Origin of the sequence: Mycobacterium dioxanotrophicus, assembly GCF_002157835.1 — a bacterium.
Taxonomy (GTDB): Bacteria; Actinomycetota; Actinomycetes; order Mycobacteriales; family Mycobacteriaceae; genus Mycobacterium; species Mycobacterium dioxanotrophicus.
In genome coordinates this window covers 572,256-629,104 of the sequence record NZ_CP020809.1, presented here as the reverse complement: position 1 = coordinate 629,104, position 56,849 = coordinate 572,256, and the positions used below count along the sequence as shown (strand labels likewise).

Genomic DNA, 56,849 nt, shown 5'->3' with positions numbered 1-56,849 from the left:
CTGGTCATCGTCACCCACGAGATCCAGTTCGCCAGACAGGTTTCCGATCAAGTGCTGTTCACCGACGGCGGCGTGATCCTCGAGCAAGGGCCGCCCGCGGCGGTGATCGGTGACCCGAAAGAGGAACGCACCCGGCAGTTCCTGCAGCGGATCCTCAACCCGCTGTAGCCGGGGGCGGCGCCAGGTGCACCACCTTCACCGCCGTCATCTCGTCGAGCAGCTCGGGTCCGAACCCGAAGCCACTGCCGCTGGCCCGGCGCGGCTGGGACGCGCCACCGGGCGCACCGCCGAAGACATCGTTGATCTTGACGGTGCCCACCGGAAGCGCGCGCCACGCCTCCTGGGCGTGGGCCATATCGGTCGTCAGCACGGAGGCGGCCAACCCATAGCGGTCGTCAGCGGCCTCCAGCAGAGCGGTGCCGAAGTCGGGCACGGTACGGACCGGAGCGACCGGTCCGAAAGTCTCCTCGGAGAACACCGCCATGTCCTGGGTGCAGTCACTCAAAACGGTTGGCGGATAAAATGTTCCGGCCCCATCGCCCGGTTGTCCGCCGATCAGCACCCGAGCCCCGCGTTTGACGGCATCGGAGACCTGCTGGTGCACCTGGGCCCGCTGTCGCTCGTCGACGACGGGGCCGATGCGGTCGGCCCACGCGCGCGCCTCGTCCACCAGCGCCCGGGTGAATTCGTCGGCCACCGACGCCACCGCGAAAATGCGCTCGACCGACACACAGATCTGTCCGGCGTTGGCGAACGCGCCGAGCGCGGCCTGCTGCGCCGCCCAGGTCGGATCCACTCCCGCGTCCACGATCAGCGCATCGTTGCCGCCGTTTTCCAGCAGCGCCTTGGCGCCGCGCTGGGCACATGCCTGGGCGATGGCCCGGCCGGTCAGGCTGCTGCCGACGTGCGCCACGACGTCGACGCGTTCATCGCCGGCGAGGCGGGCGCCAACGGTACCGTCGCCGTCGACGATCTGCAGCACACCGTCGGGCAGGTGCTCGGCCAGCAGCTCGGCGAACCTGCGGCCGGTTCGCGGGCAGCGCTCGCTCGGCTTGTGTACGACGGTGTTGCCGGTCACCAGCGCGGCGCCCAGCAACCCGGCGGCCACCGCGACCGGGTCGTTCCAGGGCGTCAAAACGGCCACCACTCCGCGTGGTTCCGGGATCATCAGGTCGGTGGCCGACCAGTCGCCCTGCAGCGTGCGGCCGCCGTGCAGCGGCCCGAGTTCGGCGTACTGAGTGAGTGTCCCGGCCCCCGCGTCGATGCCGCCCAGGGCGTCTGGCCGCAACTTGCCGGTCTCACGGACGTTGAGTTCGGCGAGTTCTTCGGCCGCCGCGCGGATCGACTCGGCGGCCGCGCGCAGCGCCGAGGCCCGTTCCGCCGCCGGCATCCGGGACCACTGTTTCGCCGCAGCACAGGCTCGCTCGATTGCCGCACCGCATTCGGCGGGTCCGGCGATGGCTACTCGACCCACCAGGTCACCGGTGCGTGGGTTATGAATCGTCAGTTCAGATGTCGCAGGCACACCTTCGGGTACCCACGTCGGGCGCACCTACACGCGCCGCACCGCGTGGTCGGATTTCCGCCAGCACCTCGACGTGGGCGCCCATAACGTCACGGGCATGACGCAGCCAGACATGCACCGAATCACCGTGTGGTTCATGGCGATTGCCGCCGCCCTTGGCACTGCCACCAGCTACCCGCTGCAACCGGCGATATCCGATGTCGCTGACAGTCTTGGCATCTCGGTAGCCCAGGTCGGCATCGCACTGGCGTGCGGTCCCGTCGGCTACCTGGTGGGGCTGGCGATGCTGGTGCCGCTGGTCGACCGATTTCCACCTAATCACGTTCTCGCCGCGCAGTTCGCCGCCCTGGCCGTGGCCTTGGCAGCCAACGCCGCCGCGGGCACGCTGTGTACGCTGGGGCTCACCATCGGCGTGATCGGCGCCTGTTCCACAGTCGGCGCCCAGTTGAGCTCGACAACCGCGCGTTTCGTCCCTGAAGGCGGTCGGGCAACCGCGCTGGGAATTGTGACGGCAGGTATCTCGGCCGGGATCATCGGTGGCCGAATCGCCGGCGGTTGGCTGACGGAAGTGGCGGGATGGCGGGGCGGCTTGCTCGTGTTCGCAGTCGCATGCGTCGTCGCCGCAGTCGTGGCGTTACGGGCCGTGCCCGCCGCAGCGGGTTCGGCCACGGGCGGCTATCTGGAGACGCTCCGCGGCCTGCCCGGCCTGTACCTGCGATTCCCGACGTTGCGCATCGCCGCGGTGCGGGGAGCGCTGTGGTTCTTCGCGTTCTGCGCGGTGTGGGCCGGCCTCGCGGTCGCGCTGGCGCAGCCGCCGTACTCCTATTCACCCGAACGGATCGGCCTGTACGCCCTTGCCGGTCTACTGGGCATTGTCGCCACCCGCATCGCAGGCGCGTGGACCGACCGTGCCGGCGCACGACGAGTCATGAGGGTCGGCCTGGGCATCGCGGTGGTCGGCGCAGTCGCGCTGGCCGTGTGCCTTTCGCATCCGGTGGCCACCCTCATCGGTCTCGCTGTCTTCGACGCCGGGTTGTTCGCCGCCCAAGTGGCCAATCAGAGCACGATTCTGGCCATCGACCCCGCCGCGCCGGCACGGTTCAACAGCGCATACATGGTGGTGTACTTCGTGGGCGGCAGCGTGGGAACGGCCTTTGGGGCAGCCGCCGTCGGGTGGCTGGGCTGGCCGGCAACCGCGGCCGTCACCGCCGCGGCGATCGCTGTCGCGATACTGCTCACCGGCGCCGACCGTGCGCGAACTGCTGGCGAAACACGGCGTGGCGGGGAGCAGACACGCACGCTCGGCGAGGTCAGGGAGCGACGAACAGGGTGGACATGCCCCGCAGGGTCAGGTTCGGCTTGTACACCGGATCCGCTGCCAGATGAGCCTGCGGGAACCGCGCGGTGATCGCCGACAACGCCACCGAGGCCTCCAGCCGGGCCAGCGGCGCACCGAGGCAGAAGTGCGGCCCCTTGCCGAACCCGAGATGGCGGATGGCGCCGCGGTCCGGGTCGAATTCGTCGGCGCGGTCGAATACTCCCGGGTCGCGGTGTGCCGCGGCGACCAACAGCAGCATGGTGTCGCCGTTGGGGACCTCGACGTCGCCGATTGTCATGTCTGCTCCGGCAATTCGCGACACCAGTTGCACGGGCGGGTCGTAACGCATGGTCTCCTCGATCACCCTCGACACCCGGCCGGGCTCGCCGCCGAGGGCCGTCCACTGCTGCGGGTGGCGCAGCATCGCCAGGATCGCGTTGGCGATGAGGTTCACCGTGGTCTCGTGTCCGGCGATGAGCAGCAGATCACAGGTGGCGACGATCTCGTCCTCGGTGAGCTGGACACCGGATTCCTCCACCTGGATCAGTGCCGACATCAAATCGTCGCCCGGGCGGCGCCGACGCTGCGCGATCAGGTCACGAAGGTAGTCCGCGAGCCATCTGCCTGCCGCCATCTGCTGGTCGAACAGCTCGGACGTCTCACCCGTCATCGCCATGAACGGGTCGAGGGCCTGGGCCAGCAGCGCGGAGGCGTCGCGAAACTTGGGCTCGTCCTCGATCGGCACACCCAGCAGCCGGCAGATCACCGCGACCGGCAGCGGGTAGGCCAGCCCGGCGATGGCGTCGAAGGGGCCGTCGGAGGCCTGGTCGAGCAGCCCGTCGACCAGAGTCCGAATGTCGGGTTCGAGCGCGTTGATCACCTTGGGCACGAACGCCTTGCTGACCAGGCCGCGCAGCCGCGTGTGGTCGGGCGCGTCGAGGAACAGGAAGCTGGTCGCGCCGCGAGGCTCGGCATCGTGTTCGGCCATGTGGCGTTGCGCCAGAGTCGATTTCATGCGATCGCTGCACGACGACGGGTGCCGCAGCACGGCATCGCACTCGGCGAAGGTGGAGAACACCGCGACGTGGGCCTCGGGCAGCTGCAATGGCCCGCGCTCGCGGATCCTCCGGTACGTCGGATACGGGTCGGCCCGGTTGGCCGGGTCGAGCAGCTCAAGCAGCAGACCTTCGGCGACGGTCGTCATCTACTTATTGTGCACGCGTTGAAGAAGCGGCAGGTCAACGCTTACTTCCGCACTGCAGTGCCGTAATACCGCCCCAACACGTGCGCCCGCAGCTCGTCGAACTCGCCGGCGACGATCGCCGCCCGGATCTGGTCGACCAGCCGGATCACGAACCGCTCATTGTGGATCGTGCACAGCGTCGCCGACAGCATCTCCTTGGCCTTGAACAGGTGCCGGATGTAGGCGCGCGAGTAGTTGGCGCACGTGTAGCAGTCGCATTCCGCGTCGATCGGCGTGAAGTCCCGTTTGTACCGGGCGCCGGTGATGTTGAATCGGCCGGTAGCCGAGTACACCGCCGCGTTGCGCGCCACGCGCGACGGCGATACGCAGTCGAAGGTGTCTGCTCCGGCCGCGACCGCGTCGAACAGGTCGTCGGGTTCACTGATCCCCAGCAGGTGCCGCGGCTTGTCTGCGGGCAGTTCACTGCTGACCCAGCCGACGATGGTCGCCAGGTTCTGTTTCTCCAGCGCCCCGCCTATGCCGTAGCCGTCGAAGCTGTGACCGTCCGCGGTACGGATCCCGGCCAGCCCACTCGCGGCTTGCCTGCGCAGGTCCTCGTACTGCGCACCCTGGACGACTCCGAACAGTGCCTGCCTCGGTCTTTCCGGCGTCGAGGACTGCAGCCGTTGATGTTCGGCCAGGCACCGCACCGCCCACTCGTGCGTGCGCTGCACCGAACGTTCCTGGTAGCCACGGGTGTTGACGAGCGTAGTCAGCTCGTCGAACGCGAAGATGATGTCGGCGCCGAGCTGATGCTGGATACCGATCGAGACCTCAGGGGTGAACCGGTGTTTCGAGCCGTCCAGATGCGACCGGAACGTCACGCCGTCTTCGTCGACCACCGCGAGCCGTTCCTTGCCCTTGGCGATGATGTCGTCGGTCTGCAGCCGTGAGGTGTCCATCGCCAGCACCTTCTTGAACCCGACTCCCAGCGACATCACCTGGAAGCCACCGCTGTCGGTGAAGGTGGGGCCGGCCCAGTTCATGAAGGCGCCGAGCCCGCCTGCCTCGGCCACGATCTCCGGACCGGGCTGCAGATACAGATGGTAGGCATTGGCCAGGATAGCTTGTGCACCAAGCTGTTTCATGGTCTCGGGCAGTACCGACTTGACGGTGGCCGCCGTGCCGACGGCGATGAACGCCGGGGTACGGATGTCCCCGTGCGGGGTGTGGATCACCCCCACCCGACCGAGCCGGCCGGGCAGCTCGGCTTCGACGGTGAAGTACGGCTCGCCCACAGCAGGTATTCAACCGGATGGCCGCCCGATTTCCGTCATGGGGGCGGACGCGACCATACTCGTTTGTCGTGAAGCACGGATTCGTCATCGCCGCCGGAGCCGCGACGTTGCTGGTAGGGATCGTCGGGTGTTCATCGCAGAATTCGAGTTCGCCAGGCGGATCCCAGGCGCCCGGGCCGAAGGCGTCGGGCCAGGAGACGTCGACCTCGACGCTGCCACCGGTGTCGCCCGTACAGCCCAATCAGGCCCGGGTGACCTTCGGCACGAACGACGCCGGACCGTTCACCGGTGTCGGCTGCGAGACCAAGGACGGGCTGACCACGATCAACATCGAGGGTCACCTGCACACCACGATCGAGCTCACCGACGGTGACGCACCGGCGGTGAAGTCGGTGAACATCGGCGAAATCGGTTCCGACGGACCGGCGTTGGCCTACGTCGAAGGCGTGTCCGGCACGCCCGTGGTCGCGACCCGCGACGGCAAGAACTACACCGTGACCGGCAGCGGCATGGGCTCCAACTCCGCCAGCACGGAGCCTCCTGTCGACACCCCCTTCGACGTCGCGGTCACCTGCCCCTGAGCCGACCGTGGCAACGGACCGGGCCCAGCTCGCCTAAAGCCCGGTCCTCCAACACATTCCGTCGCCCACCGGCCGTGTCTGGGCGAATTTTGCGATGTCGACCCCCTCGCCCACCGGGCATATCGTGCGCTTTTGCCCCGCCTCGGCCCGAACACATAGTTGCGAACACAACCACTCGGGCCATTCGACCGAGTTTTGCTGTCGGTAGCGTCAATAAGTGGTTAGGGTCCGGTTCAACCAAATATCGAACCCAGGGGGAGCGAAGTGCCTTTGCACCGCGACGCGCAAACGACGAGCAGCACCGCAAAGGCCATCGGCAGGGTCGGAACCTTGGCCGTGGCGCTCGGGATCGGTGCCGGGTTCAGTTCGAGCCTCGTTGCGGCGCCCGCGGCGCACGCCGACTCCAACCTTCAGAACTCCGTCGAAAAGGCCGTCCACAAGGCAACTCCCAACGTCAGCGTCTCTGTAGGCGGGGTTGGATTCTCCAGCGGCTCGGCCCACGCATCCAGTAGCGGCGCCAACGGCGCGATCGCGATCGGTGCCGACAGCACAGCCACGGCCAAAGACGGCGTCGGCAACACCGTCGTTGTCGTGGGCCATTCGAGCAACGGCACCGCGGCCAACGGAAACTTCAATCGCGTGGTGATCGTCGGCGACAACAACGATGTGTTCGCCGGGAATGGCAACGGCAACACCGTGACCGTCAAGGGAAACAAGAACATCGTGCGGGCCGGCAACGGCGACAACAACTCCGCGAAGGTCGTGGGCGACGAGAACGCCCCGGTTCTCGCCGGGTGCGCGAAGTACCACGCCGGCAGCTACGGCGCCTGCGACGCCACGACGCACGGCAACGACGGCAACGACGGCAACACCATCAAGGTTGTTGGCGACAAGAACCAGACAGTGATCGCGGGCGGCATCGACAACTCCGAAGCCGGCATTGCCTACGTCCCAGGAAGCGGGAACACCATCGCCGTCAAAGGCGACGAGAACCAGCCGGTCTACGCCGGTGCGGGCAACGGGAACCAGATCACCGTCGAGGGCAACAAGAACTCCGTGCAAGCTGCCAGCGGCGACAACAACACGACCCACGTCACCGGCGATTCGAACACCGTATTCACCCTCGGCGAGTACGCGGAAAACGGCCCCGCCCGCGCCAGCAACAACCAAGTGACGGTCACCGGCGACTCGAACACCGTGAACGCGTTCCGCGGCAACGACAATCAGGTGGCGATCGACGGCGATGCGAACAAGGCCCTCAGCAACTACGCCGACGGCAACCAGGTGACGGAGACCGGGGATACGAACAGCGCCACCCTGATCAATCTCGACGATACGACCGTGACGCTGACCGGCGGGCAGACCTATCCCTAGTCGGAGTCGGGGTGGTCCCGCAGGAACGTGACGATCGCCGCGGCGAGCTCTTCCCCGGCATCCTCCTGCAGAAAATGGCCGGCGTCGGTGATCACCGGGTGTTCGATGCCCTGGGCGCCGCGCATCTCGCGGCGAAAGATACCTGCCATCGCACCGGTGATCGGATCGCTGTCGCTGAACGCGACCAGCATCGGAGTTTCACTGGCCGACAATGCCTTCCACGCAGACTTGTTGGCGGCGGCGGCCGGGTCGTCGGGTGTGGTGGGCACCAGGCCCGGCATCGCGCGGGGTCCCGCGCAGTACGTGTCGTCGGGGAACGGGGCGTCGTAGGCGGCCCGGACCGCGTCGCTGACCGGGCGGCGACAACCGGCGGCGACGAACCGCCCCACGTCGATGGTCGGCAGGTTCTGGATCGCGATGCGGAACTGCCACCAGATCTCGGGCATCGGGATGTCGCCCGTCGGCAGGCCGGTGTTGGCAACGACGATGTGGGCGAACCGATCCGGATGCTCGGCAGCCAACCGTAACCCGATCAACCCGCCCCAGTCCTGCCCGACCAGCGTCACCCCCGTCAAGTCGAGCACGTCGAAGGCCAGGGCCCGCATCCACTCCACATGCCGGGCGTAGCTGTGGTTGTCGATGCGGGCCGGTTTGTCCGACCGGCCGAAGCCCACCAGATCGGGGCAGATCACGCGGTGCCCCGCCGCAGTGAGCACCGGGATCATGCGACGGTACAAAAACGACCACGATGGTTCCCCATGCAACAACAGCACCGGGTCGGCGTCGGGCGGCCCCTCGTCGATCCAGGCCACCCGCAGCACCCCTCCGTCTCCATCGGAGATCTCGGAATATTTTGGGGTGTAAGGGAAATCGGGGAGATCGCGGAAGCGGTCCTCGGGTGTGCGCAAGGTCTGCATGATGCCGAACCTACGACCGTTGCCCGTGCCGGGCCAGACAATTCGTCCAATCCCTCGCCGCTACCGACACCTGACTCCATACTGCACAGGTATGGTCCGCCATCGTCGACGGACCGCATACCTGGAGGAGAACAGTGGTGAAACGTGGGTTCGTAGTAGCCGTCGGGGGCGCGGCGGTCATCATCGCCGGCTTGTCGGGCTGTTCGTCGAGTGAAAAGAAATCGGAATCAGGCGGTTCGTCGGCGACAGCATCGCAGACGGCCACCGTGTCCGCTCCGGGCGGCGGTGCCACCGCCACCACCGGGACAGGCACCGCCAAGGTCACCATCGACGGCAAGGACCATGCAGTCCAGGGTTCGGTGGTGTGCGCGACGGTGGCCAACACCGTCACCCTGGCCATCGGGCAGGCGCCGACGGGCGTCAGCGCCACGCTCACTCCGGGTGATCCGCCGACCGTCACCACGTTGGCGCTGGGCAACATCGACGGCGTGTCCCTCGGCTATACGCCCGGCGTGCCCGGCGGCAGCGCCGAGGCCACCAAGGACGGAAACACCTACACGATCAAGGGCAACGCCACCGGGATGGACATGGCCAACCCGACGGCCGGAGCCGTCACCAAGTCCTACGAAGTGGAGATCACCTGCCCTTGACGACCGCACACGAGGGTGGACCCGGCGGCTGTTCGGCGTGCCGAGCGGCCCGGGCTCACCCTCGAACCCGACGGCATGTGATGTGCTTGGTCCATGGCGGCCAAGCGGATTCTGTGTTTCGGTGACTCACTGACCTGGGGCTGGGTGCCCGTCGCGGACGGCGCACCCACGGAACGGTTCGCCCGTCACGTCCGCTGGACAGGTGTGCTGGCCGACCGGCTCGGTGCGGACTACGAGGTGATCGAAGAGGGGCTCAGCGCCCGCACCACCAACGTCGACGACCCGACCGACCCGCGGCTCAACGGCGCCGCCTACCTGCCGTCGTGCCTGGCGGCACACCTGCCGCTGGACCTGGTCGTCATCATGCTCGGCACCAACGACACCAAGGCGTACTTCCGGCGCGAGCCCCTGGACATCGCGCTGGGTATGTCGGTGCTGGCGACGCAGGTGCTGACCAGCGCCGGTGGAGTGGGCACGGTCTATCCCGCGCCGCAGGTACTGGTGGTCGCGCCGCCGCCGCTGGCACCCATGCCACACCCGTGGTTCGAGCTGATCTTCGAAGGCGGGCAACGTAAGTCGGCCGAACTCGCCAGGGTCTACAGCGCTCTCGCGTCGTTCATGAAGATCCCGTTCTTCGACGCGGGTTCGGTGCTGACCACGCAGGGGGTCGACGGGATCCACTTCACCGAGGCCAACAATCATGACCTCGGGGTGGCTCTCAGCGAGCAGGTCCGCGCGCTGGTGCCGGCATGACTCGACGCATCCTGAGCGTGCTCGCGCTGGTTGCTCTGCTGCTGGGCATCGTCAGTTGCTCGTCGACTCCCAAGCCCGCCGACGTCTTCGCCTCCTTCGCAGATGCCCTGCAGCGCAAGGACGCGCACGCCGCCGCCGAACAGACCAGTGACCCGGCCACGGCTGAAAAGACGATCGCCGCGATGTTCAACGGCATGGGCGATCAGGCCAAGCTGGCCGTCGGCTCGTCACCCACGGACGGCCAGGAGAACGGTTTCACGCTGAAATACCAATGGTCCTGGGGTGAGGGGCACGACTTCGCATACGACACCACAGGATCGGCCGCCAAGTCCGGCGACAACTGGCGCATCACCTGGTCCTCCGCGCTGCTGCACCGTGATCTGAAAGATGGCCTGAGTTTTCAGTACAGCCAGGACAGCGAGCTACAGACACCCGTGCTCGATCGGACCGGTCAGCCATTGATGAGCTGGCAGACCGTCGGAGTCATCAATCTGGAGCGCACCCATCCGGAATCGGCAGCTGCCCTGGCCGGGCTGCTCAACCAGTTCGACCCGACCACCACACCGGATTCCATTACCGCACAGCTCAACGGCACGCAGGACGACCGCGTCACCGTGATCAAGTTGCGCGAAGACGATCTCGGCAAGGTCCGCGATCAGCTCACGCCCATCCCCGGCGTCACGATCGTCGAACAGGGCCAGTTGCTCACGGCCAACCGGGAACTGGACTCTCCGGCGATCGGTGGCCTTGAGCAGATCTGGCACGACCGCATCACCCGATCCGCGGGGTGGTCGGTCTACCTCGTCGACGCCAAAGGCGCGCCGGCCCAGCGGTTGATCTCCACCCCACCGGCCCCGACCGACCCGGTGAAGACCGCGCTGGACATGCGGCTGCAGTTGCTCGCCCAGCGCGCCGTCGCAGGTGAGTCCCGGCCCGCCGTGCTGATAGCAATGTCGAGTTCGACCGGCGGCATCCTGGCCGCGGCGCAGAACGCGGCCGCCGATCCGCAAGGGGCGATCGTGTTTTCCGGGTTGTACCCGCCCGGTTCGACGTTCAAGACCATCACCACGGCGGCTGCGCTCAAGGCCAATCTCGTGACACCGCAGACCCCGGTCGCCTGCCCAGGGCAGGTGACCATCGAAAACCGCACCATCCCGAACGAGGACAATTTCGATCTGGGGACGGTGCCACTGAGCTCGGCGTTCGCGCATTCCTGCAACACCAGCATGGCGGCGCTGGCCGACAAGCTGCCCGCCGACGCCCTGACCAACACCGCACGCGATTTCGGCATCGGTGTGGACTTCACGGTGCCGGGGCTCACGACCGTGACCGGCAAGGTTCCCACCGCCGACACCGCGGCGCAGCGGGTCGAAAACGGTATCGGGCAAGGCACCGTGACGGTCAGCCCGTTCGGACTCGCGGTCGCCGAGGCCAGCCTGGCGCATGGTTCGACGATCGTGCCGACCCTGGTCGACGGCGAGAAGACCACTGCCGACAAACCGTCGGTGCCGTTGTCGCCCAACGTGGTTGACGCGCTGCGTGCGATGATGCGCCAGACGGTGACCGAGGGCACCGCCGCCGAACTCAGCGATATCCCCGACCTCGGCGGCAAGACCGGTACGGCCGAGTTCGGCGACAATACCCACTCGCACGGTTGGTTCGCCGGCATCGTCGGCGACATCGCGTTCGCGACGCTGATCGTCGGTGGCGATTCGTCGGCTCCGGCCGTCACACTCACCGGCGAATTCCTCCGGCCGGCGCTGGCCAATACCGGCTAGCACTACCGCGGGAATGGCTGTATTCGGTACCCGGGGTTGGGTGTCAGCAGCGACGACACCGAAGTGCTGCAGAGACAGGATTTAGTCATCGCCGACACAGGCGACCAGCACCGAGGAGACCATCATGAAGAACCCGATGAAGTTCATCGCCGCCGCACTGGCCGCCGCCGCGATCGGCGGAACGGTCGCCCTGGCTCCCATCGCAGCAGCCGCCGAAACCCAGACCACCAACACCGCCAGCGGCGCCAGCCCGCTGGTGCCCTACGGCACCAACCCCGACGTCCCGTTCCGGCTGGGCTACGTCGACTCCAACCACGACGAGGCCAACACCACGACCAACAACGTGGATCTGCCGTTCTGATCTGTCAGCTTCGCGATGCGGTGGCGTACAGATGCACCAGACCTGACGCCACCGCGAACCGCGGACCGTGTATTCCGTCGATGTTGGCCCGCCCCACCACCACCGGGACCATCCGCAGGGATTCGCCCACCGTCCGCAACAATTCGTCGTCGAGTGCCCCGCCGCCAGCCAATACCAGTGCCGCAGGCGGTTTTTCGAATGCGGTGAGGCAGCGCGCGATGTTCGCGGCGACCGTCTCCTGTTTGATCGCCAGGCGCAGGCTGCGCCACTCCTCGGCGGCCAGCCTGTTCGAGAACGGGACCAGGCCGGCGCTGCCCCGCGTGCACAACCGCCCGATGGCATCGGCAGGCGCCGGGTTGTCGAGAAACACCCGCCTGCCGTCTTCTTCGTGCGCGACGTGCGGCCCCTCCACCCGCAGCGCCGGGGTCCGCTTCACCCGCTCGGCCAGCGCCCGCGGGATGTTGAGCATCCGGGCCACGGCGACGGTGATGGTCTCCCCCGCTCCCGCTGCGGTCACCGTCCGGTCGGCACCGACCAGATCGATCGTGCCGCCACCGATGTCGCACACCACAGAGTCCGGCGGCAGCCCGGGCGTCGTACGTGCCCCGCGTGCCGCGGCCTCCGGTTCGCTCGCGATGGTGTACGCCGGACGTCCCGTCAGCTCCTGCAGGGTGGCCGCCGCGTCGGCGACGTGGTCGGCGGCCAGCAATGCCACGACCGTGCCGCGGGCGTCGGCGACCCCGCGGCGCAGCCACGCACCGTTGTCCAACGCCGACAGATCGGTGAAAAAGGCGTCGTCGACCGTGATTTCGTGGTCGGCGGTGGGGATCGAACGCAACCGGATCCGCAGCGGAGCTCCTGGCGGGTCGCGCCGCAGGATGCTGTGCGCCTGCGCGGGCGAGTAGCGGACCGGCCTGCCGTCGACGGTGAATTCGACGTAGTCGTCGTCGACGGCCGGCGGCTCGGGCGGCGCCGTGCGGCCGGTAACCGCGATCGCGGGGGCGTCGGCGAGTTCACGAGTGAATTCGGCGATATCGGGCAGTTGCTCATGCCCCAGTTCCAGGGCGGCGCACAGCGCGATCGGATCGGCGAGGGCCCGGTAGGCCCGCCCCTCGGGCACCACCTCCACGGCGACCAGCGCTCCTGGCGCGAGCCCGGCGACGTCGACCTCGTCGACCACCGGAATGTCGATCGGGATGCGGTTGGCGATCAGCACCGCGTCGTCCTGTGCGGCGACCACGCCGGTCACCGACCATCCGTCCGCGAGCGCCGCGGTGATGGCGGCGGCGGCGACCTCGAAATCGGTGTCCCCGTCGACGGATACGATGACCGGGCCCGCCGCGGCGGGGCCGGACAGCGCTGCCAGCGGGACATGGCGGCCGACGGCGAATCCGCTGCCCGCGGGCGTGCTGGCGTCCGGCTTGCGCAGGCTGCGCACCGGCGAGCGGGGCGACGACGCGGGTGGCAGCGGAGCGGTGTCGGTGTCCACCGGGCGGATCGCCGACAGGACGAGCACGTCCGCACACGCTCCCGCGTCGACCTCGATCCGGTGCAGCAGGGCCGCTGCCCCGTCGAGCGAATCGCGGGATCCCTTGCGGCCCCGGGTCGGTGCCTGCCCGTGCCCGACGGGCTGCACGGCGCCATCGTCGGCACCGGTATCCACGCGGGCGAGCACGATCTCGGTGGTGTGGTTGCCGATATCGATACCCGCGACGATCACCGCAGCAGACCCCGGCGGGCGTAGACCACGGCGGCCTGACGCACCAGTTCGGCACAACGGGCAGCGCCACGTGCGGCCAACGAGGCCTGCAGCGCGTCGAGTTCCGCGGCGGTGGAGCGGTACGGGCGCAGCGCCTCGTAGAGCCCCATCACCTCCTCGTCGTCGATGATGGCCAATTCGGCTGCGCGCCGGAAGTTCTCGGCGAGTTGGGGGTTGCCGTCCTGCTCAGCGACCGCGGCCTGGTGGGCCAGCACGGCCGGGTCCATCCGCAGATCCGCCAGGTCCAGCTTGCCGTCGACGGCCGCGGCGACGGTGAACTTCTCGCTCATGCTCGCGTCACCTCCACCGTCACGGGGCCCTGGCCCGGTTCGCTGGCCTCACGCTCCAGCGCGACGAGCGCCACCGCCCGCGCGTGGTAGCGCGCCGATATGGACTCGTCGGTGCCGCCGGTGAGGATCGGTATGGGCGCCATGCCCTTGGCGTGTCGGGCCGCGTTGCGGCCGAGTTCACGGTAATTGCGGGCGGTCAGCAGCGGGGCGACACTGAACAGCTCGAGGTTGGCCAGCGGCGCCAGGTCACGCCGGTGGATCAGCGCAGTCCCCTTGCCCTGCAATCCGATTCCGATGCCCGACCCGGACAGTTTGGCCGCGGTCAACCCGATCAGGCCGACGTCGATGGTCGAGCGCACGCGGACGAACCGCGGCACGCATCCTTCTTCCTCGAGTCCCGCGGAGATCTGCCGGATCACCTCACCGATGGTCAGCCCGCACAGGGTCAGCCAGACGCTGCGGCCCAACGCCGGGGACAGGCCGATGCACACCTCGCGCGGGTCGCGGCCTTGGCGGGCCGGTTCCACGTCGGTGACGAGGAGGTGCCCGGCGTGTTCGGCCTGGTCGGCGGTCAACTCTGCGGTGCTGCGTTGCTGGCGGATGTCGTCGATCTCGGCACGGCGCTCCTCGCTCAGGGTGTACCCGGTACCCGGGCCCGCGTAGTCGTTGGGGTCGGTGATCTTGGACAGCACCCGGAACTGGTCGTCGAAGATCGCCGAGGTCTGTAACTGGTCGCCCTGCAGACGTTCTCGCGTCAACCGCATGATCGCCTCGGCTTCTTCGCCGAATCCGGTGCGGTGCAGCGAGGCCACCACGTCGAACACCGTGAGCTGCTTGGCCTCGATGGCGGCCGCCGCCTCGGCGACGGCCTTCGGGTCACCGGGCGGCAGATCGCGGGATCCGTTGGCGGCCACCACCTCGTCGATGTGGCTGTCGTCGAAGTCGGCCAGGCCGAGGTCGCGGTACACCGCCTGCACGGCCCGCGCCGCGCGGCGGCGCACCCGGGCCAGATGCTCGGCAGGGACGGTCCGCAGCCCGCCGTCGGAACCCCAGTCCCGTTGCAGGACAAGGAAATCGTCCATGTCATCGGAGTTGAAGTTGGACAGCGCGAACGCGTTGTCGTAGCGCGGGATCGAGCCGAACCCGGAGAAGATGAAGTCCGCGCCGGCCAGCAGCACCGGCAGGGTGTGCGCGCTACGGCGGATGTCGGACTCGGAGATCAGGTTGTCATTGCCCGCACACGATTCCAGGTCGCGCATCATCACCATGAGGTTCTCGGCGAGCAGCTCCTTCATGCCCTCGGGCACCGAGGCCACCACCCCGACCCCGTCGATGCCGCCGTTCTGCACGCCTTGTGAGCCCAGCGCGCGGGCCAGCGACACGCACCGCGATTCCAGGTACAGGATCGAGCACTTCTCCGCCGCCCCCATGAGCACCTCGGCACCGCCACCGCTGGTGACCCGCATCTTCAATCCGCGTGACGCGTAGGCGCTCGTGAGGATGGCCTTGGAGAACGGGGTGTCGTCGCCGTCGACGAACACCTGCTCGGTGCCGTAGATGGAGATGGTCTCGGCGTAACTGGTGAGCCCGCGCAGCCCCAGCCGCAGTTCCAGCGCCTCCTCGATGGAGCACTGCGCCATCGCGCCGGGTGTCCCGACCTGCGAACCGATCAGCAGCGCAACGGCATTCGACGGTGCGTCGCCGAGCACCGGAACCGTTGTCTCGACCTCACGGAACCCGTATGCCACCGCGCTGGCCGCATCGGCCGCGATCAGCAGCGGGTCGTCGAGCTGGTTGGTGACGTGCGCCTGATTGCTCGGCGTGCGGCGGGCACGCATCTTGGCCATCGCCATCTGCATCTCGACCGGAGTCATCACCGCGATCACCCGCGCCAACTTGGCCGGGGTGGTGCCGCCGATCAGCCGGACCACCTCCGCGCGCGGCACGCCGGGGTCGACGGCCATGCGCGCGAGCGCGACGTCGGGACATGCCATCGCCTCGGCGGCGACGTCGAGATCCAGCCCGTAGCGGGCGATGAACTCATCGATGACGTCGAAGTCGGCGGCGGCCTTGCCGTCCAACTCGACGACCTGTCCGTCTCTCACGACCAGCGACGGCTCCGGGTCGTTGGGGCTGCTCATCGCGGCCAGGCCCAGATCCGGGTTGGTGACACTGAAACCGTCGAGGTTGACCGGTTTCGCGTCGAGAATCCGCATCCGGCCCAGGGTCACACCATCGCCATCCGTCACGGCAACCATTTTGCGTGACTTGCGGTTTTTGGTCTACCCAATACGCGTTTTTGGTGTCACACGCCGGTGGCGACCTCGAGAGCCTTGAGCGAGTCCTCCAGATGACTGAGCATCCGCTGCAGATGCGGCACACTGCGCCGGCAGCCGACCAGACCGAAGTCCAGATTGTCGCCGTTGTTGGCCAGGGTGATGTTCATGGCCTGGCCGTCCAGCGCGATGGACAGCGGATAGTTGCCGTCGAGCCGGGCCCCCTTCCAGTACAGCGGATGCCGCGGCCCCGGGACGTTGGAGATGACGAGGTTGAACGGCGGGGCGGTGGCCTTGACAAAGCCCGGTACCGCGGCCAGGCCGAGCGGCGCGATCATCAACGCGGACAACGCCAATGCCTGCACCCGGGGCAGTTCGGAGAAGATCTGCTTGTTGCCGCGCATCGACTCGCTGATGATGGTGAGCCGCTCGGCGGGATTGTCGCGATCGGTGGCGAGGTTGCACAGGATGGACCCGACCAGGTTGCCACCGGCATCGGCCTCGTTTTCCGAGCGCAGGCTGACCGGGACCATCGCGATCAACGGCCGGTCCGGCAGTGCGCCCTGCTCAAGCAGATACGCCCGCAGCGCACCGGCGCACATGCCGAGCACCACGTCGTTGACGGTGACGCCACTGGCCTCCTTGACCCGCTTGAACCGCTCCAGCGGCCACGACTGCGCGGCCACCCGGCGCGCACCGCCGATCTTGACGTTGAACATCGTCTTCGGCGCGGCGAACGGCAACGTGAGCTGCTGTTCGAGCAACGCGGCACGCGCCAGTTTCACCGTCGACGGCGCGATCCCGACGGCGGCGCCTGCCGCATCGGTCACGGTGCGCAGCAGCGACGGGCTCTGGTGCTGGCGCTCGCGCTTCTTGCGCGGCAGGTCCCACGGCACCCGCACCTCGGTGTCGTGCGGATCCTCCGACAGCGTGCGCATGATCAGCTTGAGTGCCGACACACCGTCGATCAACGAGTGGTGCAGCTTGGTGTACACCGCGAACCGGCCGTCGGCGAGCCCCTCGATCAAATGGGCCTCCCACAGCGGACGATGCCGATCCAGCAGGCCGCTGTGCAGCCGCGAAGTCAGTTCGAGCAGGTCACGCACCCGGCCCGGCGACGGCAGCGCCGAGCGGCGCAGGTGGTAGTCGAGGTCGACGTCGTTGTCGTAGGTCCAGCCGACGTTGGCGATGCCGCCGAGGATGGTGGCCGGGTGTTTGCGGAACACAGGCTGAAAGTCGGTGTGCGCGACCATCTCCTCGTACAGCTCGCGGACAAATTCGGAGCTCGCGCCGGCCGGTGGCTCATAGAGCGCCAGACCACCGACATGGAACGGGTGCTCCCGCGTCTCGGCGATGAGAAACATCGAATCGGTCGGCGACATCAACTCCATGTGCCCATTGAACGCTTCGGCGCGCACCGGCAAGGGAAAACCGGAGCGTCAGTACAACGTCGTCTCGTAGTGCTCGTTTGTGATGTCGATGAGCCCGCTCACGTCGATTCCCATGGCGGTGGCCATCTCACCCATCTCGGCGCCGATCGCGCAGTAGAAGTTTGCACCGCCCAGGAGTGCATCGGCCAGCCCTGGATCGGGGTTCCACATGCGCGAGCGGATCAGCGCCTTGCCGCATTGGTAGAACACTTCCTGGACACGGACGATCGTGGCGAGCACCGCGGGCTTGCCGTCGGCCGCGAGCATCTCGAGCAGATCGGGATCGTCGGTGACGAAAGCATCACCGTTGACCCGCAGCACCTCGCGGACGCCCGGAACCAGGAACAGCACTCCGATGCCAGGGCGCTCGACCAGGTTTCGGAACGTGTCGATGGCCTTGTTGCCCGGCCGGTCGGGAATCGCCAGGGTCCGCGAGTCGAGAATCTTGACCGAACCGGGCGGGTCGCCCTTCGGGCTCGCATCGACCTGCCCGGCGTCGTTGACTGTCGCGACGACGTAGAAGGTGCTGTGTGCGATGAACCGCCGGGCGAACTCGCCGAGGCTCGAGGTCTTCTTCTCCTCGATGAATTTCGGTGGGTAGCCGATGATTTCGCGGATGCGGGACAGATCGATGGGCTGGTAGCCGTCAGCTGCGGTGTGATCCACGTCAGATGTCCAATTCCAGCCGGGGCCCGACAGCACGGGACACGCAGATGAACATGCGGTCATTGGCGGCGCGTTCCCGCTCGTCGAGGATGTCGTCGCGGTGGTCGGGCGTTCCGTCGAGCACCGCGGTCTCACATGTGCCGCACAGTCCCTCGCGACACGATGCCGTGACCGGCACACCCGCGCCGACGAGCGCGTCGAGGATGCTTTGCCCCGGCGGCACTGTGACGGTCTTGGCCGAACGGGCACAACGGACGTCGAATTCGGTGTCGGGACGCGTCGGCTTCGGTCGCGATGCGAACCGTTCGATGTGCAGCGCGCCGGGCGGCCAGTGCGTCATGCGCTCGGCGATGGCGGTCAAGAGTGTTTCGGGTCCGCACGCGTACACGCCGGTGCCCACCCGCGGTTCCGACAGCAGATCATCCAGCGGAATGCGGCCGCACCGATCACTCACATAGCACTCGACTACGCCACCGAGCTCCGCCAGCTCGCCCGTGAACGCCATCCCGGCCGCACTCGACCCCGCGTAGAGCAGTCGCCACGGCTTGCCTCGCTCGGCGGTCTCCCGCACCATCGCCAGGATCGGGGTGATACCGATGCCCCCGGCGATGAAGAGGTAGCGGTCGTGCTCTCGGAGCGGAAAGTTGTTGCGGGGACCTCGAATTGCGAGATTCTGACCGGGGCGGAGAAATGCGTGGACGTATTCCGAACCGCCGCGGCTGCGGACCTGGCGCCGTACCGCGATGCGGTAGGTGTCGCGGTCGTCGGGCGACCCGCACAACGAGTACTGCCGGGTGATGCCCGTGGGCAGCACGATATCGACGTGTGCGCCCGGCGCCCACGCCGGCCACGGCAATCCGTCCGGTCGGGTCAGCGACACCGACACGACGCCGTCGGCCTCGAGCCGCAGCTGTCTGACGACCGCTGGTTGATCGGCCACTCCCACACCCATAGCCCACCTCTCTTGAACAAGGATCAAGACCCACTATCCACTACACTTGATCAACGATCAAGACGTCAGGTTTCGAGGAGCAGCGGCGTGGGACTGGACCGGGAACAGGTGGTCGCGGCAGGCCTTGCGGTGCTCGACGACATCGGGCTCGATGCGCTGACCATGCGAAAGGTAGCCAATCACCTTGGCGTGCAGCTCAATACCGTGTACTGGCATGCAGCGAGCAAGCCCGCCCTACTGGCGGCCATGGCCGATCTGATGCTCGCAGGCTGCGCCGACGAACCACTTCCGCAGCAGTGGCAGGACCGGTTGCGCGAGCTGGCACACCGCTACCGCACGGCGATGCTCGCGCACCGCGACGGCGCCCGCGTGGTCGCCGGAACGTTCCCGGTCGAGCCCCGCACACTCGAATTGGGCGAGGCATTCGTCTCGACTCTGCTCGCCGGCGGCATCCAGCCGTGCAACGCCGCATGGTCGGCCTGGGCCATCGCGTACTACACGATGGGTATTACCCAGGAACAGCAGGCATATCATGCGCTGGACCGGCCGGTACGCCTCGCCGACGCGGTAAGCCCAGACCGCTATCCCGCACTGGCGCAAGTCGCCGAGTTCTTCGGCCCAGGAGACTTCGACCAGCGCTTCGACTTCGGGCTCGACCTGCTGATCGCCAACCTGCTCGGGCGGTGAGCTACGGCTCCTTCGCCAGCACGTTGATCGTGTGGAACGTGGGATCGCTTGCGCCGTGCAGCTTTCCGCCACCGTCGGCGATCTCGCGCAGATAGGTGATGATGTCCGCGTCGATCCGCTCGCCCGGCAGCAGCGCCGGAATACCCGGCGGGTAACTGGCGATCGACTCGCAGGAGATCCGTCCTGCGGCGTCCTCCACCGCCACCTGCTCGGCCTCGCCGAGGAACGCCTCGCGCGGCGGGATCGCCACCTCGTAGCCCAGCGACGCGGCAGGCGGCACGATCAACGGGGTGTCGCCCGGCACCTTGAGCCGCTTGACCACCTCTTCGACATCGCCTGCCACCCGCAGCAGGTTCGCGGTGGATTCGCCGAGGCCGATCACCAGCACGATGGTGGCGTGCAGCGGCAGCTCGACATGCACGTCGTAGCTCTGCCGCAAGGCGTCGGCGATCTCGTAACCGGTACGGCCGGTGTGCCGCACGTCGAGCACGATGCGCAGCGGGTCATAGCCCGTCACGCCCATCCGGCCGACCATCGACTCGTCGACCAGGTCGATCCCGTCGATGCTCTTGAGCTTCTCGCTGGCCAGCCTGATGGCCACCAGCGTTTCGCTCAGCAGCTGCTCACCGTGCATGACCAGTTGGCGTCGTGCCGCGTCGAGCGAGGCCATCAACAACGACGACGGACTGGTGGACCGCAGCAACCGCAGCGCCCGGGCGACCGCGCCGATGTCGACCCGTCCGGTGTCGGCGATGTGCAGCATGGCGGCCTGGGTCAGCGCGCCGGCAATCTTGTGCGTGCTGGTCAGCATGGCGTCGGCGCCCTGCGACAACGCCGTCGGCGGCAGCGCGTCATGGAAGCCGAAATGCGGGCCCCACGACTGGTCGACGATCAACGGCACACCGCGCGAGTGCGCCGCCTTCGCCAGACCCACGATGTCGGCGGCCATGCCGAAATAGGTGGGCGACACGATGAACGCGGCTCTGGCGTCAGGCGCGTTGTCCAGCGCCGCGGCCAGGGACTCCGGTGTCACGCAATGCGCGACGCCCAACACGTCGTCGTACTCGGGCGCCACGAAGCTGGGGATGCCGCCGGAGAGCACCAGCCCGTCGACGATCGAGGCGTGTGAATTGCGTTGCGCCACAATACGAGTGCCCAGCGGCGCCAGCGCCAGGCACAGCGTGTGGTTGCCCTGCGTCGCGCCGTTGGTGAGGAAGAACGACCGCGCCGCACCGAACGCCTCCGCCGCGAGCCGCTCGGCCTCGACGTACGGTGACGGCTGCGGCCCGATGTCCACACCCCAGAGCCCCAGTGGCACATCCGAAGCGAGGGCGTCGATGCCGATCGCCTTGACCAGCGCGGGATCCGCGCCGGGACCGCCCTTGTGACCCGGCGTGTGATAGCGGGCCGCGCCGCGGAACGAATACGCCAGCACCGCGTCGAGATACGGCGCGTTCGGCTGCTCAGCGGCGCCCATCAGGTCCCACCCTTCGCTTCGGCGAACTCCTCGGCCGCCTCCCGCGGCACCACGATGACCGGGACCGGGGCGTGCCGGACGATCTTGGTGGCCCGCGATCCGATGAAGACCCGTGCGACGGGACCCGTTTCACTCGACCCGATCACCAGCACTTCGCCGGGCTCCCATTCGATGCTCTCGAAGGCCTCGTCCCAATCGCGTCCGTGCCCGAGCACGATTTCCGGCCGGGAAGCCTGCGGCCCGCCGCCCGATGACAGCGCCTTCTCGGCGGCGGCGTAGATGTCTTCGGTCCACTCCGCCAGCACCGCGCCGTGCTCGTCGCGGAAGCGCGCCGTCTCGGGGGGCGAGAGGTGAACGGCGAAGGATGCCAGCCGCAATTGGCACCCGTACTCCGCTGCCATCGCGCGCGCTGAGACCAGCAGCAAGGAACTTTGTTCACCACCGGTGAAGGCCAGCGTGATCCGGCTGATCTTCTTGCCGGAGGACCGGAACCCACGGGGAGCCACCGCGACCGGCAGGTGCGAGCTGTGCAGCAGCCGGTCGGCCACACTGCTCAACGAGATGTACCCGAACTGACCCGAATCCGATGATCCGGTGACGATCACGCTGGCCTGGTGCTGCGAGGCGGCCTCCAACAAGCCGGCGGACGCCGACTTCGCGTGGACCGTGACGAATTGCGCTGCCACGTCGGCGTCCAGGTCCTCGCGGGCCTGGGCGACGGCGGTGTCGACCAGTTCGTCGATGTAGGCGCGGTACCCCTGGTCGGCCCGGGACAAGCCCGGCGTCCACGGTGCCGGGATGACCACGCACACCAGCACATCCTCGCCGCTGGTTCGCGACAGCATGCCCGCCAGGCTGAGCACCGCCTTGGCCCGCCGCTTGAGCGGATACCCGACGAGGATGGTCATGGCTGGGGCTCCTCCTTCGTCGCGTCCAGCCCGACGTGCTCGTGTCTGCCCAGATGTGAGTGACTGCGGGCGTAGACGAAGTACCACACCAATGCCAGACCCACCCAGATCACGAATACGTAGATGGTCACGGTCCGCAGGCTCGCGATGATCCACAACGCACCGAGGACCGACAGGATCGGCGTGATCGGATACAGCGGCACCTTGAACGTGCGGGGCAGTTCCGGCGCGCGGCGGCGCAGCACGATGACGCCGATGGACACCGTCACGAAGGCGGCCAGGGTGCCGACGCTGGTCATCTCTGCGAGGAAGTTGATGGGGATGAAGCCCGCGAGGATCGCGATGACGACCGCCACGATGATGGTGTTGGGAACGGGGGTGAGGGTCCGCGGGTTCACCCTGTGGAAGATCGGCGGGATCATGCCGTCACGCGACATCGCGAACAGGATGCGGGTCTGCCCGTATACCGACACCAGCGTCACGCTGAAGATCGAGATGATGGCGCCTGCGGCCAGTACGGTGCCCGGCCACGACTGTCCGGTGACGTTCTCCAGGATTTTCGCCAGTCCGGCTTCCTGACCGTCGAATTCGCCCGACGGCTGGGCGCCGAGCGCGACCAGGGCCACCAACACGTACATGACCGTCACGGTGATCAGCGAGATCATGATCGCCAACGGGAGGTTGCGATGCGGGTTCTTGGCCTCCTCACCCGCGGCGGCCACGCCGTCGAGGCCCACGAAGGTGAAGAAGATGATGCTCGCCGCCGTGGTGACGCCGCCGATGCCGTGCGGTGCGAACGGTTGCATGTTGTCCGTGTTGAAGCCCTGGATGCCGATCAGGACGAACATCACCAGCACGGCGAGCTTGATCGCGACCATGATCGCGTTGGTCTTGGCCGACTCGCTGACGCCGCGGATCAGGAGCACCGCACACATCAGGATGAGGATGATGGCGGGTACGTTGCAGATGCCGCCCTCCTCGGGGGCGTTGGACAGCGCCGCGGGCAGTTGGAAGTGGAAGACGTTGAGCAGGAACTGGTTGACGTACTGCGACCAGCCGACGGCGGTGGCCGCACCGGCCACACCCCATTCCAGCAACAGACACGCGCCGACGCCGAGGGCCACCACTTCGCCGAGCGTCGTATACGCATACGAGTACGACGAGCCGGCCACCGGGACGGCGCCCGCCAGTTCGGCGTAGCACACGGCGGTCAGGCCGGCGACGACCGCGGACAGCACGAACGACCACAGCACGGCGGGGCCTGCGATGGGCACCGCCTGGCTGAGGATGAAGAAGATGCCGGTGCCGATGGTGCCGCCGATGCCGATGGCCGACAGGCCCCATAGCCCGATACTTCGCTTGAGCTCGCTCTTTCCGGTGTCAGCACCCGTTTCGGCGTTGATCATGCCCACCGGTTTGCGGCGCAGGGCCTGCTCTGTGAGAGATGCCACGAGTCCTCCTCAGTAGACGCCGTTGTCTGACTAGCTGCTGCTACGTGGTCGGCCGCCGGCTGGGTGAGCAAGCGTCCCGGCGGTCAGGCTACGACTGCGCTGTTCACTGGACGGCCGTTATGCAACAGTGGTGCGATATTGTCGGAATCGGTGCCCACGTCGTGGCGTCGAGCCGGCATCGCCGGCCGAGGAGTTGGCGGTGACTATACCCGCCTGGCGCTCGCCAAATGGCTTGGCGCGGGTGATGATCAGGCCGGCAGCGGCGGATTCGCCATCGATTGCGAGGCTTTGGCCAGGGCGGCCCGGTCGACACTGAACAGGTCGGCGATGGCATCGAGGATCATCGATTCCATCATCGGGACCGTCATCTCGTAGAGCCCGAGCAGCGTCTGGATGGCCAAACCGTCGGTGAGAGCGACGATCCGGGTGACGGCGTCGTCGACATTGCCGTTCGACTGCAGCACCCCGCGCGCGATCCCGTCGTTGATGCACTCGGTGAACAATGTCCGCCAGAGGTTCATGATGCGGTGAATGTGCTTGCGTAACTCGCGATTTCGCGTGCTGGCCGCATAGAACTCGACCCACAGCCCCCAGGCCATGTCGAAATCCTCGTCGGTGACGATGAACCGCGCCAGCCGCGCGATGCGGACCAGTGGCTCGTCGTCCTCGGTGACGCAGCGGCGCCAGCCGTCCCGGCTCTGCTCGGCGGACGCGCGGAAGGTTTCCAGCACCAGGCGGTCCTTGGTGCGGAAGTAGTGCTGGATCAGTCCGACGGAGACGCCGGCCTCCTCGGCCACGTCAGCCAACCGGGTGGAATCCACCCCGTTGGTCACGATCACCCGCGCAGTCGCGGCGACGATGGCCGCGCGGCGGGCGTCCATGTGTTCGGGGTTGGACGCCCGAAACCGAGCCGTCGACGCCGACTGCGAGGGGCGAAATGCTTCTGACATGGGATGACGCTATAATATGTCGAAATTATTAACAAGAGTTTGCGCCATGGCACCTCAGGGAGCGCCCATGCGTCACTCGTCACCGCCGGGTGCCCCGAACCCCGAAACATAAAGTGGCACGGACTTATTGGACGCTAAAGCGTCCTCCGGCCGGTGACTTTTGCCAGACTCGTCAAGCCCGGCGAATACCCGGGCCCAGGTGATGGGAGGGCCGTTGAGCTCCACCGAACCGATCGACCACGATCACGCTCCGTACGCCGACGCGATGCGCGCCTACGGCGAGGGCGACTGGGTGCGGGTGCACGTGCCCGGCCACATGGGCGAACCGAAGCGCCACCCGCTGCTCGCGGAGTGGTTCGGCGACCGGGTTCTCGAACTCGACGTGCCGCCGCTGATCGAAGGCGTCGACATCACGCCGGACCCCACCCCCATCACACAGGCCCAGCGGCTGGCCGCCGACGCCTGGGGCGCCGCCAGGACCTGGTTTCTGACCAATGGCGGGTCCCAGGCCAACCACCTCGCGGTGATGTGCGCACGCCAGCTCGGCCGGACCCTGGTGGTGCAGCGCAGCGTGCATTCCAGCGTGGTCGACGCCCTGGTGCTGGCGGGCCTGCGCTCGGCCTTCGTCCACCCGTCGGTCGACGACCACCTCGGCATCGCGCACGGCGTCACGGCCGCCGACCTGTCCGCCGCGCTCGACGCGAATCCCGACGCCGCCGCTGCGCATCTCATCACACCCAGCTACTTCGGCTCGGTCAGTGACGTCGCCGCGCTGGCCGAGGTCGCGCACGACCACGGCGTCCCGCTCATCGTCGACGAGGCCTGGGGCGCGCACTTCGGCTTCCACCCGGCGCTGCCGGCCAATGCCCTCTCCAAGGGCGCCGACCTGGTGTGTTCCAGCACCCACAAGCTCGGCGGCAGCCTCACGCAATCGGCGATGCTGCACCTGGGCGCCGGGCCGTTCGCCGAGCAGTTGGAGCCCATGGTGGTCCGCGGCCTGCACACTGTGCAGTCGACGTCGACCAGCGGCATCCTGCTGGCCTCCCTCGACCTGGCCCGCCGCCAATTGGCCACCGGGCAGGCCCGCATCGGCGACTCGATCGCGGTCGCCGACGAGATCCGCGCCCGGGTCCGGGCCCACGGCCGGTTCCGGATCGCCAGTGACGACTTCCTGAAGTTCCCCGACGTGGTGGCGGTCGATCCGCTGCGGGTGGCCATCGACACCTCGGCGGGCGGCATCAGCGGCGTCCGGGCCAGCAAGGTGTTGATCAATGAGCACAAGATCCACGTCGAGGTGGCGACCGGCGCGGCAATCGTGATGGTGATCGGCGCCGGGTCCGCGCCGGACGTGGACCGCATCGTCAACGCGCTGCACGCACTGCCGGAGGAGAACGGCGGCGGCGAGGACCACTCCACGTTGAAGGTTCCGCCGCCCGGCGAAAGCCGGATGACTGTGCGCCAGGCGTTCTTCTCGCCCGTCGAGGTGGTCGGAGTCGACGCCGCCGTGGGACGCGTCAGCGCAGACACGCTCGCCGCCTACCCGCCGGGCATCCCCAACGTGCTGCCGGGCGAGGTGATCACCTCCGAGCTCATCGACTTCTTCCGCGGCACGACCGCTCATGGCGGCTACGTTCGCGGCGCCGTCGACCGCGCGGTGACCGGCTTCCGCGTGGTCGCCGACGAGCACGCCCAACAGAACTGGAAGGAACCATGACCGACGTCATCTACCGCAATGCGGTCATCCACACCGTCGACCCCGACCGGCCGACCGCCTCGGCCGTCGCCGTCACCGGTGACCGCATCACCGCGGTCGGCGACGACGCCACCATCTCGGCCCTGGCCGGCCCAGCCACCCAGATCGTCGACCTCGGCGGCCGGCTGCTACTGCCGGGATTCGTCGACGCGCACAACCACCTGCGGCTCGGCTCGGACGTCGCCAGCGCCCAGTTGGCCGGTGCCGCCACGCTCGACGAGGTCTACCGCCGGCTGACCGCGTGGATCGCCGCCAATCCCGATGCGTCGTGGATCGAGGGAGAAAGCCTGGACTACAGCGCGTTCCCGGCCGGCCAGATGCCCACCGCCGCCGACCTCGACGCCATCACCGGCGACAAGCCCGCGTTCGTGCTGACCTACGACGTGCACACGGTCTGGCTCAACACCGCGGCGCTGCGGTTCCTCGGCATCACGCGGGATCACACCGAACTGCCGTTCGGCACCGCGAAGCTCGACCCGGTCACGGGCGAACCCACCGGATTCCTCACCAACTTCGCGGTCAAGGGGCTGGCCCGCGACGGCCAGCGCGCGATGGCCGACTTCCTACCGTGGGCTTCGGAGGACCGCCGCTACGGGCGGCTGCTGTCGAGCCTCGACATGGCCATCGCCAACGGGCTGACGACCGTCGTCGAACCGCAGAACTCGCTCGACGACATCGGCCTGTTCACCCGGGCCCGCACCGAAGGACGGTTGAAGTCACGGGTGATCGCCGGGCTGTTCCATCCGCGCGGCACCCCGGCGTCGGACCTCGCCGACTTCGCCGCGGCGATCACGCAGTATCAGGACGACCAGTTCCGGCTCGGGCCGCTCAAGCTCTACATCGACGACGTCGTCGAACCGCACACCGCCGCCCTGCTGGAGCCCTACTACAACGAGCCGGGCAACCGCGGGGCCACCTATTACGAGCCGACGGAGTTCGCCGAGGTGCTGACCGGCCTGGACGCGGCGGGCTTCCAGGCCTTCGTGCACGCGACCGGTGACCGCGGCATCCGCACAGTGCTCGACGGGGTCGCGGCGGCCCGCGCCGCCAACGGCGCCCGCGACGCGCGGCATCAGATCGTGCACGTCGAATGCCTGCATCCCGACGACGTGGCCCGGTTCGCCGAGCTGGGGGTGGTGGCCTGCATGCAGCCCCGTCACGGCGCCCCGGACGTCGCCGGGCCGGGCAAGGACTGGGCGGAGGCCATCGGGCCGGAACGTTCCGAGCACGCCTGGGCGTTCCGCAGCCTGCAGCAGGCCGGCGCGGTGCTGGCGTTCTCCAGCGACTGGACCGTCGCCGAGATGGATCCGCTGTCGCACCTCTACACCGCGGTGACGCGGCGGGGCCGCGGCGACACCCCGGCCTGGGTGCCCGAGCAGGGCATCACCCTGGACGAGGCGGTGTACGCCTACACCATGGGCAGCGCCTACGCGAACTTCTGCGAGGACAACCGCGGGTCGATCACGCCGGGCAAGTACGCCGACTTCGCGGTGGTTTCGGACAACATCTTCGCCGGGCCGCCCGAGGCCATCCGCGACGCGCAGATCGACCTGACGATCGTGGGCGGCGAGATCGTGTTCGACCGCTCCCGGTGATGCCGAGTTCGACGAAAACGTCATAAATCCCCGACGGGCACGACGTTTTCGTCGAACTCGCGGCTCGTGCTACGCGCGCAAGGCCTCGGCGACCTCACGCGCGGCCCGGGTGCCCGACTCGATGGCCCCGTCGAAGAAGCCCGCCCACAGGTTCGCGATATCGCTGCTCGCGAGGTGCACGGCGCCTTCGGGGCGCTGCAGTTCGGCCTGCCCCTCGGCGTATTGGCCGGGACGCTGGATGAGCCACGTCTCACCCGCGTACTCGTCGTTGTTCCAGTCGTGCGCCGCGATCTCAAGCACCTCGAGGTCGTCGCGCCATGCGCCGAGGGCCTGTTGCACGGCCTCGATGCTCGTGACATCGATGCGTGTCCCGTCGGCGCCGAACGCGACGAGCACGGCGTCCTCCTCACGCACGAACTCGGTGCGCACCACCGACAGCGGGTGGTCCTTGGTCGAGTAGGCGAAGAACGGCTTGATCGGGCCCTTCACCCGGATCCACAGCTTGACGCCCTGCGAGGCCGTGCCCTGCTCGCTGATCGCCCGCTTGACGGGCGACAGCGGCGGCTCGATGTCGAGCTTGTGCAGGATGTTGAGCGGCAGCGTGACCACGACACGGCGTGCGCGCAGCGTCTCGCCGGACGCCGTGTGCACGGTCGCGCCCGACTCGTCGTGCTCGATGCGGGTGACGGGCGTGCTCAGCCGGATGTCGCCGGCGATGTCCCCCGCGATGGCCTTGGCCAGCTGATCGTTGCCGTCGGCGAGGCGGTAGATGGCGGTCGCCTCGTGCATGACCTCCCACGCCCCCGACGTGGCCGCGGTCCAGCGGATCGCGGCGCCGAAGCCGACCTGGTCCAGCGGCCCGTTGCAGTGCCCGACCCACGCGGCCTCGTTGGCCTGCCGCTCGGCATCGGGAAGGTTCAGGGCGTCGAGCGCTTCGTCGAGCGTGCGAGTATCGGCTTCCCGGAAAGCCTCACTCGTCGCGACCTGGTCGGGCCGGGGGATGATCTTGCCGCTCTCCCCCACCAGCGCCCGCATGCCGGGGTCGATGAGCTTCATGAAACCGGCGAGGTCGCCGCGCTGCACCTCGCCGTTGGCGAACCAGTACGTCTCCTCGGAGCGGGGGCCACGGTCGGCGCGCAACCCGTACCGGTTGACCTCCGACCACACGTGCGGCTGCACCCAGTGCATCCAGTTGCCGCCCAGCTCGAGCTTCACGCCGAGACGGTCGTCGGTGTAGAGCCGGCCGCCGATCCGGTCCCGGGCTTCGAGCACCGTGACGGTCAGGCCCGCGCGTCCCAGCTCGCGAGCCGCCGTGAGGCCCGCAAGGCCCGCTCCGACGACGATGACATCCACGGCATCCGTTCCGTTCCCCATGGCGAATCCTCTCTGCTTGGTTGCTCGGCCGCTGCGCCGGCGCGTCCTGTGACGGTAACCGCGGGGCACGCCCAGGAATACTGTCCGCATTGATAAATTCAAGGGTTGAATCATCAGTGCGGATAAGGCTCCGACGTACCAGAATGGCGACATGGCCGCGACTCTCACCCTCGCCGCGCTGATCGCCGACCCGATCCTCGATACGAGCGTCATCGCGGGCGCGTCGGGCCTCGACCAGCCGGTGCGCTGGGCGCAGACCAGCGAAATGGCCGATCCGTGGGCCTGGCTCGGGCCGGGCGAGCTGCTCATGACCGTGGGTCTGAGCCTGCCCGAGGATGCTGCGGGGCAGCGCCGGTTCGTCCAGCGCGCGTCGGCGGCCGGGATCGTCGGCATGACCGTCGGCGAGGACGGCATCACGCCCCCGCTCACGCAGGCGATGCGCGACGAGGCCGACGCCTGCGGCTTCCCCATCCTCTCGACGGGCCCCACCACGCCGTTCGCTGTCATCGCCCGCACGGTCGCGGCCGCGAACGCGAGCGAGCAGTCCAAGAGCGTGCTCGTCCTCTCGCGGCTCTATCAGGCTGCGGCACAACAAGATCCAGACGCCAAGCGGTCGGGCCGATGGGTCACCGACCTGTGCGACGCAAACGTCGCCGTCGTCGACTCCGAGACCGGGGCGACCGTCATCGGCGACGGGACCCTGGTGCAGGACGGGCTGCGGTCGCACGCGCTCGGCACCGTGCGGCCCACCCGCCTCGTGGTCGGGGCCGGCAGCACTCTCGACGCGCTGACCCTCATCCACCTCAAGCAGATCCTCACGGTCGACGCCAACGCGCTGCTGCAGCAGGCGCTCGCGCAGGTCGCCGCCGGCGAGGCGCAGCTGCGGCTCGCGCTCAGCGGCGGCATCGGCAAGCACGACATCGACGGCGGCGCCTGGCTCGCATCCGATGGCGTGTTCCGCGTCGTCGCCGCCCCCGAGGCCGGGTACGAACGCCTGACGCTCGCGGTCGCCCTGGCCGGCGCGCGTCCGCTGCTGACGCGCTGGAAGGGCGCGACCATCGCGATCGCCAGCGGCGCGGACCTCGACCGGCTGCGCACGACGCTGCAGGAGCTGGGACACCCGGGCGGCTCGTCGACCGAGCAGACGACGTTCGCCGATCTGCCCGGTGCGATCGACGAGGCGCTCACCGCGTTGTCCGACGCGGTCAGCGCGCAGGAGCCGTGGAGCACGTTCCGCGGCGCGCGCGTCGCGCTGCTGACGCGGTCGCGGTCGGAGAGCATGCGGGTGGTCGCCGACGTGCTCGGCCCGCTCGCCGAGGACGATCAGGAGAGCCTGCGGTCGTCGCTGTTCGCCCTGCTCGAGCACGATCTGAACTGGCAGGCCACGGCCGATGATCTCGGCATCCACCGACAGACGCTCGCCTACCGCCTGCGGCGGGTCGAAGCGCTCACCGGGCGCAGCGTGCGCCGGGTGTCCGACCTCTCGGAGCTCTGGCTTGCCCGGGCCGCCTGGAACGCACTGAGCGCCTGACCGCGCTACAGGATCTCAGAACCGCTCGTCGATCAAGGCAAGCCGCTGCGCCGCCACCGCGAGCGCGGCTTCGCGCGGTGTCACACCGTTGGCCTCGGCATAGTCGAACATGTTGTCGCTCAACGTCTTCATCCGGTCGGCGATCTTCGCGAACGACTGCTCGGCGCTGCCGTCGATGTCGCCGAAGAACACCCACCACCACCACGCGTTGGTGGCCGAATTGGCGACGAAGTCCGGCGACACGGTGACACCGCGAGCCGCCAAGCTGGCTTCGGCGTCGGGCAGCACCGGCATGTTGGCCGCCTCGACGATGAGCTTCGCCTGCACTTCGGCCTGGTTGGAATCGTCGATGCAATAGGACATCGCGGCGGGCACGAGCACGTGGGCGGACACGCTCAACCAGTGCTCGGCCGGTAGCTGGATGTCACCGTCACGCAGCTGGCTGCGGTCCATGCCGCCGGTGGCGTCGCGGGTGAGCAGCAGGCGCTCGACGTCCAGGCCCGCCGGATTGGCCACCACACCGTGTACGTCGACGATGCCGACAATCCGCACCCCCGCCTGCGCCAGGTAGCGGGCCGTCGCTCCGCCCATCGAGCCGAAACCCTGTACGACAGCCCGGGTTTCGGCTGGCAGCAGACCCAGGCGCGCCATCGCCGCCAACGCCGCCTGCGCGACGCCGTAGCCGCCCACCAGCTCGTCGAGCTTGACCCCGTCGACCACACTGCCGAACGCGGTCTTCATCCGGGCGTCGGCGGCCGCCTTGTCGTCGATCACCTGGTAGGCGGCCTCGATCGAGCTGGTCAGCCCGATCGCCGCGATACCGCGGTCCACCGCGTCCTGGCGGACCCCGAAATCCTCGCCCATGGTCCAGCGCTGCGCGATCAGCGGCTTCATCGCGGCCAGATACCGGAACAGCACCTGCTCGGCGTCCGGGCTGTACGGGTCGAAATCGATGCCGCCCTTGGCCCCGCCCAGCGGGACGTAGCGGGCGCCGTCCTCGTAGTGCATGGCCTCTTTGAGGGTCATGCCCTGCGCCAGGCCGCGGACCTCGGAGAGCGTGCAGCCGGCCCGCATCCGCAGGCCGCCGCTGCTGATGCCGCGGACCAGCCGGTCGATCACCAGGTAGCCCTTGGCCTGTGTGACCGGATCGGTCCAGGTGACCTCGAAGAAGGAGTCAGCCATCGCTCATGCCTTCGCGAGCCGCGCGAGCACCTCGTCGGCGGCGCGCCGACCGGAGCGGATGGCGCCGTCGACATGCATGAGCCCGATGCCGGCGATGTCCGAGCTGGCGAAGCTCAGCGGGCCGATCGGCCGGCGCATGTCCGGCCCGAACCGCACCAGCCCGCCGGGGCCGAAGGTGGGCGAATACGCGCCGCGGGTCCACGGGTCGGCGTGCCAGCTGCTTTCCGCGAAATCGATGGGGTCGAGGGCCTGCGGGCCGAAGTAGGCCGCGAAGGATTCCAGGACGGCAGCCCGCCTGCCCTCGGCGTCGAGGCGGGCGACCCGGTCGGCGGCCGAGGCGACGATGAAGCCGATGAGCACGCCTTCGCGGCCGTCGGGCAGCGTGTTGTCGTACACCTCGTGCACGGTGAGCTCAGGGCCGAACCCGGTGCCGGACAAGCCCTCGTCGCGCCAGAACGGCCGCGGGTAGAACGCCTGCACCTTGATCACCAGGCCCTGGGTGAAGTTCTCGTCCATGGTCATCCGCCAGGACGGCAACGCCGGGTCAAACCGTATGCCCGACAACAGGTTCGGCGGTACCGCCAGGATCGCGGCGCGGGCCGCGACGGTGCCGTCTTCCGTTTCCACCGCCACCGCGTCGTCCGACCAGCGCACGGCGCGCACCGCGCTGTCGAGCCGCACGCGGTCGCCCAACCGTTCTGCGAGCCGCAGCGGAATCTGGCTCAGCCCGCCGACCAGGCGGCTGTTGAGCACCTCGTCGGCGTCGGCGAGGTGGCCAACGCCGCCGCTGGTAGCCGCCAGCCACGCCGCCGCCAGCACCGAGAACTGCACGGTGTCCTTGGTCATGAACGCGGCGACGATCTTGCCCACCGCGGCGACCGCCTCCGGGTGGCCGCTCTGCGCCCACAGCCACGCGTCGAACGTGGTGCCGTCCAGCTCGGCGGCCTGCGGATGCTTCCACGGATCATCCGGGTCCACCTCTTTGGTGATCCGATCGAGGGCTTCGAAGAGTCGATCCACCGCGGCGACACCTTCGACGTCCAGCGGTAACTGCTCGTGGGCGTGCGTCTTCCGTCGCCCATCGGTGCCGACATACACGTCGGCGCCGCCCCTGGGCCGGACGAACTCCTCGATGCCCAGCTCTTTCGCCATCGCGAGCGCCGCGTCCTGGTAGGGCGCCAGCCACTGCCCGCCCATCTCGACGTAGCGGCCGTCGCGCTGCTCGGTCAGCAGCCGGCCACCGACCCGATCGCGCGCTTCCAACACCACGACGTCGTGTCCGGCGTCCACGAGGGTCTTGGCTGCGGTCAGTCCGGCGGCACCGGCCCCGACGATGACGACATCAGTCTGTTCGGCCATGCCGCGCACCATATCCCCGCGCAGGACCGCGTGAATGGCGTTGGAGCGCAATAGTATCGGCCTACTTGCCGGCTTCAGACAAAAACCCCGCCACCTGCATCGGCAGGCGCGGGGTTCATGGCGGTGGCGGAGGGATTTGAACCCTCGGACGGGGGTTACCCGTCACACGCTTTCGAGGCGTGCTCCTTAGGCCGCTCGGACACGCCACCGTGTGGCAGCTTACCGAACGCCGGCCGATGGCCCTAATCCGCTCGCGAGCGTGAAGAAGATGGCGAAGATCGGCCGGAAATTCGCGATCCTGTTCACGCTCGGCAAGCGTTTACCGCTGAGCCGAGAAGAAACCCTCCAGCAGCGCCGCGCACTCGTCGGCCAACACCCCGCCGACCACCTCGGGGCGGTGGTTGAGCCGCCGGTCGCGCACCACGTCCCACAGCGAGCCCACCGCCCCGGTCTTGGGTTCCCACGCGCCGAACACCACCCGCGCGACCCGGGCCAGAACCAGGGCTCCCGCGCACATCGTGCAGGGCTCGACGGTCACGGCCAGGGTGGCTCCTTCGAGCCGCCAGCCGTCACCGAGCACCTGCGCGGCGGCCCGCATCGCGACGATCTCGGCGTGGCCCGTCGGGTCGCCGGTGGCCTCGCGGACGTTCGCGGCGCGGGCCAGCTCGGTGCCGTCGGCCGCGACGACGACCGCGCCGATCGGCACGTCGCGGGGACCGGCCATCCCGGCGGCGTCCAGCGCGGCACGGATCAGGCGTTCGTCAGACGAAGTCACCGATTGAGTCGGTCGAGCACCGCCGACAGCTCGTCGGCGAAGCCCATCTCCCTGGCGATGCGGCCGAGTTGCTCGTCGGCGTACAGATCGGTCTCGTCGAGGATGACGCCCAGCACCGCCTCGGGCAGCCCGACATCCGAGAGCAGGCCCAGGTCGCCCTCTTCGAAGGGGTCGGCGTCGTCGAGATCATCGGGGTCGATGTCGGCGTCGAGCGTCTCGAGCACTTCAGCGGCGATGTCGTAGTCCAGCGCCGCAGTGGCATCCGAGAGCAGCAGCCGGGTTCCCGCGGGCGCCGGACGCACGATGACGAAGAACTCGTCGTCGATGTCCAGCAGCCCGAAAACACACCCCGAGCTGCGCAGTTCCCGCAACTCGGTCTCTGCGGCGGACAAACTGTTCAGTGAGGCCGAACGCATCGGCGCACACCTCCATTTGCCCTCCTCACGGACGACGGCCACGCCGAACCCGTCTGGCAGGTCCGCCGGCGCGCGCTGTGCTCCCATGTGCGCCTACGGTAGTCGCCGACCAGCGATTTTGACCAGGCATCACTGTCCACCTCTGCATGAGGGTGTGCCAATCTTGGTAGGTGACAAACACACCCGTATGCGTGGTGGGACTCGGACTTATCGGCGGCTCGCTGATGCGGGCGGCTGCGGCCGCCGGCCGCGAGGTGTTCGGCTACAACCGTTCGGTCGACGTGGCCCGGGAGGCCCGGTTCGACGGATTCGACGCCAGCGAGAATCTCGACGCGACCCTGCACCGCGCCGCCGAGAGCAATGCCCTGATCGTGCTCGCGGTGCCCATGCCCGCGCTGCCGATCATGCTGGCCCACGTCCGCGACAGTGCACCGAACTGCCCGCTGACCGACGTGATCAGCGTCAAAGGCGCTGTGCTGCAACAGGTTCAGAAGTTCGGACTGTTGGACCGCTTCGTCGGTGGGCATCCCATGGCAGGCACCGCGCACTCCGGATGGGCGGCGGGTAACCCGGCGCTGTTCGTCGGTGCGCCCTGGGTGGTCAGCGTCGACAGCCACGTCGACGCCGAGGTGTGGGCGCAGGTCACCAAGCTCGCGCTGGACTGCCACGCCGTGGTGGTTCCGGCCTGCTCGGAGGAGCACGACGCGGCGGCCGCCGCCATCTCGCATCTGCCGCATCTGTTCGCCGAGGCGCTGGCGCTGAACGCCGGCGAGGTGCCCCTGGCCTTCGCGCTGGCGGCAGGCTCGTTCCGGGACGGCACCCGGGTCGCAGCCACGGCCCCGGACCTGGTGCGGGCCATGTGTGAGGCGAACGCGGAACAACTGATGCCGGCCCTCGAGCACGGCATCAAGCTGCTCACGCAGGCCCGCGACAGCCTGGCCGCCACGGGCTCACTGGCCGACCTCGTCGAGAGTGGCCATGCCGCCCGGATGCGCTACGACAGTTTCAGCCGCCCGGAGATCGTCACCACCGTCGTCGGCGCGGAGAACTGGCGCGACGAGCTGGCCGCCGCGGGCCGCGCCGGCGGCGTGATCAGATCCGCTCTGCCAGTCCTGGGTAGTCGAGGATGAATCCGTCCGAGTCGACGGTGATGGTGGTCTCGGACACCGGCGAGAGCAGTTCGATGCCCGTCGGTGTGCCGGTGTAGGTGATGTTCGCCGCCTCCACCGAGAGCTCGGGCAGCCGGACGTAGACCACCGGCAGCGTCACCGACTCGTTCGTCAGGTGCAGGCCGGTGCGCCGGATCGGCAGCGCATTGAAGAACGGGCTGAAGATCACATCGACGTCGAGCGCGCCGTCGTAGCTCGACCGCTTGGTCTGGTTGTGATCCTGGACCAGCCACATGTTCTCTTCGTCGCGCGCGATGGAGAGCTGGCGCTCGCGTTCCGCGAGGGTGACGGTGAGGGAGAGCCGTTTCGTCGCACCCGTCTCGTCGGTCACCAGATCGTATGACGCCGCGAACGCGGGGTGAGACGTGGTGGCAGCGGCCACTATTCGCCCGTTGGCCTTGATGCGTTTGCCCGTCAGCTGCACCCGTACCCACTCCATGCGCGGTACGTCGTGCGCTCGCCACGTCAGAACGGCCGGCCACGCGGATGCCGGCTCGACGGACTGCTCGTCAGTGCGTTCGGCTTCACTCACCCGTCTACCGTATGCGACGGACTGCCGCCTTCGTGGGCGAGTCCCGAACTCCCGCGCGTTGCTGTGGGTCGCGATTCGAGCGCCACCTCGTCGCCGAGCAACGGCTGGGGCATCTCCCCCGGGCCGCCGCCCCAACGCCGCATCCGACCGGTACCGGGCACCGACAACCACACGGCAAACGCCAGCGCCGCATCGAGGATCAACGCCAGCGCCGTCACCATGAGCGCACCCACGAGGGCGATGTGGAACTGCCGCACCTTGATCCCGTCGATGAGATACCGGCCCAGGCCACCGAGACTGGCGTAGGCCGCGACCGTAGCCGTCGCGACCACCTGAAGCGTCGCGGTGCGCAGCCCGCCCAGGATCAGCGGCAGCGCGTTGGGCACCTCGACCCGCAGCAGCACCCGGCTTTCGGTCATCCCCATCGACCGGGCGGCATCCACCACGGCCGGGTCGACATTGGCGATCCCCGAGTAGGCCCCGGCCAGCAGCGGCGGTATGCCCAGCAGCATCAGGGCCACCGTCGGCGGAACCAGACCCAGCCCCCACAGCAGCACACCGAGCAGCAGCACACCGAGCGTGGGCAGGGCGCGCAGCGCGTTCACCCCGGTGACGACCAGGAAGGTGCCGCGGCCGGTGTGCCCGATCAGCAGGCCGATCGGAACCGCGATCAGCACCGAGAACACCACCGCGATGGCGGTGTACTGCAGGTGTTCGACGATGCGGGCGGTGAGCCCCGCGGGTCCGCTCCAGTTTGCCGCGGTGAAGATGAAGGTCAGTGCGTGTTGCAGGAAGTTCATGCGGCCGCCTTGGCGCGGGGGGTGCGGGATTGACGCGTCCACGGTGTGATGGCCTTGCCCAGCACCATGATCAGGGTGTCGATGACGACGGCCAGCACGAAGATCGCGATGATCCCGGCCACGATCTGGCTGCTCTTGTTGGCCTGATATCCCTCGGTGAACCAGGTGCCCAGCCCGCCGATCCCGATCACCGAGCCCACCGAAACCATCGAGATGTTGGTGACCGCGACCACCCGAAGACTCGCGATGAGCACCGGGATCGCCAGGGGTAGTTCGACTTTGACGACCCTGACCCACGGCCGGTAGCCGACCGCGGTGGCCGCGTCCAGCACCTCCGCCGGCACGGCATCCAGCGCTTCGGGCACCGCCCGCACCAACAGGGCGGTGGTGTAAAGGGTCAGCGCCACAATGACATTGGCTTCGTCGAGGATGCGGGTGGGGATGATCAAGGGCAGCACCACGAACAGTGCCAACGACGGAATGGTGAAGATGATGCTGGCGACGACGGTTGTCAACCGTCGTACCGTGGTGGTCCGCTGCACCAGCGCGCCCAACGGCACGGCGATCAGCAGGCCGAGGACGATCGGCACCAGCGACAGCCGCAGGTGGATCACGGTGAGCGCCCAGGCCTTGTCGAGATGGGTCAACAGGTACGTCACACCGCTACCCGACCTTCGGTACGCGACGCTGTTTCTTCAGGGCCTCCAACACGTCGTCGGCCCGAATACCGCCCAACAGCCGGCCGTCGTCGTCGACCGCCACCCCGAGTCCCGACGGCGAGGACAGCGCCGCGTCGAGCGCGAGCCGCAGGCTGCCGTCGGGCCGGAAGAACGAGCCGCCCCCGACGCTGCTGTCATACAGCGTGCTTCCCTTGCGGTGCACCTCGACTCCCTCGGCGTTGATCCACGCGTACGGCTTGCCGTCGGCCCGCAGCACCAGTGCCCACTCGCCAGGAGCCAGTTGCAACGCGTCGATATCGGCCTCGGCGACTTGGCGGATATCGTGCAGTGGCAGCCCGGTCGCCTTGAAGAACTGCAGCCCGCGGTAGCCGCGGTCGGCGCCGACGAAGCCCGACACCAATTCGTTGGCGGGATTGGACAATACGAACGCCGGATCGGCGTACTGCTGCAGCACGCCGCCCCTGCCGAACACCGCGACCTTGTCGCCGAGTTTGACCGCCTCGTCGATGTCGTGCGTGACGAACACGATGGTCTTGCGCAATTCGCTTTGCAGCCGCAGGATTTCGGTCTGTAGCTCCTCGCGTACCACGGGGTCGACGGCACTGAACGGCTCGTCCATCAGCAGGATGGGCGGATCCGCCGCGAGCGCCCTGGCCACCCCGACCCGCTGCTGCTGACCGCCCGACAGCTGGGCCGGGTAGCGGTTGGCGAGCTTGGGATCCAGACCCACGCGCTCGAGCACGCCGAGCGCGGCTTTGCGTGCAGCGCGCCGGGTTTCACCCTTGAGCACCGGCACGGTGGCCACGTTGTCGACGACGCGCTGATGCGGCATCAACCCCGCGCTCTGGATCACGTAGCCGATACCGAGGCGCAGTTTGACCGGATCCACCTTGGTGACATCCTCGCCGTTGACGGTGAGAGTGCCTGACGTCGGCTCGATCATCCGGTTGATCATCCGCATCGACGTGGTCTTTCCACAGCCCGATGGTCCGACGAACGCGGCCAGCGTGCCCTCGGGAACGTCGAGCGTGAGGTCGTCGACGGCCACGGTGCCGTCCGGATACCTCTTGGTGACGTTGGTGAACGTGATCATCGAAGCCCTCTGCTCTTCGCGCAAGCGCTCATCGACCCACCGGCCGATCGAATCCGTTGTCCTTGATCCACTTTCCCGCCGCTTCGTCGGGGTCCACGCCCTTGTTGCCCTCGACGGCGGTGTTGAGTGCGATGAGTGCGTCGGTGGTGAGCTTCGCCGACACCGCGTCGAGCACGGTCTTGAGCTCATCGGACATCTTCTGCGAGGCCACCAGCGGTACGACGTTGGCGGCCAGGAACGTGTTCTTCGGATCTTCGAGCACCACCAGATGGTGCTCACCGATGGCCGGTGAGGTGCTGAAGATATTGGCGGCCGTGGTGGACCCGTTGGTCAGGGCCTGCACGGTGGCAGGACCGCCGCCGTCACTGATCGCGACGAAATTGGCGGGCGCGATGTCCAATCCGTATTTCTCCTTCAGCCCCACCAGCCCGGTCTGCCGCGTCTGAAACTCCGACGGGGCACCCACTTTCACCTCGGCCGAATGCGTGGCCAGGTCGGCGATCGTCTTGAGGTTCCAGCGGGCAGCGGTCTCGCCGGTGACGGCCAGGGTGTCCTTGTCCTCGGCGGGCGACGGGTACAGGATCGACAAATCCCCGGGCAGCGCCTTGAGCAGCCCGATCAACACCGCGTCGGAGGTGGTGGCGGTGGTGTTCTTGTCGAAGTACTGCAGCAGGTTGCCGGTGTATTCCGGGATCAGATCGATCGAGTGGTCCTGTACCGCAGGTACATACGTTTCCCGGCTGCCGATACCGAACTGCCTGCCGACCTGAAAGCCGTTGGCTTCCAGTGCCTGGGCATAGATCTCGGCGATGATCTTGGATTCCGGGAAATCCGCCGAACCGACGACGATCGACTTCAGATCACCGGATATCTGTCCGCCGCCCAGCGGATTCGCGCTGCCGCAGGCCGTGAACACCGGCACCATCAGGGTGAGCAGAACGGCGAGCACTGCCAGGGTTCGATGCTGCATGCGAACGTCCTTCCGACGGCTGCAGCCGAATCCGATGACCTCGGCCGGCTTTCCTGACCCTAACCGCAGGGCCGACATGCTGCCGGTCTTTACCGTCCGGTTGTTTGCTTTGCCGCCGATACGGGCAAAGATACAAACATGACCAGCGATCTGCCTGCATCGCCCGATCAGCCGGAACCGAAGCCCGCGTCCACGGCCCCGAAGCCGGACTCGGCCAAGTCAGCACCGGATGTGCCCAAGTCACAACCGCCTGCGGCGGCCAAATCGCAGCAACCGGCGGCCCCCAAGTTCACCCGGGCCGGTGCCCTCTGGTCAGCGCTGATCGTGGGTTTCCTGATTCTTATCGTCCTGCTGATTTTTATCGCGCAGAACACCGATCCGGTCGATCTGGCCTTCCTCGGTTGGCGGTGGTCGCTGCCCAAGGGAGTGGCCATTCTCGGGGCCGCCGTGGGCGGCGGCCTGCTGACGGTGGCGGCGGGCACCGCCCGGATCTTCCAGCTGCGCCGAACGGCGAAGAAGAATCTGAAGGCTGCGTTGCGCAGCTGACGCTCAGCGCAGTGCGGCAAGCCCCGACGCGATCGCCGGGGCCACGGCCGCGCCGACACTCGAGCTGCCGTCGGCTTCGGAACCCTGGCGGTGGCGGAAATCGATACCTGCCGCGATGATCGCCGCCTTGAAATAGGCCAGCGCCAGGTAAAAGTCCCAGTGCGCCAGATCCTGGCCGGACTGCACCGAATAACGGTTCGCCAGCTCGTCGGCTGACGGCATCTGAGGCGAGCTCCACGCGGCTTCCATGCTCAGGATCAGGTTGAACATCGGGTCGCGGTACACGCACATCAGCGCCGCGTCGGACAACGGATCGCCCAGCGTCGAGAGTTCCCAATCCAGCACCGCGAGAACCTTCGTCGGGTCCTGGGCGGCCAGGATGGTGTTGTCGATGCGGTAGTCCCCGTGCACGATCGAGTTGCGGCTCTGCGCGGGTAGGGACTCGGACAGTGCCTGGTGCAGCCGTTTGACGTCGGCGTCGCGCGGGTCGTCCGGCAACCTGACCAGATCCCACTGCGAACCCCACCGCCGCACCTGGCGTTCCAGATATCCCGCGGGCTTACCGAAGTCGCCGAGCCCGACCGCGTCCGGATCCACGGCGTGCAGGTCGGCCAGCACCCGGATGAGGGCATCGACACTGTCGCTGACCACTGCCTCGTCGCCCAGCGCGGCCAGCTCCGAAGCGCTGCGCACGACGAGTCCCTCGACGTGCTCGACCATCTGGAACGGGGCGCCGAGCACCGAATCGTCGTTGCTCATGGTCACCGCGCGGGCCACCGGCACCGCGGTGTCGGCCAACGCGGCGACCACCCGGTATTCGCGCGCCATGTCGTGCGCCGACGGGGTCAGCCCGTGCAGCGGCGGCCGCCGCAGCACCCACTTCGAGGCGTCATCGGCGACGAGGAAGGTGAGATTGGACCGGCCGCCGGCGATCAGTTCCGCGCGCAGCTCACCGGTGCGGGCAATGCCCTCGGCCCGCAGGTGGCGATCCAGGGCAACGAGATCGAGGCCTTCCAGAGATGTCACGGGATCTGTTTACCACCGTGCTCATTGCTCTTCGCGCGAGCGCTCATCGGACTATTCCGCGGCAGCAGATCCCATACATGCTCACTGCCGTTGACCGAGGCGACCGCCAATTTGCCGTTGCGCGACGACAGCAGCCGGGTCACCGAGGCGTAGTCGACGTGAAAGGACAGCAGCCGCTCGGTACCCAGGATCTGGTGCAGCAGCACGTTGATCACCCCGCCGTGGCTGAACACCGCCACGGTCTGGTCGTGGTCGCCTGCAGCCACCAGATCTGCGACGGCAGCCGCGATGCGCGCGGAAAAGGCCTCCTCGTCGACACTGCTCGGCAGGTGCCCGCTGGCCAGCCTGGCCAGTTCCTCAGGGTTCTCCTTGGCGATCTCCTCGATGGGCACATAGTGCGACAGGTCCCGGTCGTACTCGGCGAGCCGATCGTCGACGTCGATCGTCAGCCCCAGCGCTGCGGCGACCGGCTCGGCGGTCTGCACGGCCCGCAGTTGCGGGCTGCTCACCAACCGGGAAATCGGGAAGCGAGCCAACGCAGCGGGCAGCCGGTTCGCCTGCTCGACCCCGGCCTCCGACAGGTGCGGATCGGAACCTTGACCGGGCTCGCTACGCAGAGGCAGCGCATGACGGACCAGAAGCAGTTGCACCGTGACACCATATGGCCGCATGGGATACGCCGACGAACTGTTCGACCTGACCGATCGGGTGGTGCTCGTCACCGGTGGCAGCCGCGGGCTGGGCCGCGAGATCGCGTTCGGCGCGGCACGCTGCGGAGCCGACGTGGTGATCGCGAGCCGCAATCTGCAGTCCTGTGTGGCGACGGCAGAGGAGATCACCGCCGAGACGGGCCGCAGCGTGTTTCCCTACCAGGTCCACGTCGGCCGGTGGGATGAGCTCGACGGCCTCGTCGACGCGGTCTACGAACGGTTCGGCAAGCTCGACGTACTGGTCAACAACGCCGGCATGTCACCGCTGTACGCGTCGCTGTCCTCGGTGACGGAGAAGCTGTTCGATGCGGTGTTCAACCTCAACCTCAAGGGCCCGTTCCGGTTGTCGGCGTTGATCGGTGAGCGCATGGTCGCCGATGGCGGTGGTTCGATCATCAACGTCAGCTCGTCCGGATCGTTGCGTCCGGACCAGTACATGCTCCCGTATGCCGCGGCCAAGGCCGGGCTCAACGTCCTGACCGAGGGGCTGGCGAAAGCCTACGGGCCGACGGTTCGCGTCAACACCTTGATGGCAGGCCCGTTCCTCACCGATGTCAGCAAGGCGTGGGACATGACCGGCGAGCCGTTCGGGCACCTGGCCCTGCAGCGCGCCGGCAGTCCGGACGAAATCGTCGGTGCCGCAGTATTTTTGATGTCGGACGCGGCGAGCTTCACCACCGGATCGATCCTGCGTGCCGACGGCGGCCTGCCCTAGGGCGTGATGATGTCGAAGTCCGGGTCCGGCCGGTCCAGCACCGCGACGAGCGACGGCAGCGCGTCGGCGTCACCGGTGATCTCCAGGCCTGGCGATGCCGCGTCGCCTGCCGCGAAGGTCAACAGCCGCAACTTGTTCGCCAGGGTGACGGTGGCCTGAGCGGTGGCCGGATCGGCAGTCACCTTGCGGTAGACCAGAACTCCGTTGCGCAGGGTGAGCCGGTAGTTGTCTCCCGTGTCGGTGAAGGTGATGTCGACGGCGACGTCGAGGTCCCAGGCTCGTGGGCCGTTGACGCTGATCGCGAAGGTGTCGAACATCTGCTCGGGTGTCAGCTGCGCCAGCATCGTGGGCGACGTGGTCTGGGTCGGTGTACCGAATTTGCCGTCACGCAGTTCGGTGGCGCCGGACAGGAAGAAGTTGCGCCAGGTCGCGTTCTCCGCGCCGTAGGCCAGTTGCTCCAGGGTGTCCGCGTACAGCTCCCGGGCCCCGGCATGGTTCTCCTCGGTGAACATGGCGTGGTCCAGAAGTGTTGCCGCCCAACGGTAATCACCGTCATCGAAGGCCTGTTGCGCCAAGTGGACGACCCGGTCGATGCCGCCGATGGCTTCGACGTAGCGCGGCGCGATGGCCTCGGGCGGATGCGGCCACAACCGGCCCGGGTTGCCGTCGAACCAGCCCATGTAGCGCTGGTAGACCGCTTTGACGTTGTGGTTCACCGAACCGTAGTAGCCGTGGGTGTTCCACGCCGCCTCCAGCGCGGGCGGCATCTGGAACTGTTCGGCGATCTCGATGCCCGTGTAGCCCTGGTTGAGCAACCGCAGCGTCTGGTCGTGCAGGTAGGCGTAGAGATCGCGCTGCAGGGACAGGAATTCCACGATGTTGTCGCGGCCCCAGGTCGGCCAGTGGTGCGACGCGAACACCACGTCGGTGCGGTCGGCGAAGGTGTCGATGGCCTCGGTCAGATAGCCGGACCAACCGTGCGGGTCGCGGACCAGCGCGCCGCGCAGCGTCAACAGGTTGTGCAGGTTGTGGGTGGCGTTCTCGGCCATGCACAGCGCCCGGAACTTCGGGAAGTAAAAGTGCATCTCGGCGGGCGCCTCGGTGCCGGGCGCCATCTGGAACTCGATCTCGATGCCGTCGATGGTGTGGATTTCCCCGGTTTCCCGGATGTCGACGGTCGGCACGATCAGGGCCACCTCACCGGTCGATCCGGCCTGCCCCAGACCACACCCGACCTGCCCCTGCGGTCCACGGGCCAGCGCCAAGCCGTACATGTAGGCCGCGCGGCGGGCCATCGCGGTTCCGGCGTAGACGTTCTCCTGCACGGCGTGCTCGGTGAAGTGTTCGGGGGCGATGATCGCCACCTTGCCCGCGTCGACGTCGGCCTGATTGGTCACGCCGAGCACGCCGCCGAAATGGTCGACGTGGCTGTGGGTATAGATAACAGCGCTGACCGCACGATTTCCCCGGTGAGCCCGATACAGCGCGAGCGCGGCCGCGGCGGTCTCGGTGGAGATGAGCGGATCGATGACGATGATGCCGGTGTCGCTCTCGATGAAGCTGATGTTCGACAGGTCGAGCCCGCGGACCTGATAGATGCCCTCGACCACCTCGTAGAGCCCCTGTTTGGCGCACAGTTGGCTTTGCCGCCACAGGCTCGGGTGCACGGTGTCGGGTGCGTCCGCGTCGAGGAATCGGTAGGAATCGTTGTCCCACACCACCCGACCGTCGGAAGCCTTGACGACGCAGGGTTCCAGCGCCCCGATGAACCCCCAGTCGGCGTCGGCGAAATCGCGGGTGTCTGGGAAGGGCAACGTGCCGGAACTGGCTTGGTGAGCAGATGTGATGACGGTGGTGGGCGGCTTGTGCTCCATGTCGACGAGCCTGCCATCCGTGGCTGTGCCGGGCAGGTGAACTTCGGTGATTACTATTGGCATGCTTGTCTTGACAACTGTCAGAGAGGGTGGTGGCGATGGCTTCGTCCGATTCGCTGCCCCGGCACACCCACGTCGCGAGCGAATTACGCCAGCGCATCGTCCGGCGGGACTATCTGATCGGTGAGTCCCTGCCCACCGAGAGCGCGCTGTGCACCGAGTTCGGGGTGTCCCGCGGCCCGGTGCGCCAAGCGTTGGCCACCCTGAAAAACGAAGGACTGATCAAGCTTTCGCAGGGCAAGCCCGCTGTGGTACGCAGTCACGACGCCACGCAGACGCTCGACACGTTCACCCCGTTCACCCAATGGGCGCAGCGCAACGGCCGCACGCCCGGCAGCCGCACCGTGGAGGTCGCCCGGCGGCGCGCCTCCGAACCGGCCCAGGTCGCGCTGGACCTGGCCCCGACCGACTACGTGGTCGAGGTGCTGCGCGTACGCCTGCTCGACGGCGAACCCGCGATGATCGAGCGCAGCACCTTCATCGACTCCGTGGGTTCGCTGTTGTTCGATTTCGACACCGACTCCGGCTCGATGACCGATTATCTGGCGGGCCGCGGCGTCTACTTCGACTCGATGGAGCATGTGCTCGACGCGGTGGCGGCCTCCGACGCCGACGCCGAGAACCTCGGCATCGGGGCAGGCAGTCCGCTGCTGCGCGAGCGCCGCACCTCGCGGGATCAGAACGGCCGGGTGTTCGAATACGCCGACGACCGGTACCGCCCCGAAATGGTCGCGTTCAGCATCGTCAACGCCAAGACCATCGACCCGCGCACGTAGCCAGACGGAGAGGCCCCGATACGGCAAACGTCGGGCCGGTATCGGCGCCATGGATGTCATGCCGACCGTCACTGCCGTCCTCAAAGACATCACGGCGCAGCACGTCGATGCGATCGTCCACGCCGCGAACAACGCGATGCGGGGCGGAGGAGGGGTCGACGGCGCCGTGCACCGCCGGAGATCATGCGGGACTGCATCGAGCGCCTCCCCACGGTCTTGCCACCAGGGACGCCGGGTGGACCACCGCAGGTGATCTCCCGGCCCGCTGGGTGATCCACACCGTCGGCCCGAATTATCGGGCCGACCAACGGGATCGTGCGCTACTGCAATCCTGTTACCGTCGGGCGCTGGGGTCGCCGACGAGTTCGTCGCCTGCAGCATCGCGTTCCCGCTGATCAGTTCCGGCATCTACGGCTGGCCGCTTGCAGGACGCGGTCACCGTCGCGATCAAGACGATCGCCGGCGTGGTCAACCGCGTCGAGGAGGTGCGGGTGGTGGCGTTCGACCGGTCGATTTACGACGCCGTGCGGCCCGAGTTGGCGGTGGACACGTCACCCTGGATTCTGCAGGGGGTTCGAGCCCTGCCTTGGATGGTCATCAGACCTGATTGTCGCGCACGATGCCACCATTGCGGCCTACCGGTTACGTGGCGCGCACCCGAAAACCAAGCCCAACCAGGCTGTTAGAACTCCCGGATCGTACTGCGCCGGCCCAGTTTTCATGGAACCTGCGTTCGTTGGCGTCGTCCCTGCGAGCCTCATTTGCTGTCGGTGAATCCGAACGCCTGTCCGTCAGCGAGGACGACGAAACTGGGGTCGGCCTTGGATATCGGCCCAGTGATGTCGTGGATGACGGACTGGTTCCCGGGGTAGCGCATCTGGGCAATGCTCAGCGCCCGGGACACGTGTGCGCGTGCTTGATCCCTGTCTCCCAACCGAATCGCCGCGCCACCCAAGTTGCCGAGCACGCCCATGAGCCCCTGATGACAGTCCCCCCAGGCTGTCTCTTGCACAGATAACGCGCGCTGGAACAACGCATACGCCGTATCCATGCGGCCCAGATCCCCCCAAGCCATTCCCAGGAGATTGAGCGTTTGGCCGAGAGCCGGATCTTCCGGGCCCAGGATCTCCTCCTGGATAGTCAACGCCCGTTGCAGCAGTGCTTTCCCTTTCTCAGCCTGACCGGCGCGGTGCCACGCGTTCCCCAGCACCGCCATCGCCGCCGCAGTCTCGGCGTGGTTGGGACCGCGTACCCGTGTCAGGGTGCGCAGAGCCCTCTCGCACAGTTCGATGGCCTTCTCCCCGTGCCCCATGTTGCTTAGGAGCTGCGCGAGTCGAATCTGGGCGTTCGCCACATACGGATGGGCCCGGCCGTACCTGCCGACTTCGATGTCCAATACCTGTTGCAGCAGTGTGCGAGCCTCGATCAGGCTGCCCTCCTGACGCAGCATGGACGCCAAACCGGCAATCACGTAGGGGTCCTCGACACCTATCGCCTCCTGGATGCGCCGGGCCCGCTGTAGTTTGTCTCGCGCCTCGGCAATGTTTCCTTCCTCCCCCTCGAGGGTCGCCAGGTTGACAAGGACGTGCGCCACTTCAGCGCTCTCACTGCCGTGCAGCCGTTCCCGAGTGGTGAGCGACTCTTCGAGCATCAATCGCCCCAGCGCCAGGTTCCCCAGCTTGCCCACAACGGCACCCAACGAGGCCAGGGTCCGGGCGACCTCTTCGGAGTCGCGACCGAACTCCTTCTCCCTGATACTCAGCGCTCGCTCAAATAGGCCCCGCACTCGCTCAGGCTGGTCGCCAGCCGCCACCCAGTTGCCTGCCAACACCTCCACCGCATCGGCGGTCTGGGGATGGTCGGCGCCGTAGATCGCTTCCGTGATCTCGCTGAGCCTCTCCAGAGGCGGTACCGCTGCCGCGTATTCCCCACGGCCCCGGCTGAACTCTGCGGCTCGCCAGAGCCACTCGGACGGCCCCTCGACGGGGAGACTCTGCCACGCGTGCGCAGCGACTGCCAGGGTGCCGGTGGTGTGGGCGCGGAAACCGATACGCCCCACCGCTTCGTGGTCACCGCGGCCGGCAGCGTCGTTCAGCGCTGCTGTCCAGACTTCGTCAGCCGCCTCCGGGTCCTCGGCCCGGTGAATCTCGGTGAGGACTGGGTGCGCGGTCACCATCGCTGCACCGTCATTGCCGCTGGCGGTCAGCAGCGAGGCTCCCCCGATATGAGATTGTGTCGCCCAGGCCAGCGCCGCGTCGACGTGCCCAGGCTCAACCACCGCTGTCCCGAACCGTTGCTGCACCAGCCTCGCGAGGGTCAGCGCTGGGATAGGGGCGTCGATTCCGGTGCCCGCCCATTCCAGAGCGACTGCCATCACCGCTCGCGCCACCGCGCAGTCATCATCGGCCGGATCATGCCGGCAGCCATGGTTTCCGGCGCGCAGGCGACGCAGCAGCTTGCCTCCGACGGTGAATGCCACCGCGATGCCCTCGCTGAAGTCCCGGCCCGGATAGGCCAATTCGGCCCTCTGGCGCTCACGTTCCGACGGCCGTCGCTCCACCGTGAGAGGCTCCTCGAACAGCGCGTCCAACGTCTGGTTCTCCGCCGCCCACGCCACGTAGTAGGTCGACGGTACGGTCGCCACTATCCGCAAACCCGGTGAACGGTTCGCGCACTCACGCAGCATCTGCGCCGTCAACCCGGCCTCGGTGAGAGCATCGATCCGGTCCAACCAGAGCACCAGCTGCGCGCCGGGCCGAACCGCCGACAGGATGTCGAGAGCGCCCAGCGCGATCGGCAGACCCTGCGGCGTCACCGAGGCCACCACCAGCGGCTGCTTTGGGACCGAAAGTGCCACCTGGTAGGCCGTACGCGTCACACCGCTTCCCGGCGCCCCGTTCAGCAGCACCGCCCCATGAGCCTGCAACTGCTTGCGGGCCGCCCGATCGACGTCCCGTTCGATGTAGCCGCACCCGTCGGTAGTTCCGACCGCTGCGGCCTGCGTCGAGTCGGCACGCGCAACACCGAGCTGCTCATACATGTCGACGTCAGCCATGCGTGGCAGCTCCCAGTAGACACAGGCCTGCACCGCGCGCAGCCACTGGTCAGCTTTGGCGGTGGCCTCGGCCAACTCCTTGCGCGCAGCCTGCTGTTTAGTGCGCTTGCCCACCAGGTACGTGTCGACGACACCGATCAACCCGACTGCCAGAACGACACCAGCGACCAGGAGCCGACTCCATAGCGGGGTGTCCAACAACGCTGTTACTGCCGCTGCGGCCGCACAAAGCACCACGCTCGCGCCGAGCACCGCACGCCACGGCCAGTGCCTCCACCGCCGCTTTCGCTGCGATACGCACACCAGGCACCCCCTTCCCCTCCGCTCGCGGTCTCCCAACCCGTTCGACGACAGTCGGTCGCCCTCGTGGGCTGGGAAATTGACCGTACCGGCGCAGGGCTTCTAATGGGTACGGGATCAGCGAGTCGCTAACGGATTCTTGCTCGGTTGAGCGGGACGCTGGTCACTCAACCGCCGGCCGGTTAGCACTTTCATTCCTGGTGTGATGGTCGATTCGCAGGGCTCGATCGTGCCCCCGACAGGTTGGTGAGGTCGCCTGTAGCGCTCATGAGGTGTCGTGCCGATTCGAGCACTGATCCATGAGTTCGCCGCCGCGTGTCCTTCGGCTCGGACAAGGACACCACCGACGAGCTTGGGAGGACACTGATTTTCCTAGGAGGCGACTGGGCCGACGATCACCACGACGTATATCTGACGGGCGAGACAGGTAAACGCTTGGCCGTCAGACGATTCCCCGAAGAGCTGACTGGAATCCGCGGATTGCAGGCGATGACCGCCGCCCATCACCCAGGCGCGCTACAGACCTTCGATGATCGCAACGCGCTCGCGGTGCCGGGGCGGGCTCCGACCCCGGCCGAGGGCGCCCGGTTAAGCCTGACCAAAATGCGGTCAGCGCTCAAAACTGGTGGACGTCAACGCAATACCAAAGACCAGGCAGCGCAGATCCAGCCGCGGCTACGCACCGAACAGTTGGCTGGCAGTGACGCGGTGACTGCGGCGTTCGCCGCCAGCACCCGCGCCGCGGTCGGCACCTCACCCGAACTGAACCATCAAATCACCGAGCTCGAGGCCGAGCCCACCGCCGCAAGACCATCGACCCGCGCACGTAGCCAGACGGAGAGGCCGTGGCTGCGAACCCCCTCAGATTCGCAAGCCACGGCCCCGGTTTCGATGCGCCTAGTCGGCGGCAGGCATCCGGTTCCAGTGCGGAATCAGCAGCAGCATGGCGATGAAGGCAGCCCCGGCGAACCCGTAGAACAACATCGAGGTGCTGAGGTAGCCGGGCAGCAGACCCCCGAGGATCGCGCCGACCGATCCGCAGCAGTTGATCAGTCCGGCGGCGGTTCCGGCGTGCTTGGACGTTCCGAAATCGACTGCCGCGACGCAGGAGATCATGGCGTCCGCGCCGTACACGGCCAGGCCGATCACGCTCAGCACCGCGACCATGATCCACACGTTGCCGGTCGCGGTCAGCGGTGCGAACAGCGCGAGCACCACCACCAGGATCGCCAGGCTGATCACGGAGACCGGTACCCGGCGGGCCTTGAACACGCGGTCCGACATCCGGCCGAACAGGATCGGGGCGACGACGCCCGCGACGCCGAACGCGATGGGAACCGTCACGGCCTGGAACTTGTCGCCGTCGGCGAGCTGTTCGGCGACGATCACCGGCCCCCACAGCAGGATGGCGTAGCGGGCCGGCTTGAGCAGGAAGTATGACATCCCAAGGGTTCTCACCATGCTGTCGCGAAGCACGGCCGCCAGGGATTCACGCCAGGACGGGGTGGGCTCGGCAACGGCCTCGGCTTCGGGCGAGTCGTCGAGTTCGACGCCTTCTTCGGCATCCGCGGCCGCGCGGTACTCCTCGATGGGCGGCAATCCGACATCCGCGGGGTCGTTGCGCTGGAACAGCAGCATCAGCACGAAGACGACGGCCACGACCGCGGCGCCACCGAAGAACGCGGCCCGCCAGGTGCCGAACACGTCGTAGGCGACCCATCCCAGGAACGGCGCGGCGACCAGGCCGCCGAACGCGTAGTTGGTGCTCCAGATGCCCAGGATCTTGCCGCGCTCCCCGATGGAGAAGAACTGGGCCATGTTCTTCAGGGTGCCGGACCAGCCGGTCGATTGGGCAAGCCCCTGCACGATCATCAGCGGCAGCAGGAATACAAGAGCCGGAAGCAGACCCATGAAGACCGTGGCGATAGCCGAGATGGCCAGTCCGCCAAGGAGAACCACACGCGGGCCGAACCGGTCGGACACCTGACCCCAGACGAATTGGCCTGCCGCGTAGGCCGTCAGGTAGGCCGCGTCGAGGTTCGCCAGGGTGCTCTTGGTGAGGGTGGTACTCAGGATCGGATCTTCGAGGATGCCGAGCTTGGCGACCGAGAAGGCCTGCCGCGTGAAATAGAAGCCGGCATAAGCGATCCAGGTGACGGCGAAGATCTGGATGCGCCAGCGCTTGTAGAGCGGGGCGATGGTTGGTGGCCGGGAAGTGGTGACGTGAGACATGACAATGCACCTCTGGTGGGCGTGAACAGACGGTGAACTGGCGGGGCCGCGGCAGAGCGCCAAATGGCCGAATCAGATGCCAGTGACTGGTTTCTCGAGCGAGAACGTCAAGAGCGGTGATGCGGCGGCCGGGAGGCTGGGCCTCGGACCGGCCGCCGCCGGAGTGGGGTTGGGTATCAGCTCAGGGTCGCCACCAGGGTGGGCAGCTCGGCCACACTGCCCAGGATGTGGGTCGCACCGGCCGCCGACAGCTGGGCGGTGTCGTGCGCCCCCGTCAGCACCCCGACCGATGCCCGGGCTCCGGCCCGCAGTCCGCTGATGACGTCCGACGAGGTGTCTCCCAGCACGATCATCGAAGACACCGAGTCGGTTTCGGTCCGCATGAGTGCGGTCAACGGCATGTCCGGGTAGGGCCTGCCGCGTACTCCGGGTTCGGGGCACAGCACCACGTCGGCGAGGTTCTGCCAGCCCAGCGCGTCGATGATGGCCGATTGGGTCTCCCGCGCGAATCCCGTTGTCAGAGCGGTCTTGATGCCACGCGACCGCAGCGAGGTGATGACCTCCTCAGCACCGGGGATGGGGCTGCAGTTGCCCTCGGCGACCAGCTGCGCATAGCAGCGCTCGAACTCTTTGTTGGCGGCCTGAGCCTGTTCCTCGTTGCCGCGGGCCAGGTGCCGGAACACCACGATCTTGGACTGGCCCATGGTGTCGGAGACGTAGCGCAGCATCTCCTCCCGATCGGCGTCGGTCTTCGACAGCCCGGCGTGGCTGTCAGCGGCCAGGAACGACTGCTGGACCAGTCCGCTGTCCTCCACGGTGGTGCCTGCCATGTCGAAGACGACCAGGCTGATCGGCTGACTTGTTGTGTTGCTCATGGGGTTTACCTTTCAGTGAGATACGGTTATGCGTTCGCGACGGCCAACGGGTCGGCACCGTCGCGGGCGAATACGTTGTCGACAGTGCGCTGGGCCAGGCCCATGCTGGTGGTCATGCCGATGCCGGTGGTGACGGTCACGACATGGGTGCCCTCGATCGGCTCCTCGATCAGGAATTCCTGCCCGGGCGCCGAGCAGTACACGCCCTGCCACCGCTCGCTGATCTCGATGTCGGTGACCCCGAACAGTTTTCGCGTCTCGTCGACCAATGCGGTGAAGCCCTCTTCGGACTGGAAGACCGGCGCGGACACGTCGCGATAGTGGGTGTCGCCGATCAGCAGGGAACCGTCGGGCTGCGGCGTGTACATCTGATGCAGGTCGATGGCGACGTAGCCCGGATACTCGGTGCGCAACCGGTCGGCGACCGCCGCAGTGCTCGGCAAGTTCTCGAATCCGGAGTAGCGCAACAGCGACCAGCCCGTGAACAACGGCGCGGGCAGGGTGAAGGCGAGCGGTACCCGCGCGCGCAACATGTGCAGCCGACAGCGGATCAAGCCGTCGCGTTCGGCCAGGCCGGGGAACAACCGGTCGATGTCGTAGTTGACGGTGACGAACGTGGCGCCTGCCGAGATCGGGCCGCGTGAGGTGTTGACCACGCCTTCGGCGAATCCGGTTGCCGCTGTGCGCCAGTGGAAATCGACACCGGCTGCGGCGAGCCACTGCGCGATGGACGGGGCCGCGGTGCGCGGATCGACCTGCAGGTCGTTGGGCAGGTACATGCCGCCGGTGACACCCGCCTCGGCCACCGGGATGCGGGCGAGAATCTGCTCGCGATCGAGCAGCACCACCTCGTCTTCACCGCGGGTGGGCGCGAACTCGTGCATCACCGCGAGTTCGTCGGCATGCCGGGCCACGCAGTAGGTGCCGGCCTGAGCTGACCAGAAGCCGGCCTTGCGCGACAGGTCGAGCCAGTGCCTGCGGCCCAGGCGCGCATAGTCTCTCGCGACACCCGACTGCGCGGTGATGCAGGCGTGGCCGAAGTTCTGCACCGATGCGCCGACGACGCCGTCGGCGTGATCGACAACGGCGACGCTGAGGCCGCGTTCGTGGGCGTGATACGCGTGCGCCAGGCCCACGATGCCGGCGCCGACGACGACGACGTCGTAGCTCTGCTGAATTGCCATGCAACTACTGTGGCCCGCATCACCGCACTTGTCAATACAAGTTTTTCAAACCGCGAACTCATATGCCTATGTAAGGCCGAATTTGGGGCGTCTCCGTCGCGGAGCGTGTGGGCTCGGCGGTGAAGTGTCAGAGCTCGTGCAGGGTGACTCCGGAGAGCACACCGCCTGCCACGTCGGCCGTCATGTAGGTGCAGGACGGCTGGCGCCGCCGGTCGGTGGGCGACCCCGGATTCAGCAGGCGCAGACCGGTTTTCGTCGTGGTGTCCCACGGAATGTGGCTGTGGCCGAACACCAGCACATCGGTGTCCGGATAGGCCTTGGCCATCCGGGCCTCCCGCCCGGTCGCCGCGCCGGTCTCGTGCACGACGGTGAACCGCAAACCCTCCAGCGTCACGTCGGCACGTTCGGGCAGGCGTCGCCGCAACTCCGCGCCGTCGTTGTTGCCCCAGCACCCCACAAGCAGGCGGGCGCGGGCGCTCAAGGTGTCGAGCAAAGACGGATCCACCCAGTCGCCGGCGTGCACGACGACGTCTGCTTGGTCCACCGCATCCCAGACCGGCACAGGGAGATCACGGGCGCGCTTGGGGACGTGGGTGTCTGCGATAAGGAGCAGCCGCACAAAATCCACCGTACGTGGTGCAGAAGGGACAGCAGAGGTGTACGGTGCTGTAACTCTGAGGGAGATCTCACCGAATCCTAATTGAGACACGCTCGCGACCTTCGTCACGGGCCAAACTACAACCGGAGACAGGAAGAAGACATGAAGGCATTGAGTCGGGTGCTGACCGCGTTGGTGGTGGCGATGGCTGGTGCCTTCGCAACCCTGTTCGTGAGCACCGGTACCGCGCACGCAGGTCTGGACAATGAGCTGAGCCTGGTCGACGGCCAGGATCGCACCCTGACGGTCCAGCAGTGGGACACATTCCTCAACGGCGTGTTTCCGCTGGACCGCAACCGCCTGACCCGTGAGTGGTTCCACTCCGGTCGCGCCAAGTACCACGTCGAAGGCCCCGGCGCCGCCGACTTCGCCGGCACCCTGGAGCTGGGCTACCAGATCGGCTTCCCGTGGTCACTGGGTGTGGGTATCAACTTCAGCTACACCACGCCGAACATCCTGCTCGACGACACCAACATCAACCCGCTCTCGGCCGGCTTCAACCCGCTGGGCTCGGTCATCACCCCGAACCTGTTCCCCGGTGTGTCGATCTCGGCCGACCTGGGTAACGGCCCGGGCATCCAGGAGGTCGCGACCTTCTCCGTCGACGTCAAGGGTCCGGCCGGCGGGGTGGCGGTCTCCAATGCGCATGGCACCGTGACCGGCGCAGCCGGTGGCGTGCTGCTGCGCCCCTTCGCCCGTCTGATCGCCTCCACCGGTGACAGCGTCACCACCTACGGCGAACCCTGGAACATGAACTGAGTTCAGGTTTACCCTGGCCTAGGTCGACGCGTCCGCTCCTCCCCTAGCTGGAGCGTGACGCGTCGACCTTTTTCATGCCGTGGGACCCGACCGGCCACAACCGCAGCCGCCGACCCGCCGGCTCCGAACGCCGCGGCGCGTTGAGAGCGCCCGCAGCGTAGTCGGCCAGCAGAGTGGCGACCGTTTCCTCCGCACAGGTGCGGTTCGTGCCGATGCCTCCGGTCGGGCCGCGCCGCGCCCACCCGGTCGCGTATACCCCGGGCGAAACCCGCCCTGCGACGGTGTCGAACGTGGCGCCACCGAATCCGATCGACCTCAGCACCAACCCGGCTTCGACGAGTTCTCCGGTGCTCAACCGGACCCCGGTCGCCGCGCCGTCGCCGATGATCTCCTCCAGTGCTGCGTTGAACCGCAGGACGATCCGCTTGCCGCCCGTCTCCCTCGGACGCTCCGCAAGCTCCCGCAACAGCGCGAGCTTGGGCCCGTCGCCGGATGCCACGTCCTCGGGGTCGACGACCACATCGAGCCCGGGCACCCGGCTCAGCGCGTACAGTTCCGGCGCGGTGAAGGCGGCATGTGCGGCCCCACGGCGCCCGAGAACGAGGACCTCCTCGATGTCGCTGTCTCGCAGTGCCATCAGGGCGGGTTTCGCGATGTCGGTGCCCGCCAGAGCATCCGGATCGGCGGTCAGGATCCGGGCCAGATCGAGTGCGACGTTGCCGTTGCCGATGACCACGGCACGCGGGCCCGTGAGGTCGGGAGCCAGCAGGGCATGTTCGGGATGGCCGTTGTACCAGCCCACGAACTGCAGCGCCCCGATCACGCCGGGCAACTCCTCGCCCGGGATGTCGAGCCTGCGTTCGCCTGCCGAGCCGGTGGCGTAGATGACGGCGTGGTGCTCGTCGAGCAACGTGTCGTGACTGGGGCCCGCCCCGCCCACTTCGACGCCCAGATGCAGCGCAAAGCGCTTCTGTTGCCCGGCAGGCCAACCGAACTGGCCGGCAACCGCCTTGGTGGCGGGATGGTCGGGCGCCACGCCGTAGCGGATCAGCCCGTGCGGCGCCGAGAGCTTCTCGTACATGTCGACCCGCACGCCCGGGTGCCGCAGCAGTGCTGTGGCGGCGTAGAACCCGGCAGCACCGGATCCGACGATCGCGACCCGCAGCCCTTCGGCAGTCACCCGCGCGATCTGCGGCGGCTGCCGCCGGTACCACTCTGGGCTGGGCGGATTGCCTTGGTAATAGTCGGCATTCGCCCGGGCGTACCACTGGTCGTCGGCCGACAATGCGGCGTCGGGCCGGATGGCGTCCACCGGGCACGCGTCGGCGCAGGCACCGCAGTCCACGCAGGTGTCCGGGTCGATGTAGAGCATCTCGGCCGTGGCGAATCCGGGTTCGTCCGGGGTGGGATGGATACAGCCCACCGGGCACACCACGACGCACGACGCGTCACTGCAACAGTTCTGGGTGACGACGTATGTCACGAAAGTCCTATCCGTCGAGCAGGGCCAGTTCGGCCAGCAGGGGCAGCGGATACGGCGAAAGTCCTTCGCCGACAACGTGGGAACCGCCCCACGGGTCATGGTCGACCAGGATGGCGGGCACCGCCGGCCGACCGTCGACGCGGATCTGCACCGGTTGATTGACGTTGCGGTGCAGGCGGGCGAGATCCGGGGACGGTTGGATCCGTCCCGACCAGCGCACCATGTTGTCGACGGGCTGATACAGCGCCAGCAGGTGGACCTGCACGGCGACCTCGGTACCGTCGGCAGCGATCAGCACGGCGGCACCGCGGTACTCCTCGTCGTCTTCCTCGCGATCCCGTGGGCTGGTGAACTCGTACTCCGCGAGATCCGGTGTCCGACGGGCTTTTCGGCGCGGGCGGGCGATACCGGCGTCGACCTGGCGGCTGTACTGCCCCTGCACGTGCGGCTTGACCTCGATGCGGGTGCACCCCCGAGCCCGCAACGCGTTCAGGCACGCCGACACATAGCGCGCGGCATCCTCGTCGGTGACCGTGAAGTGGTTGGGAAAGCCGTGCCGCGCCAGCCCGAGGTACGGGTGCGCGCCGTAGCGGGTCCGTGCAGTCTGGTCATCCACCAACCCTGTGCGAGAGCCGGTTTGCGGTGCCGTGTCGATCAGCACCCGGGCGGCCACATCGCCGATTGACCAACGATCGGCCGCAGCGTCGAACACCGCCGAATCGGCGGATTCGAGCACGACGTCTGCGCGCAGCGCCCGAACCACATCCGATGTCGCCGAACCCA

At 67.8% G+C, this 56,849-nt stretch carries 53 protein-coding genes, 1 tRNA gene and 1 pseudogene (2 of these 55 cut by a window edge); 19 read left to right on the top strand and 36 right to left on the bottom strand.

All coding sequences use genetic code 11. The features are described from left to right. Window positions 1-168, top strand: partial view of an amino acid ABC transporter ATP-binding protein gene (locus tag BTO20_RS02870; protein ID WP_087073209.1) — the 3' end only. It extends 588 nt beyond the left edge of the window; only the last 168 of its 756 coding nucleotides appear in the window; its start codon lies off the left edge, out of view; its stop codon occupies window positions 166-168. On the opposite strand, the gene BTO20_RS02865 is transcribed toward BTO20_RS02870, so the two are convergent. Further along, the gene (locus tag BTO20_RS02865) at window positions 155-1,507 is read right to left on the bottom strand and encodes an aldehyde dehydrogenase family protein (RefSeq protein WP_087081536.1); all 1,353 of its coding nucleotides are present in this window, start codon (window positions 1,505-1,507) and stop codon (window positions 155-157) included. The genes BTO20_RS02870 and BTO20_RS02865 overlap by 14 nt on opposite strands. Before the next feature lie 115 nt (window positions 1,508-1,622). On the opposite strand from BTO20_RS02865, the gene BTO20_RS02860 reads away from it, so the two are divergent. Then, window positions 1,623-2,933, top strand: a complete 1,311-nt coding sequence (locus tag BTO20_RS02860; RefSeq protein WP_232491022.1) for an MFS transporter — start codon at window positions 1,623-1,625, stop codon at window positions 2,931-2,933. Here BTO20_RS02860 and BTO20_RS02855 read toward each other — a convergent pair. Continuing rightward, on the bottom strand, window positions 2,836-4,047 hold the full coding sequence (locus tag BTO20_RS02855; protein ID WP_087073207.1) for a cytochrome P450: 1,212 nt from the start codon (window positions 4,045-4,047) through the stop codon (window positions 2,836-2,838). The two genes, BTO20_RS02860 and BTO20_RS02855, sit on opposite strands and share 98 nt — an antisense overlap. Window positions 4,048-4,088: 41 nt before the next feature. Beyond that, a complete protein-coding gene (tgt, locus tag BTO20_RS02850; protein ID WP_087073204.1) occupies window positions 4,089-5,324 on the bottom strand; it encodes a tRNA guanosine(34) transglycosylase Tgt in 1,236 nt (411 codons plus the stop codon). 68 nt (window positions 5,325-5,392) lie between these two features. Between tgt and BTO20_RS02845 the strand changes: the two genes are divergently transcribed. Continuing rightward, window positions 5,393-5,905 carry a lipoprotein LpqH gene (locus tag BTO20_RS02845; protein ID WP_087073202.1) on the top strand — a complete coding sequence of 171 codons (513 nt, stop codon included), beginning with the start codon at window positions 5,393-5,395 and terminating at the stop codon, window positions 5,903-5,905. 410 nt (window positions 5,906-6,315) lie between these two features. Here BTO20_RS02845 and BTO20_RS39140 read toward each other — a convergent pair whose 3' ends face one another. Continuing rightward, on the bottom strand, window positions 6,316-6,540 hold the full coding sequence (locus tag BTO20_RS39140) for a hypothetical protein (protein ID WP_157680125.1): 225 nt from the start codon (window positions 6,538-6,540) through the stop codon (window positions 6,316-6,318). 4 nt (window positions 6,541-6,544) lie between these two features. Here BTO20_RS39140 and BTO20_RS02840 point away from each other — a divergent pair, with 4 nt between their 5' ends. Continuing rightward, window positions 6,545-7,279, top strand: a complete 735-nt coding sequence (locus BTO20_RS02840; RefSeq protein ID WP_157680124.1) for a hypothetical protein — start codon at window positions 6,545-6,547, stop codon at window positions 7,277-7,279. Here the strand turns inward: BTO20_RS02840 and BTO20_RS02835 are convergent. Then, on the bottom strand, window positions 7,276-8,196 hold the full coding sequence (locus tag BTO20_RS02835; protein ID WP_087073198.1) for a haloalkane dehalogenase: 921 nt from the start codon (window positions 8,194-8,196) through the stop codon (window positions 7,276-7,278). The genes BTO20_RS02840 and BTO20_RS02835 overlap by 4 nt on opposite strands. 137 nt (window positions 8,197-8,333) lie before the next feature. On the opposite strand from BTO20_RS02835, the gene BTO20_RS02830 reads away from it, so the two are divergent. From BTO20_RS02830 to BTO20_RS02815, 4 genes are all read left to right on the top strand, one after another. Then, window positions 8,334-8,846, top strand: a complete 513-nt coding sequence (locus BTO20_RS02830) for a lipoprotein LpqH (protein ID WP_087081533.1) — start codon at window positions 8,334-8,336, stop codon at window positions 8,844-8,846. Between the two features lie 93 nt (window positions 8,847-8,939). Beyond that, the gene (locus BTO20_RS02825) at window positions 8,940-9,599 is read left to right on the top strand and encodes an SGNH/GDSL hydrolase family protein (protein WP_087073196.1); all 660 of its coding nucleotides are present in this window, start codon (window positions 8,940-8,942) and stop codon (window positions 9,597-9,599) included. Next, a complete protein-coding gene (locus BTO20_RS02820; RefSeq protein WP_087073194.1) occupies window positions 9,596-11,377 on the top strand; it encodes a penicillin-binding transpeptidase domain-containing protein in 1,782 nt (593 codons plus the stop codon). Before BTO20_RS02825 ends, BTO20_RS02820 begins: the two co-directional genes overlap by 4 nt. Window positions 11,378-11,501: 124 nt before the next feature. Further along, window positions 11,502-11,738 (top strand): hypothetical protein, encoded by a 237-nt coding sequence (locus tag BTO20_RS02815; RefSeq protein ID WP_087073192.1) that lies wholly within the window; start codon window positions 11,502-11,504, stop codon window positions 11,736-11,738. Between the two features lie 4 nt (window positions 11,739-11,742). On the opposite strand, the gene BTO20_RS02810 is transcribed toward BTO20_RS02815, so the two are convergent. The 6 genes from BTO20_RS02810 to BTO20_RS02785 form a co-directional block, all read right to left on the bottom strand. Then, window positions 11,743-13,455 (bottom strand): diol dehydratase reactivase ATPase-like domain-containing protein, encoded by a 1,713-nt coding sequence (locus BTO20_RS02810; protein ID WP_198344449.1) that lies wholly within the window; start codon window positions 13,453-13,455, stop codon window positions 11,743-11,745. Beyond that, window positions 13,455-13,787, bottom strand: coding sequence for a diol dehydratase small subunit (locus BTO20_RS02805; protein ID WP_087073188.1), 333 nt, complete (start codon window positions 13,785-13,787; stop codon window positions 13,455-13,457). The genes BTO20_RS02810 and BTO20_RS02805 overlap by 1 nt, the downstream gene beginning before the upstream one ends. Next, window positions 13,784-16,003, bottom strand: coding sequence for a propanediol/glycerol family dehydratase large subunit (locus tag BTO20_RS02800; RefSeq protein ID WP_087073186.1), 2,220 nt, complete (start codon window positions 16,001-16,003; stop codon window positions 13,784-13,786). Before BTO20_RS02800 ends, BTO20_RS02805 begins: the two co-directional genes overlap by 4 nt. An 89-nt stretch (window positions 16,004-16,092) precedes the next feature. After that, window positions 16,093-17,454, bottom strand: coding sequence for a WS/DGAT/MGAT family O-acyltransferase (locus BTO20_RS02795; protein WP_087081531.1), 1,362 nt, complete (start codon window positions 17,452-17,454; stop codon window positions 16,093-16,095). 48 nt (window positions 17,455-17,502) lie between these two features. Further along, window positions 17,503-18,159, bottom strand: a complete 657-nt coding sequence (locus BTO20_RS02790; RefSeq protein WP_232491021.1) for an MSMEG_1061 family FMN-dependent PPOX-type flavoprotein — start codon at window positions 18,157-18,159, stop codon at window positions 17,503-17,505. A gap of 1 nt (window position 18,160) precedes the next feature. Beyond that, window positions 18,161-19,111 (bottom strand): PDR/VanB family oxidoreductase, encoded by a 951-nt coding sequence (locus BTO20_RS02785; protein WP_087073182.1) that lies wholly within the window; start codon window positions 19,109-19,111, stop codon window positions 18,161-18,163. Window positions 19,112-19,198: 87 nt separating this feature from the next. Here BTO20_RS02785 and BTO20_RS02780 point away from each other — a divergent pair, with 87 nt between their 5' ends. Continuing rightward, window positions 19,199-19,798, top strand: coding sequence for a TetR/AcrR family transcriptional regulator C-terminal domain-containing protein (locus BTO20_RS02780; RefSeq protein ID WP_087073179.1), 600 nt, complete (start codon window positions 19,199-19,201; stop codon window positions 19,796-19,798). 1 nt (window position 19,799) lies between these two features. Here the strand turns inward: BTO20_RS02780 and BTO20_RS02775 are convergent, their stop codons facing one another. The 4 genes from BTO20_RS02775 to BTO20_RS02760 form a co-directional block, all read right to left on the bottom strand. After that, window positions 19,800-21,275, bottom strand: coding sequence for an aminotransferase class I/II-fold pyridoxal phosphate-dependent enzyme (locus BTO20_RS02775; protein WP_087073177.1), 1,476 nt, complete (start codon window positions 21,273-21,275; stop codon window positions 19,800-19,802). Then, entirely contained in the window at window positions 21,275-22,183 is a 909-nt protein-coding gene (locus BTO20_RS02770; protein ID WP_087073175.1) for a universal stress protein, read from the bottom strand. The genes BTO20_RS02775 and BTO20_RS02770 overlap by 1 nt, the downstream gene beginning before the upstream one ends. Further along, window positions 22,180-23,589, bottom strand: coding sequence for an amino acid permease (locus BTO20_RS02765; protein WP_198344448.1), 1,410 nt, complete (start codon window positions 23,587-23,589; stop codon window positions 22,180-22,182). The genes BTO20_RS02770 and BTO20_RS02765 overlap by 4 nt, the downstream gene beginning before the upstream one ends. Window positions 23,590-23,882: 293 nt before the next feature. Beyond that, complete coding sequence (locus BTO20_RS02760) at window positions 23,883-24,584, bottom strand: TetR/AcrR family transcriptional regulator (protein WP_087073171.1); 702 nt, start codon at window positions 24,582-24,584, stop codon at window positions 23,883-23,885. 214 nt (window positions 24,585-24,798) lie between these two features. Here BTO20_RS02760 and BTO20_RS02755 point away from each other — a divergent pair, with 214 nt between their 5' ends. Then, window positions 24,799-26,298: an aminotransferase class I/II-fold pyridoxal phosphate-dependent enzyme gene (locus BTO20_RS02755; RefSeq protein ID WP_198344235.1), complete on the top strand. Its 1,500-nt coding sequence runs from the start codon at window positions 24,799-24,801 to the stop codon at window positions 26,296-26,298. After that, entirely contained in the window at window positions 26,295-27,932 is a 1,638-nt protein-coding gene (locus BTO20_RS02750) for an amidohydrolase (RefSeq protein WP_087073167.1), read from the top strand. The genes BTO20_RS02755 and BTO20_RS02750 overlap by 4 nt, the downstream gene beginning before the upstream one ends. A gap of 69 nt (window positions 27,933-28,001) precedes the next feature. On the opposite strand, the gene BTO20_RS02745 is transcribed toward BTO20_RS02750, so the two are convergent. Continuing rightward, window positions 28,002-29,306, bottom strand: coding sequence for a flavin monoamine oxidase family protein (locus BTO20_RS02745; protein WP_087073164.1), 1,305 nt, complete (start codon window positions 29,304-29,306; stop codon window positions 28,002-28,004). A 151-nt stretch (window positions 29,307-29,457) separates the two neighbouring features. On the opposite strand from BTO20_RS02745, the gene BTO20_RS02740 reads away from it, so the two are divergent. Next, a complete protein-coding gene (locus tag BTO20_RS02740) occupies window positions 29,458-30,837 on the top strand; it encodes a PucR family transcriptional regulator (RefSeq protein WP_087073162.1) in 1,380 nt (459 codons plus the stop codon). 15 nt (window positions 30,838-30,852) lie between these two features. Here BTO20_RS02740 and BTO20_RS02735 read toward each other — a convergent pair whose 3' ends face one another. From BTO20_RS02735 to BTO20_RS02715, 5 genes are all read right to left on the bottom strand, one after another. Then, window positions 30,853-32,019 (bottom strand): Glu/Leu/Phe/Val dehydrogenase dimerization domain-containing protein, encoded by a 1,167-nt coding sequence (locus BTO20_RS02735; RefSeq protein WP_087073160.1) that lies wholly within the window; start codon window positions 32,017-32,019, stop codon window positions 30,853-30,855. A 3-nt stretch (window positions 32,020-32,022) separates the two neighbouring features. Further along, complete coding sequence (locus tag BTO20_RS02730) at window positions 32,023-33,378, bottom strand: flavin monoamine oxidase family protein (protein WP_087081529.1); 1,356 nt, start codon at window positions 33,376-33,378, stop codon at window positions 32,023-32,025. A gap of 118 nt (window positions 33,379-33,496) precedes the next feature. Continuing rightward, window positions 33,497-33,587 (bottom strand) — tRNA-Ser (locus BTO20_RS02725). A 110-nt stretch (window positions 33,588-33,697) separates the two neighbouring features. Further along, window positions 33,698-34,153, bottom strand: coding sequence for a nucleoside deaminase (locus tag BTO20_RS02720; protein ID WP_087073158.1), 456 nt, complete (start codon window positions 34,151-34,153; stop codon window positions 33,698-33,700). Beyond that, window positions 34,150-34,656 carry a tRNA adenosine deaminase-associated protein gene (locus BTO20_RS02715; protein WP_064944884.1) on the bottom strand — a complete coding sequence of 169 codons (507 nt, stop codon included), beginning with the start codon at window positions 34,654-34,656 and terminating at the stop codon, window positions 34,150-34,152. Before BTO20_RS02715 ends, BTO20_RS02720 begins: the two co-directional genes overlap by 4 nt. A gap of 83 nt (window positions 34,657-34,739) precedes the next feature. Between BTO20_RS02715 and BTO20_RS02710 the strand changes: the two genes are divergently transcribed. After that, window positions 34,740-35,699 carry a prephenate dehydrogenase gene (locus BTO20_RS02710; RefSeq protein ID WP_087073156.1) on the top strand — a complete coding sequence of 320 codons (960 nt, stop codon included), beginning with the start codon at window positions 34,740-34,742 and terminating at the stop codon, window positions 35,697-35,699. Here the strand turns inward: BTO20_RS02710 and BTO20_RS02705 are convergent. From BTO20_RS02705 to BTO20_RS02685, 5 genes are read right to left on the bottom strand one after another with little or no spacing between them, the layout of a single operon-like run. Continuing rightward, window positions 35,662-36,270, bottom strand: a complete 609-nt coding sequence (locus BTO20_RS02705; RefSeq protein ID WP_087073153.1) for a putative glycolipid-binding domain-containing protein — start codon at window positions 36,268-36,270, stop codon at window positions 35,662-35,664. The two genes, BTO20_RS02710 and BTO20_RS02705, sit on opposite strands and share 38 nt — an antisense overlap. Continuing rightward, window positions 36,267-37,070 (bottom strand): ABC transporter permease, encoded by an 804-nt coding sequence (locus BTO20_RS02700; protein WP_087073151.1) that lies wholly within the window; start codon window positions 37,068-37,070, stop codon window positions 36,267-36,269. The genes BTO20_RS02705 and BTO20_RS02700 overlap by 4 nt, the downstream gene beginning before the upstream one ends. Then, a complete protein-coding gene (locus tag BTO20_RS02695; protein WP_087073149.1) occupies window positions 37,067-37,729 on the bottom strand; it encodes an ABC transporter permease in 663 nt (220 codons plus the stop codon). Before BTO20_RS02695 ends, BTO20_RS02700 begins: the two co-directional genes overlap by 4 nt. Before the next feature lie 4 nt (window positions 37,730-37,733). Then, the gene (locus BTO20_RS02690; RefSeq protein ID WP_087073146.1) at window positions 37,734-38,843 is read right to left on the bottom strand and encodes an ABC transporter ATP-binding protein; all 1,110 of its coding nucleotides are present in this window, start codon (window positions 38,841-38,843) and stop codon (window positions 37,734-37,736) included. 28 nt (window positions 38,844-38,871) lie between these two features. Beyond that, complete coding sequence (locus BTO20_RS02685) at window positions 38,872-39,813, bottom strand: ABC transporter substrate-binding protein (RefSeq protein ID WP_198344234.1); 942 nt, start codon at window positions 39,811-39,813, stop codon at window positions 38,872-38,874. Window positions 39,814-39,951: 138 nt separating this feature from the next. Between BTO20_RS02685 and BTO20_RS02680 the strand changes: the two genes are divergently transcribed. Further along, window positions 39,952-40,359, top strand: coding sequence for a LapA family protein (locus BTO20_RS02680; protein WP_087073141.1), 408 nt, complete (start codon window positions 39,952-39,954; stop codon window positions 40,357-40,359). Window positions 40,360-40,362: 3 nt separating this feature from the next. Here the strand turns inward: BTO20_RS02680 and BTO20_RS02675 are convergent, their stop codons facing one another. Together BTO20_RS02675 and BTO20_RS02670 are read right to left on the bottom strand one after the other, a co-directional pair. Further along, the gene (locus BTO20_RS02675; RefSeq protein WP_087073139.1) at window positions 40,363-41,385 is read right to left on the bottom strand and encodes a phosphotransferase family protein; all 1,023 of its coding nucleotides are present in this window, start codon (window positions 41,383-41,385) and stop codon (window positions 40,363-40,365) included. Further along, a complete protein-coding gene (locus BTO20_RS02670; RefSeq protein WP_087081527.1) occupies window positions 41,382-42,035 on the bottom strand; it encodes a histidine phosphatase family protein in 654 nt (217 codons plus the stop codon). Before BTO20_RS02670 ends, BTO20_RS02675 begins: the two co-directional genes overlap by 4 nt. A 19-nt stretch (window positions 42,036-42,054) precedes the next feature. Between BTO20_RS02670 and BTO20_RS02665 the strand changes: the two genes are divergently transcribed. Next, the gene (locus BTO20_RS02665) at window positions 42,055-42,810 is read left to right on the top strand and encodes an SDR family NAD(P)-dependent oxidoreductase (RefSeq protein ID WP_087073137.1); all 756 of its coding nucleotides are present in this window, start codon (window positions 42,055-42,057) and stop codon (window positions 42,808-42,810) included. On the opposite strand, the gene BTO20_RS02660 is transcribed toward BTO20_RS02665, so the two are convergent. Next, window positions 42,807-44,684 carry an alkyl/aryl-sulfatase gene (locus BTO20_RS02660; protein ID WP_087073135.1) on the bottom strand — a complete coding sequence of 626 codons (1,878 nt, stop codon included), beginning with the start codon at window positions 44,682-44,684 and terminating at the stop codon, window positions 42,807-42,809. The two genes, BTO20_RS02665 and BTO20_RS02660, sit on opposite strands and share 4 nt — an antisense overlap. A 98-nt stretch (window positions 44,685-44,782) precedes the next feature. Here BTO20_RS02660 and BTO20_RS02655 point away from each other — a divergent pair, with 98 nt between their 5' ends. Beyond that, the gene (locus BTO20_RS02655) at window positions 44,783-45,520 is read left to right on the top strand and encodes a GntR family transcriptional regulator (RefSeq protein WP_087081525.1); all 738 of its coding nucleotides are present in this window, start codon (window positions 44,783-44,785) and stop codon (window positions 45,518-45,520) included. Window positions 45,521-45,573: 53 nt separating this feature from the next. Continuing rightward, a complete protein-coding gene (locus BTO20_RS02650) occupies window positions 45,574-45,915 on the top strand; it encodes a macro domain-containing protein (RefSeq protein ID WP_332460272.1) in 342 nt (113 codons plus the stop codon). A gap of 362 nt (window positions 45,916-46,277) precedes the next feature. Here BTO20_RS02650 and BTO20_RS02645 read toward each other — a convergent pair whose 3' ends face one another. Next, window positions 46,278-48,773, bottom strand: a complete 2,496-nt coding sequence (locus BTO20_RS02645) for a tetratricopeptide repeat protein (RefSeq protein ID WP_157680122.1) — start codon at window positions 48,771-48,773, stop codon at window positions 46,278-46,280. Between the two features lie 465 nt (window positions 48,774-49,238). On the opposite strand from BTO20_RS02645, the pseudogene BTO20_RS40190 reads away from it, so the two are divergent. After that, window positions 49,239-49,670: pseudogene (locus BTO20_RS40190) on the top strand (IS110 family transposase); the annotation flags it as partial. A gap of 102 nt (window positions 49,671-49,772) precedes the next feature. Here BTO20_RS40190 and BTO20_RS02640 read toward each other — a convergent pair. The 4 genes from BTO20_RS02640 to BTO20_RS02625 form a co-directional block, all read right to left on the bottom strand. Next, the gene (locus BTO20_RS02640) at window positions 49,773-51,107 is read right to left on the bottom strand and encodes an MFS transporter (RefSeq protein WP_087073131.1); all 1,335 of its coding nucleotides are present in this window, start codon (window positions 51,105-51,107) and stop codon (window positions 49,773-49,775) included. 176 nt (window positions 51,108-51,283) lie between these two features. Continuing rightward, window positions 51,284-51,982, bottom strand: a complete 699-nt coding sequence (locus tag BTO20_RS02635; protein WP_087073129.1) for a phosphonatase-like hydrolase — start codon at window positions 51,980-51,982, stop codon at window positions 51,284-51,286. A gap of 26 nt (window positions 51,983-52,008) precedes the next feature. Then, window positions 52,009-53,166 carry a TIGR03364 family FAD-dependent oxidoreductase gene (locus BTO20_RS02630; protein ID WP_087073127.1) on the bottom strand — a complete coding sequence of 386 codons (1,158 nt, stop codon included), beginning with the start codon at window positions 53,164-53,166 and terminating at the stop codon, window positions 52,009-52,011. 127 nt (window positions 53,167-53,293) lie between these two features. Then, window positions 53,294-53,785: a metallophosphoesterase family protein gene (locus BTO20_RS02625; protein ID WP_087081523.1), complete on the bottom strand. Its 492-nt coding sequence runs from the start codon at window positions 53,783-53,785 to the stop codon at window positions 53,294-53,296. Between the two features lie 141 nt (window positions 53,786-53,926). On the opposite strand from BTO20_RS02625, the gene BTO20_RS02620 reads away from it, so the two are divergent. After that, entirely contained in the window at window positions 53,927-54,583 is a 657-nt protein-coding gene (locus BTO20_RS02620; protein ID WP_062829305.1) for an MspA family porin, read from the top strand. Between the two features lie 43 nt (window positions 54,584-54,626). On the opposite strand, the gene BTO20_RS02615 is transcribed toward BTO20_RS02620, so the two are convergent. Together BTO20_RS02615 and BTO20_RS02610 are read right to left on the bottom strand one after the other, a co-directional pair. Further along, a complete protein-coding gene (locus BTO20_RS02615) occupies window positions 54,627-56,066 on the bottom strand; it encodes an FAD-dependent oxidoreductase (protein ID WP_087073125.1) in 1,440 nt (479 codons plus the stop codon). Between the two features lie 7 nt (window positions 56,067-56,073). Then, window positions 56,074-56,849: the 3' portion of a DUF4873 domain-containing protein gene (locus BTO20_RS02610; protein ID WP_087073124.1), read on the bottom strand. The gene runs 28 nt beyond the window's last position; only the last 776 of its 804 coding nucleotides appear in the window; its start codon lies off the right edge, out of view; it ends in the stop codon at window positions 56,074-56,076.

Bases quoted from the DNA above. Each gene is read 5' to 3' on its own strand.
- BTO20_RS02690 (WP_087073146.1), bottom strand. From the start codon at position 38,843: ATGATCACGTTCACCAACGTCACCAAGAGGTATCCGGACGGCACCGTG.
- BTO20_RS02620 (WP_062829305.1), top strand. From the start codon at position 53,927: ATGAAGGCATTGAGTCGGGTGCTGACCGCGTTGGTGGTGGCGATGGCT.
- BTO20_RS02635 (WP_087073129.1), bottom strand. From the start codon at position 51,982: ATGAGCAACACAACAAGTCAGCCGATCAGCCTGGTCGTCTTCGACATG.
- BTO20_RS02765 (WP_198344448.1), bottom strand. From the start codon at position 23,589: ATGATCAACGCCGAAACGGGTGCTGACACCGGAAAGAGCGAGCTCAAG.
- BTO20_RS02650 (WP_332460272.1), top strand. From the start codon at position 45,574: ATGTCATGCCGACCGTCACTGCCGTCCTCAAAGACATCACGGCGCAGC.
- BTO20_RS02655 (WP_087081525.1), top strand. From the start codon at position 44,783: ATGGCTTCGTCCGATTCGCTGCCCCGGCACACCCACGTCGCGAGCGAA.
- BTO20_RS02795 (WP_087081531.1), bottom strand. From the start codon at position 17,454: ATGGAGTTGATGTCGCCGACCGATTCGATGTTTCTCATCGCCGAGACG.
- BTO20_RS02855 (WP_087073207.1), bottom strand. From the start codon at position 4,047: ATGACGACCGTCGCCGAAGGTCTGCTGCTTGAGCTGCTCGACCCGGCC.
- BTO20_RS02665 (WP_087073137.1), top strand. From the start codon at position 42,055: ATGGGATACGCCGACGAACTGTTCGACCTGACCGATCGGGTGGTGCTC.
- BTO20_RS02630 (WP_087073127.1), bottom strand. From the start codon at position 53,166: ATGGCAATTCAGCAGAGCTACGACGTCGTCGTCGTCGGCGCCGGCATC.
- BTO20_RS02825 (WP_087073196.1), top strand. From the start codon at position 8,940: ATGGCGGCCAAGCGGATTCTGTGTTTCGGTGACTCACTGACCTGGGGC.
- BTO20_RS02860 (WP_232491022.1), top strand. From the start codon at position 1,623: ATGACGCAGCCAGACATGCACCGAATCACCGTGTGGTTCATGGCGATT.
- BTO20_RS02820 (WP_087073194.1), top strand. From the start codon at position 9,596: ATGACTCGACGCATCCTGAGCGTGCTCGCGCTGGTTGCTCTGCTGCTG.
- BTO20_RS02715 (WP_064944884.1), bottom strand. From the start codon at position 34,656: ATGGGAGCACAGCGCGCGCCGGCGGACCTGCCAGACGGGTTCGGCGTG.
- BTO20_RS02745 (WP_087073164.1), bottom strand. From the start codon at position 29,306: ATGGGGAACGGAACGGATGCCGTGGATGTCATCGTCGTCGGAGCGGGC.
- BTO20_RS02735 (WP_087073160.1), bottom strand. From the start codon at position 32,019: ATGGCTGACTCCTTCTTCGAGGTCACCTGGACCGATCCGGTCACACAG.
- BTO20_RS02775 (WP_087073177.1), bottom strand. From the start codon at position 21,275: ATGGGCGCCGCTGAGCAGCCGAACGCGCCGTATCTCGACGCGGTGCTG.
- BTO20_RS02640 (WP_087073131.1), bottom strand. From the start codon at position 51,107: ATGTCTCACGTCACCACTTCCCGGCCACCAACCATCGCCCCGCTCTAC.
- BTO20_RS02800 (WP_087073186.1), bottom strand. From the start codon at position 16,003: ATGCGGATTCTCGACGCGAAACCGGTCAACCTCGACGGTTTCAGTGTC.
- BTO20_RS02785 (WP_087073182.1), bottom strand. From the start codon at position 19,111: ATGGGTGTGGGAGTGGCCGATCAACCAGCGGTCGTCAGACAGCTGCGG.
- BTO20_RS02770 (WP_087073175.1), bottom strand. From the start codon at position 22,183: ATGACCATCCTCGTCGGGTATCCGCTCAAGCGGCGGGCCAAGGCGGTG.
- BTO20_RS02685 (WP_198344234.1), bottom strand. From the start codon at position 39,813: ATGCAGCATCGAACCCTGGCAGTGCTCGCCGTTCTGCTCACCCTGATG.
- BTO20_RS02700 (WP_087073151.1), bottom strand. From the start codon at position 37,070: ATGAACTTCCTGCAACACGCACTGACCTTCATCTTCACCGCGGCAAAC.
- BTO20_RS02730 (WP_087081529.1), bottom strand. From the start codon at position 33,378: ATGGCCGAACAGACTGATGTCGTCATCGTCGGGGCCGGTGCCGCCGGA.
- BTO20_RS02740 (WP_087073162.1), top strand. From the start codon at position 29,458: ATGGCCGCGACTCTCACCCTCGCCGCGCTGATCGCCGACCCGATCCTC.
- BTO20_RS02760 (WP_087073171.1), bottom strand. From the start codon at position 24,584: ATGTCAGAAGCATTTCGCCCCTCGCAGTCGGCGTCGACGGCTCGGTTT.
- BTO20_RS02835 (WP_087073198.1), bottom strand. From the start codon at position 8,196: ATGCAGACCTTGCGCACACCCGAGGACCGCTTCCGCGATCTCCCCGAT.
- BTO20_RS02660 (WP_087073135.1), bottom strand. From the start codon at position 44,684: ATGGAGCACAAGCCGCCCACCACCGTCATCACATCTGCTCACCAAGCC.
- BTO20_RS02815 (WP_087073192.1), top strand. From the start codon at position 11,502: ATGAAGAACCCGATGAAGTTCATCGCCGCCGCACTGGCCGCCGCCGCG.
- BTO20_RS02805 (WP_087073188.1), bottom strand. From the start codon at position 13,787: ATGAGCGAGAAGTTCACCGTCGCCGCGGCCGTCGACGGCAAGCTGGAC.
- BTO20_RS02750 (WP_087073167.1), top strand. From the start codon at position 26,295: ATGACCGACGTCATCTACCGCAATGCGGTCATCCACACCGTCGACCCC.
- BTO20_RS02680 (WP_087073141.1), top strand. From the start codon at position 39,952: ATGACCAGCGATCTGCCTGCATCGCCCGATCAGCCGGAACCGAAGCCC.